Annotated in this window: 42 protein-coding genes, 2 tRNA genes and 2 rRNA genes (1 of these 46 running past the window's edge); 28 read left to right on the top strand and 18 right to left on the bottom strand. The window is 42.8% G+C overall.

Features of this window, described 5'->3' with window-relative positions:
• Nucleotides 1–32 precede the first annotated feature (32 nt).
• The 6 genes from ABH008_RS13720 (at nucleotide 33) to ABH008_RS13695 (ending at nucleotide 5,886) form a co-directional block, all read left to right on the top strand.
• Nucleotides 33–109: transfer RNA gene (locus tag ABH008_RS13720), tRNA-Ile, on the top strand.
• Nucleotides 110–201: 92 nt separating this feature from the next.
• Nucleotides 202–277 (top strand) — tRNA-Ala (locus tag ABH008_RS13715).
• Nucleotides 278–754: 477 nt separating this feature from the next.
• Nucleotides 755–3,649: ribosomal RNA gene (locus tag ABH008_RS13710) — 23S ribosomal RNA — on the top strand.
• Between the two features lie 182 nt (nucleotides 3,650–3,831).
• Nucleotides 3,832–3,947, top strand: a 5S ribosomal RNA gene (rrf, locus tag ABH008_RS13705).
• 607 nt (nucleotides 3,948–4,554) lie between these two features.
• Nucleotides 4,555–5,046, top strand: coding sequence for a hypothetical protein (locus ABH008_RS13700; RefSeq protein ID WP_347986184.1), 492 nt, complete (start codon nucleotides 4,555–4,557; stop codon nucleotides 5,044–5,046).
• Nucleotides 5,047–5,382: 336 nt separating this feature from the next.
• Nucleotides 5,383–5,886 (top strand): hypothetical protein, encoded by a 504-nt coding sequence (locus ABH008_RS13695; RefSeq protein WP_347986183.1) that lies wholly within the window; start codon nucleotides 5,383–5,385, stop codon nucleotides 5,884–5,886.
• 475 nt (nucleotides 5,887–6,361) lie between these two features.
• On the opposite strand, the gene ABH008_RS13690 is transcribed toward ABH008_RS13695, so the two are convergent.
• The 3 genes from ABH008_RS13690 to ABH008_RS13680 form a co-directional block, all read right to left on the bottom strand.
• Nucleotides 6,362–7,930, bottom strand: coding sequence for a glycosyltransferase family 39 protein (locus ABH008_RS13690; protein WP_347986182.1), 1,569 nt, complete (start codon nucleotides 7,928–7,930; stop codon nucleotides 6,362–6,364).
• A gap of 18 nt (nucleotides 7,931–7,948) precedes the next feature.
• Nucleotides 7,949–8,734, bottom strand: coding sequence for a serine protease (locus ABH008_RS13685; RefSeq protein ID WP_347986181.1), 786 nt, complete (start codon nucleotides 8,732–8,734; stop codon nucleotides 7,949–7,951).
• A gap of 212 nt (nucleotides 8,735–8,946) precedes the next feature.
• Entirely contained in the window at nucleotides 8,947–12,036 is a 3,090-nt protein-coding gene (locus tag ABH008_RS13680) for an efflux RND transporter permease subunit (protein WP_347986180.1), read from the bottom strand.
• A 470-nt stretch (nucleotides 12,037–12,506) separates the two neighbouring features.
• Here ABH008_RS13680 and ABH008_RS13675 point away from each other — a divergent pair, with 470 nt between their 5' ends.
• On the top strand, nucleotides 12,507–13,577 hold the full coding sequence (locus tag ABH008_RS13675) for an HD domain-containing phosphohydrolase (protein ID WP_347986179.1): 1,071 nt from the start codon (nucleotides 12,507–12,509) through the stop codon (nucleotides 13,575–13,577).
• A 50-nt stretch (nucleotides 13,578–13,627) separates the two neighbouring features.
• Nucleotides 13,628–17,317, top strand: coding sequence for an ABC transporter substrate-binding protein (locus ABH008_RS13670; protein WP_347986178.1), 3,690 nt, complete (start codon nucleotides 13,628–13,630; stop codon nucleotides 17,315–17,317).
• 172 nt (nucleotides 17,318–17,489) lie between these two features.
• On the opposite strand, the gene ABH008_RS13665 is transcribed toward ABH008_RS13670, so the two are convergent.
• The 3 genes from ABH008_RS13665 to ABH008_RS13655 form a co-directional block, all read right to left on the bottom strand.
• Nucleotides 17,490–17,873 carry a DUF4124 domain-containing protein gene (locus tag ABH008_RS13665; RefSeq protein ID WP_347986177.1) on the bottom strand — a complete coding sequence of 128 codons (384 nt, stop codon included), beginning with the start codon at nucleotides 17,871–17,873 and terminating at the stop codon, nucleotides 17,490–17,492.
• Nucleotides 17,874–17,892: 19 nt separating this feature from the next.
• Entirely contained in the window at nucleotides 17,893–18,039 is a 147-nt protein-coding gene (locus ABH008_RS13660; protein WP_347986176.1) for a hypothetical protein, read from the bottom strand.
• Nucleotides 18,040–18,211: 172 nt separating this feature from the next.
• Complete coding sequence (locus ABH008_RS13655) at nucleotides 18,212–19,492, bottom strand: alkaline phosphatase family protein (RefSeq protein ID WP_347986175.1); 1,281 nt, start codon at nucleotides 19,490–19,492, stop codon at nucleotides 18,212–18,214.
• Between the two features lie 314 nt (nucleotides 19,493–19,806).
• Here ABH008_RS13655 and ABH008_RS13650 point away from each other — a divergent pair, with 314 nt between their 5' ends.
• The 4 genes from ABH008_RS13650 to ABH008_RS13635 all read left to right on the top strand — a co-directional run bounded on the left by ABH008_RS13650 (nucleotide 19,807) and on the right by ABH008_RS13635 (nucleotide 23,809).
• Complete coding sequence (locus ABH008_RS13650) at nucleotides 19,807–20,979, top strand: cation:proton antiporter (RefSeq protein WP_347986174.1); 1,173 nt, start codon at nucleotides 19,807–19,809, stop codon at nucleotides 20,977–20,979.
• Nucleotides 20,980–21,105: 126 nt separating this feature from the next.
• Nucleotides 21,106–21,891 carry a M90 family metallopeptidase gene (locus ABH008_RS13645; protein ID WP_347986173.1) on the top strand — a complete coding sequence of 262 codons (786 nt, stop codon included), beginning with the start codon at nucleotides 21,106–21,108 and terminating at the stop codon, nucleotides 21,889–21,891.
• 191 nt (nucleotides 21,892–22,082) lie between these two features.
• Entirely contained in the window at nucleotides 22,083–23,051 is a 969-nt protein-coding gene (locus tag ABH008_RS13640; protein ID WP_347989975.1) for an ABC transporter ATP-binding protein, read from the top strand.
• A complete protein-coding gene (locus ABH008_RS13635) occupies nucleotides 23,048–23,809 on the top strand; it encodes an ABC transporter permease (protein WP_347986172.1) in 762 nt (253 codons plus the stop codon). Before ABH008_RS13640 ends, ABH008_RS13635 begins: the two co-directional genes overlap by 4 nt.
• A gap of 78 nt (nucleotides 23,810–23,887) precedes the next feature.
• Here ABH008_RS13635 and ABH008_RS13630 read toward each other — a convergent pair whose 3' ends face one another.
• Both ABH008_RS13630 and ABH008_RS13625 read right to left on the bottom strand, forming a co-directional pair.
• Nucleotides 23,888–24,565, bottom strand: coding sequence for a hypothetical protein (locus ABH008_RS13630; RefSeq protein WP_347986171.1), 678 nt, complete (start codon nucleotides 24,563–24,565; stop codon nucleotides 23,888–23,890).
• 305 nt (nucleotides 24,566–24,870) lie between these two features.
• Complete coding sequence (locus ABH008_RS13625; protein ID WP_347986170.1) at nucleotides 24,871–25,650, bottom strand: TIGR00266 family protein; 780 nt, start codon at nucleotides 25,648–25,650, stop codon at nucleotides 24,871–24,873.
• 578 nt (nucleotides 25,651–26,228) lie between these two features.
• Between ABH008_RS13625 and ABH008_RS13620 the strand changes: the two genes are divergently transcribed.
• The 7 genes from ABH008_RS13620 to ABH008_RS13590 all read left to right on the top strand — a co-directional run bounded on the left by ABH008_RS13620 (nucleotide 26,229) and on the right by ABH008_RS13590 (nucleotide 32,643).
• A complete protein-coding gene (locus tag ABH008_RS13620; protein WP_347986169.1) occupies nucleotides 26,229–26,408 on the top strand; it encodes a hypothetical protein in 180 nt (59 codons plus the stop codon).
• 12 nt (nucleotides 26,409–26,420) lie between these two features.
• Nucleotides 26,421–27,311 (top strand): 3-mercaptopyruvate sulfurtransferase, encoded by an 891-nt coding sequence (sseA, locus tag ABH008_RS13615; RefSeq protein WP_347986168.1) that lies wholly within the window; start codon nucleotides 26,421–26,423, stop codon nucleotides 27,309–27,311.
• 206 nt (nucleotides 27,312–27,517) lie between these two features.
• Nucleotides 27,518–28,528 (top strand): DnaJ domain-containing protein, encoded by a 1,011-nt coding sequence (locus tag ABH008_RS13610; RefSeq protein WP_347986167.1) that lies wholly within the window; start codon nucleotides 27,518–27,520, stop codon nucleotides 28,526–28,528.
• A 384-nt stretch (nucleotides 28,529–28,912) separates the two neighbouring features.
• Nucleotides 28,913–29,557, top strand: coding sequence for a uracil-DNA glycosylase (locus tag ABH008_RS13605; protein ID WP_347986166.1), 645 nt, complete (start codon nucleotides 28,913–28,915; stop codon nucleotides 29,555–29,557).
• Between the two features lie 2 nt (nucleotides 29,558–29,559).
• The gene (gene uvrC, locus ABH008_RS13600; protein ID WP_347986165.1) at nucleotides 29,560–31,401 is read left to right on the top strand and encodes an excinuclease ABC subunit UvrC; all 1,842 of its coding nucleotides are present in this window, start codon (nucleotides 29,560–29,562) and stop codon (nucleotides 31,399–31,401) included.
• The gene (gene pgsA, locus ABH008_RS13595) at nucleotides 31,391–31,951 is read left to right on the top strand and encodes a CDP-diacylglycerol--glycerol-3-phosphate 3-phosphatidyltransferase (protein ID WP_347986164.1); all 561 of its coding nucleotides are present in this window, start codon (nucleotides 31,391–31,393) and stop codon (nucleotides 31,949–31,951) included. The genes uvrC and pgsA overlap by 11 nt, the downstream gene beginning before the upstream one ends.
• Nucleotides 31,952–32,019: 68 nt before the next feature.
• Complete coding sequence (locus tag ABH008_RS13590; protein ID WP_347986163.1) at nucleotides 32,020–32,643, top strand: helix-turn-helix domain-containing protein; 624 nt, start codon at nucleotides 32,020–32,022, stop codon at nucleotides 32,641–32,643.
• Nucleotides 32,644–32,760: 117 nt separating this feature from the next.
• Here ABH008_RS13590 and ABH008_RS13585 read toward each other — a convergent pair whose 3' ends face one another.
• Entirely contained in the window at nucleotides 32,761–34,245 is a 1,485-nt protein-coding gene (locus ABH008_RS13585; protein ID WP_347986162.1) for a di-heme oxidoredictase family protein, read from the bottom strand.
• Between the two features lie 817 nt (nucleotides 34,246–35,062).
• Between ABH008_RS13585 and ABH008_RS13580 the strand changes: the two genes are divergently transcribed.
• The 4 genes from ABH008_RS13580 (at nucleotide 35,063) to ABH008_RS13565 (ending at nucleotide 38,096) form a co-directional block, all read left to right on the top strand.
• Complete coding sequence (locus ABH008_RS13580; RefSeq protein ID WP_347986161.1) at nucleotides 35,063–35,215, top strand: hypothetical protein; 153 nt, start codon at nucleotides 35,063–35,065, stop codon at nucleotides 35,213–35,215.
• A 565-nt stretch (nucleotides 35,216–35,780) separates the two neighbouring features.
• The gene (locus tag ABH008_RS13575; protein WP_347986160.1) at nucleotides 35,781–36,119 is read left to right on the top strand and encodes a hypothetical protein; all 339 of its coding nucleotides are present in this window, start codon (nucleotides 35,781–35,783) and stop codon (nucleotides 36,117–36,119) included.
• Nucleotides 36,120–36,246: 127 nt separating this feature from the next.
• The gene (locus ABH008_RS13570) at nucleotides 36,247–36,858 is read left to right on the top strand and encodes an OmpA family protein (protein WP_347986159.1); all 612 of its coding nucleotides are present in this window, start codon (nucleotides 36,247–36,249) and stop codon (nucleotides 36,856–36,858) included.
• Nucleotides 36,859–37,145: 287 nt separating this feature from the next.
• Entirely contained in the window at nucleotides 37,146–38,096 is a 951-nt protein-coding gene (locus tag ABH008_RS13565) for a cache domain-containing protein (RefSeq protein WP_347986158.1), read from the top strand.
• 10 nt (nucleotides 38,097–38,106) lie between these two features.
• Here ABH008_RS13565 and lolD read toward each other — a convergent pair whose 3' ends face one another.
• From lolD to fur, 3 genes are read right to left on the bottom strand one after another with little or no spacing between them, the layout of a single operon-like run.
• Nucleotides 38,107–38,817 carry a lipoprotein-releasing ABC transporter ATP-binding protein LolD gene (lolD, locus tag ABH008_RS13560; RefSeq protein WP_347986157.1) on the bottom strand — a complete coding sequence of 237 codons (711 nt, stop codon included), beginning with the start codon at nucleotides 38,815–38,817 and terminating at the stop codon, nucleotides 38,107–38,109.
• The gene (locus tag ABH008_RS13555) at nucleotides 38,810–40,057 is read right to left on the bottom strand and encodes a lipoprotein-releasing ABC transporter permease subunit (RefSeq protein WP_347986156.1); all 1,248 of its coding nucleotides are present in this window, start codon (nucleotides 40,055–40,057) and stop codon (nucleotides 38,810–38,812) included. The genes lolD and ABH008_RS13555 overlap by 8 nt, the downstream gene beginning before the upstream one ends.
• A gap of 11 nt (nucleotides 40,058–40,068) precedes the next feature.
• Nucleotides 40,069–40,482, bottom strand: a complete 414-nt coding sequence (fur, locus tag ABH008_RS13550; RefSeq protein ID WP_347986155.1) for a ferric iron uptake transcriptional regulator — start codon at nucleotides 40,480–40,482, stop codon at nucleotides 40,069–40,071.
• Nucleotides 40,483–40,594: 112 nt separating this feature from the next.
• On the opposite strand from fur, the gene bamE reads away from it, so the two are divergent.
• On the top strand, nucleotides 40,595–41,110 hold the full coding sequence (gene bamE / locus ABH008_RS13545; RefSeq protein WP_347986154.1) for an outer membrane protein assembly factor BamE: 516 nt from the start codon (nucleotides 40,595–40,597) through the stop codon (nucleotides 41,108–41,110).
• A gap of 72 nt (nucleotides 41,111–41,182) precedes the next feature.
• On the opposite strand, the gene ABH008_RS13540 is transcribed toward bamE, so the two are convergent.
• Nucleotides 41,183–42,082, bottom strand: coding sequence for a LysR substrate-binding domain-containing protein (locus tag ABH008_RS13540; protein WP_347986153.1), 900 nt, complete (start codon nucleotides 42,080–42,082; stop codon nucleotides 41,183–41,185).
• 695 nt (nucleotides 42,083–42,777) lie between these two features.
• Here ABH008_RS13540 and ABH008_RS13535 point away from each other — a divergent pair.
• The 3 genes from ABH008_RS13535 to ABH008_RS13525 all read left to right on the top strand — a co-directional run bounded on the left by ABH008_RS13535 (nucleotide 42,778) and on the right by ABH008_RS13525 (nucleotide 46,038).
• On the top strand, nucleotides 42,778–43,653 hold the full coding sequence (locus tag ABH008_RS13535) for an NF038122 family metalloprotease (protein WP_347986152.1): 876 nt from the start codon (nucleotides 42,778–42,780) through the stop codon (nucleotides 43,651–43,653).
• Nucleotides 43,654–43,683: 30 nt separating this feature from the next.
• The gene (locus ABH008_RS13530) at nucleotides 43,684–45,201 is read left to right on the top strand and encodes a phenylacetate--CoA ligase family protein (RefSeq protein WP_347986151.1); all 1,518 of its coding nucleotides are present in this window, start codon (nucleotides 43,684–43,686) and stop codon (nucleotides 45,199–45,201) included.
• 567 nt (nucleotides 45,202–45,768) lie between these two features.
• Entirely contained in the window at nucleotides 45,769–46,038 is a 270-nt protein-coding gene (locus tag ABH008_RS13525; protein WP_347986150.1) for a hypothetical protein, read from the top strand.
• Between the two features lie 222 nt (nucleotides 46,039–46,260).
• Here the strand turns inward: ABH008_RS13525 and ABH008_RS13520 are convergent, their stop codons facing one another.
• Genes ABH008_RS13520 through ABH008_RS13505 form a run of 4 tightly spaced genes read right to left on the bottom strand, consistent with a single transcriptional unit; the run spans nucleotide 46,261 to nucleotide 52,256 of the window.
• Complete coding sequence (locus tag ABH008_RS13520; RefSeq protein WP_347986149.1) at nucleotides 46,261–46,587, bottom strand: P-II family nitrogen regulator; 327 nt, start codon at nucleotides 46,585–46,587, stop codon at nucleotides 46,261–46,263.
• Nucleotides 46,588–46,596: 9 nt separating this feature from the next.
• On the bottom strand, nucleotides 46,597–49,665 hold the full coding sequence (locus ABH008_RS13515; RefSeq protein ID WP_347986148.1) for a CusA/CzcA family heavy metal efflux RND transporter: 3,069 nt from the start codon (nucleotides 49,663–49,665) through the stop codon (nucleotides 46,597–46,599).
• A 21-nt stretch (nucleotides 49,666–49,686) separates the two neighbouring features.
• A complete protein-coding gene (locus tag ABH008_RS13510; RefSeq protein ID WP_347986147.1) occupies nucleotides 49,687–50,856 on the bottom strand; it encodes an efflux RND transporter periplasmic adaptor subunit in 1,170 nt (389 codons plus the stop codon).
• 53 nt (nucleotides 50,857–50,909) lie between these two features.
• The gene (locus ABH008_RS13505) at nucleotides 50,910–52,256 is read right to left on the bottom strand and encodes a TolC family protein (RefSeq protein WP_347986146.1); all 1,347 of its coding nucleotides are present in this window, start codon (nucleotides 52,254–52,256) and stop codon (nucleotides 50,910–50,912) included.
• 715 nt (nucleotides 52,257–52,971) lie between these two features.
• Between ABH008_RS13505 and ABH008_RS13500 the strand changes: the two genes are divergently transcribed.
• The gene (locus ABH008_RS13500) at nucleotides 52,972–53,514 is read left to right on the top strand and encodes a hypothetical protein (RefSeq protein ID WP_347986145.1); all 543 of its coding nucleotides are present in this window, start codon (nucleotides 52,972–52,974) and stop codon (nucleotides 53,512–53,514) included.
• Between the two features lie 37 nt (nucleotides 53,515–53,551).
• Here the strand turns inward: ABH008_RS13500 and ABH008_RS13495 are convergent, their stop codons facing one another.
• Nucleotides 53,552–56,085 carry the 3' portion of a multidrug efflux RND transporter permease subunit gene (locus ABH008_RS13495; RefSeq protein ID WP_347986144.1) on the bottom strand. 580 nt of this gene lie beyond the right edge of the window, so the window shows 2,534 of its 3,114 coding nt (coding positions 581–3,114); its start codon lies beyond the right edge, outside the window; it ends in the stop codon at nucleotides 53,552–53,554.

Genomic DNA, 56,085 nt, shown 5'->3' with positions numbered 1-56,085 from the left:
ACAACAAATTATTTCGATTGAAAGACACACCTGGGTCTGTAGCTCAGTTGGTTAGAGCGCACCCCTGATAAGGGTGAGGTCGGAGGTTCAAATCCTCCCAGACCCACCAACTAAAGACGACGACGATGAGAGGTTATGGTAGGCTGAAGGTCTAACAGAATCTAAATTGTTTAAGTCTTCAGTTAACGCTTATGCTGACATGGGGCCATAGCTCAGCTGGGAGAGCGCCTGCCTTGCACGCAGGAGGTCAGGAGTTCGATCCTCCTTGGCTCCACCATTGTCTTTCGCAAACTGAGTAGTAAAAACAAAGCAATATAACAAATAAAGAAAGAATAAAAGCAGTAAAGGCAGTACCAAAGAAGTAAAACAAACAGTCAACAACAACTCTATACGGTTTTAACGATACCGCCGCAAGGCAGGGTATTGATAAAGACTTTATAGAATTGGTGTTAAACCAATAGCTCTTTAACAATGTGGAAATCTGTAACAACTATAGTAGTGATCAGCAATGATCAAAACTGATGTGAAGAACTGAATCGAAAGAAACAGAACAACACATCACTCTAGCAAAAATCAGCGAAAATGTCAGCTGAACAGATAACCAAAATAGATCAGGCAACGAAGAAAGCAAACGTTGGCTAAAGATGACTGAAAAGGCGTACTCAGTAACGACTGAGAAATCCAATTCACTCTTCATTAACCGCGAGTTTTTTTAAGTACGCCGTCCGCGAGGACAGATGTATTGGGGTTATATGGTCAAGTGAATAAGCGCATACGGTGGATGCCTAGGCAGTAAGAGGCGATGAAGGACGTTGTAGCATGCGAAAAGCTTTGGGGAGTTTGCAAACGAACTGTGATCCAGAGATGTCCGAATGGGGAAACCCGGCGAGGAAAACCTCGTCATCCTGCAGTGAATACATAGCTGCTGGAAGCGAACCCGGAGAACTGAAACATCTAAGTACCCGGAGGAAAAGAAATCAACCGAGATTCCCTAAGTAGTGGCGAGCGAACGGGGACTAGCCCTTAAGCTAGAATAAAGTTAGTGGAACGGTCTGGAAAGTCCGGCGATACAGGGTGATAGCCCCGTACACGAAAACTTCATTTTAGTGAAAACGAGTAGGTCGGCGCACGTGAAACGCTGATTGAACATGGGGGGACCATCCTCCAAGGCTAAATACTCCTTACTGACCGATAGTGAACTAGTACCGTGAGGGAAAGGCGAAAAGAACCCCGGAGAGGGGAGTGAAATAGAACCTGAAACCGTATGCGTACAAGCAGTGGGAGCCCCTTCGTGGGGTGACTGCGTACCTTTTGTATAATGGGTCAGCGACTTACATTTTGTGGCAAGCTTAACTGAATAAGGGAGGCGTAGCGAAAGCGAGTCTTAATAGGGCGTTCAGTCGCAAGGTGTAGACCCGAAACCGGGCGATCTATCCATGGCCAGGCTGAAGGTCAGGTAATACTGACTGGAGGGCCGAACCCACGTCTGTTGAAAAAGACGGGGATGAGCTGTGGATCGGAGTGAAAGGCTAATCAAGCTCGGAGATAGCTGGTTCTCCTCGAAAGCTATTTAGGTAGCGCCTCGTGTATCACTCTTGGGGGTAGAGCACTGTTTCGGCTAGGGGGTCATCCCGACTTACCAACCCGATGCAAACTCCGAATACCAAGAAGTGCAAGCACGGGAGACACACGGCGGGTGATAAGGTCCGTCGTGAAAAGGGAAACAGCCCAGACCGTCAGCTAAGGTCCCCAAATCTATGCTCAGTGGGAAACGATGTGGAAAGGCACAGACAGCCAGGAGGTTGGCTTAGAAGCAGCCATCCTTTAAAGAAAGCGTAATAGCTCACTGGTCGAGTCGGTCTGCGCGGAAGATTTACCGGGGCTAAGCATAGTACCGAAGCTACGGATTTACGCGTTAAGCGTGAGTGGTAGAGGAGCGTTCCGTACGCCTGCGAAGGTCAATTGAGAAGTTGGCTGGAGGTATCGGAAGTGCGAATGCTGACATAAGTAACGATAAAGAGGGTGAAAAACCCTCTCGCCGAAAACCCAAGGTTTCCTGCGCAACGTTAATCGACGCAGGGTTAGTCGGCACCTAAGGTGAGGCCGAAAGGCGTAATCGATGGAAAACAGGTTAATATTCCTGTACCAGTGGTAACTGCGATGGGGTGACGGAGAAGGCTATATCAGCTGTCGGTTGGAAGTGGCAGTTTAAGCGTGTAGGGAGTAGTCTTAGGCAAATCCGGGACTGCAATTCTGAGACGTGATGACGAGTGTTTAGCGATAAACGCGAAGTGATAAATGCCCTGCTTCCAAGAAAAACCTCTAAGCTTCAGGTTATCAGTGGCCGTACCCTAAACCGACACAGGTGGGTGGGATGAAAATTCTAAGGCGCTTGAGAGAACCCGGGTGAAGGAACTAGGCAAAATGATACCGTAACTTCGGGAGAAGGTATGCCGTTGATAAGTGAAATCCCTCGCGGATGTAGCGTAAGGCGGTTGCAAAAAATCGGTGGCTGCGACTGTTTAGCAAAAACATAGCACTCTGCAAACACGAAAGTGGACGTATAGGGTGTGACGCCTGCCCGGTGCTGGAAGGTTAATTGATGGGGTTATCTTCGGAGAAGCTCTTGATCGAAGCCCCAGTAAACGGCGGCCGTAACTATAACGGTCCTAAGGTAGCGAAATTCCTTGTCGGGTAAGTTCCGACCTGCACGAATGGCGTAACGATGGCCACACTGTCTCCACCCGGGACTCAGTGAAATTGAAATCGCTGTGAAGATGCAGTGTACCCGCGGCTAGACGGAAAGACCCCGTGCACCTTTACTATAGCTTGACACTGGACTTTGAACCTACTTGTGTAGGATAGGTGGGAGGCATTGAAGCGAGGACGCCAGTTCTCGTGGAGCCAACCTTGAAATACCACCCTGGTATGTTTGGAGTTCTAACCTAGGTCCATTATCTGGATTGGGGACAGTGTCTGGTGGGTAGTTTGACTGGGGCGGTCTCCTCCTAAAGAGTAACGGAGGAGCACGAAGGTACCCTCAGCCTGGTCGGAAATCAGGCAATGAGTGCAAAGGCATAAGGGTGCTTGACTGCGAGACGGACAAGTCGAGCAGGTACGAAAGTAGGTCTTAGTGATCCGGTGGTTCTGTATGGAAGGGCCATCGCTCAACGGATAAAAGGTACGCCGGGGATAACAGGCTGATACCGCCCAAGAGTTCATATCGACGGCGGTGTTTGGCACCTCGATGTCGGCTCATCACATCCTGGGGCTGAAGCAGGTCCCAAGGGTATGGCTGTTCGCCATTTAAAGTGGTACGCGAGCTGGGTTCAGAACGTCGTGAGACAGTTCGGTCCCTATCTGCCGTGGGCGTTTGAGATTTGAGGGAAGCTGCTCCTAGTACGAGAGGACCGGAGTGGACGAACCTCTGGTGTTCCGGTTGTCATGCCAATGGCATTGCCGGGTAGCCACGTTCGGACAGGATAACCGCTGAAAGCATCTAAGCGGGAAGCCCCTCCCAAGATGAGATCTCACTGGGACTATAAGTCCCCTAAAGGGCCGTTGAAGACTACGACGTTGATAGGTACGGTGTGGAAGCGCAGTAATGTGTGAAGCTAACGTATACTAATTGCCCGTGAGGCTTGACCATATAACACCCAATGCATTTGGGTGAGGTTGATGGGTGTTGAAAGACACCGAAGACGCTGAGACAGAGACTGACGTATTGAGAATAATATGACAGTATTGAAAAATGCGAAGAGTTTAGAGTACAGATTTCCATGCAGGTAGTGTAAAGCTACTGAATGACGACCGTAAGGTCAAACCAGTTTGCTTGGTGAACATAGCAAGCGTGAACCACCCGATCCCATCCCGAACTCGGAAGTGAAACCGCTTAGCGCCGATGATAGTGTGGCAGTTTGCCATGTGAAAGTAGGTCATCGCCAAGCTCTTAAATTAAGAGCCCTGATACCCATAAGTATCAGGGCTTTTTTTATGCCTGTCGATGGAACCTGGATGAAATGCAATGTAATCCGGGAGGTGAAGCCGAAAGGCTTTAGCCCAATCGATGATGGCTATAAGATCGATGGGGTGAGTGTTCAATTAACAATCACCGTACAACCGCTTGCCGTTCCAAGCAGATGTAATCAATATCGCAGCAGACACCTCGTATTACCTTGCATTTTTACGCGCCACGCCTATTCCGCACAATTTTTTTGGGTAGATAAATTTAACTTGATCCACCGATAAGATACTTTGCATTGCTAGTTTTAGCGACGATACATACACTGTAATTAATATTGCTATTTTAGTGTGATTTTTCTTACAGACTTGCATTAATAATTTAATTAAACTTCCGTGGAGTTTTAGAATACTGTACGGCTTTTGAATTTACTGCTAACTGATGCGTAGACACCAGGCAGTTATTTCGTTTTCTTTTTATAGTTCGTATTGAGTAATCATTTTAAGTATCAATACTCATCGTATCTAACTCTCTCATTTTACGTCAATTATTTCATTATTAATTTTCAGTTTCAATGCTCATTCGGGGGAGTTATGTATCATTTTATTTTTTTATCAATTTTATTGGTGGTGTTACCGATGAAAGTTTCCGCTGGCGGCATCATTCCGGTTGAGCCTCCACCTATGCAAGCGCAGCCACTTAAGTCAGGCGCTTGGGTTATTTCTTATTATCAGTATCCTAATGATCATGAAATTACTGGCACTAGCAATCTGTGTGTACTTGCAGATGGCAGCTGGTATATAGAACCCGTTGTAATGCCGGCTTCCAGTACGCAATTGCCTGCACCAGGCCCGTTATTGTTTACTGTAGGTGGTAAAGGCGATTGGCTAGTTGATGCAAATAATGTAACACTTTATGGAGCTGCCAGAGGGCATCAAGCTGTTGCTTTTACAGCCATAGGACAGTTATTGGGTGATTCTTTGGTTTATGGTAGATATGTCAACTTTGTTATCCCACGTAATCGGCTTAAACAACCTTCCGGTAGTTTCCAGGCAATATATCAGAGTGAAGATTGTTCATTTTAGTAATCCGATATAGCAATTTTTTGGTAACTATTCAGCTTGCCGACGTCAGGATGCGCATCAATTTTTATAGATGCGCCATGCTTTGTTTAGTACACACTAAAGGTCATTGCTTAAAAATGTAAAGGTATTTTGTTGAAAGTTACGATTTGCTTATTCGTTGTGAAATTGGTTGCGTTACGGGTTTTTTAGAACAAGTCACTATGTTCTGTAGCGTACAGTTTGTTTTGACGAAGCCATATAAACTCCTTTCCTGCATTGGATGTAATGTCATTCTCTTATTTTGTATTTGGATTTACATTTAACATCCTTTCTTATCTTTTGATTATGAGGAAAGTAATGAACGGTGTTTATAAACATATTTTGATTTCTTTTATAGCTTTTAGTTTACCCGGTATTTTGATAGCGGGTACCCCCCTTCCTATTGAGCCACCGCCTTTGCTTGCTCATCCACTTAAAGCCGGTAATTGGATTATTTCTTATTACCAAGTACCCAATGAACATACAGTGACGGGTAACGCAAATTTTTGTGTACGTACTGACAATACTTGGTATTTGGAACCTATTGCAAATCAAGACACTGAAAAGCACAGTGTGTTCACCAAAAAATCGTTCATGTTTACACAAGGTGGCAATGGGGAATGGCTGATTGATGCAAATAATGTAACCTTCTATGCTTCAGCACACGCACATAATATCGCTGCCTTTACAGCGATTGGACAATTATATGGTGATGCTTTAATTTCAGGACGCTATGTCAATTATGGGCCGGCGGGGAATGCTGCTAAAGTGGTTTCTGGCAGCTTTCAAGCTGTTTATGTGGCAGAGGAGTGTGCGTTTTAATTGTTGGTTATCACCTAACCATGAGCTTTAAATTACACACTTATGCTCATGTTAACAAATCTGTAGGGAAGGATGTGTTGATAGCGTGATGTACATATTTCGCCATTGATGCGCCTTTTTTCGTCGGCATATCTAACAATATTATGCATTGATTGTAACATTGATGCCAGCGGTTACGGCTTAATGATGCGGTTCGTACCTCACCACATGCTACCTAGGGTAATGGGTTTTACAAGACCGATCTACTAACTCCAGAGAGTAGGATGTGGTGAACGCTAAGCGTACCGCATCATTTCTTCCCAACACCATTTATTTTCTCGACAAAATACAGCTGTATGGATAGCTATAGTTTTGTTTCAGTTTGTTGTCGATATTGATAGCTATGCTTTGATTTTAAGATTGCTGTCGGCTGGTTAGGACTTTATGATGTGGTTCGTACCTCTCTATATCCACGTAGGCAATCGATATGTTTTGGTTAATTGTATTGATTAACCCGTTTATTTTCATAGATTCGAATGCTTGGTCCATAGTTACGTGTAGTGTCTGCAGTTAACTCATAAACTAAGCGGTGGTTAGCGAAATAAGTGCTATAGCGTTTAGCTAATTCTGCATAACTTTCCCTACCATCAAAAAAGCGATCATCATCTCTGGAGCTGACGATGACATAATCGACATTGTTATCAATCTTATCAGCATTTGTTGCTAAACCGCTGATACCCAACTCCACAACAGTGTAGTCGGTGCTGATTGTTTCCACAGGTGGTGTAAAAAACTCACGGGCGATTTTACTGTGTGGGGGAAGATTCGCTTTGATCCAAGTCAGGCTTAACCAGCGTGTATCGGGTAAATTTTTGTTTAGCATTTCTTGTGTAGATTGAATTGCTAAGGGTAGGCAAATCAATAATATTAAGCAACTGGTTATTGCTAATTGTAAAACTGGCTGTTTTAGATGCACTGACAATTTGTTGAAAATAAACTGTAACGAAAACGCGGCTAATAAAGCCAGACAGGGTAGGGTGCCTACCATATTACGTACAAAAAATACTTTGTAATAACCGATCAGTAGCAAGAGAAGGACTGGGAATACCGCCAGCATGCTTAAATAGCGATAGCGTTTATCCGCAATGAAACATAATGCCAATAGCGCCAGACTGGTGACCCAGGGTCCTAAGCCACTATTTGAGTAGAGTGCATTAAAATATAAGTTGTAACTATGATCGCCAATGGCTTCAAAACCCAAATGTCCGGTTCGATAGTGGTAAGCTTCGTAGCGGATACTACGTATAAAGGCGAGTGGTTCTAGCAGTGCATAGGGGGTGGTAGCTAGAAAGCCGATACCAGCAAATAGTACCGCATAGACTAGTTGTTTATTACCTAAAGGACGTTGCTGAGTTCGGCAATAGACATAATGTGCGACTAACACCATGGTAAAGCTGACTAGCGCCGTATATTTACTGCCGGTACATACACCCACGGCAATGCCAGCCAATATATAGTCACGCTTTTGTCCGCCAGCATATATTTTACAGGCATACCACAACACTAGTACTGAAAAATTAGCTACCCAGATATCCGTGGTTACCAGCGCCGAGTTGTCCACATGCAATGGTGATACCGTCGCGATAGCCGCTGCAAAAAGTCCAGCCAGGGGGCTAATCAAGCGTTTACCTATTTGCCAAATTAGCAGTAAGGATAGGCTGGACATACAGGCTGCAAAACCACGTCCCAGCATATAAAATTGAATGTTTGGAATCGTGTCTAGTGAGCCATGCATAAACACGGCATACACACAGTTCAATAAGGCACTGAGGAGGGTTTGCAGGTATATGACTAAACTTGGGTAATTAAAAAAATGCGGATTAAGATCGGCTGTATTTAAAATTCCTAGTGCGATATTGACCAGTGTGGGTTCATCAGGATGGGTACTTAACGGGTAGCCAAACCGGATACTTTGCAGGCGTAGAATTAAGCCTGCACAAAATATCATAGTGATGATAACGCGCTGTTGAGTAAGGCTTAATGCATAAGTCAACTGCCAGCGCATAACTAATTATATTATCGGTTATTGGTTTGACTCTGGTTGGCTTTCAACTTCTAGCAGTTTTTTAATATGCACTGCCGGTATGGCATAAGTAATGCCACTGGGGTTACTAATGGCATTTTCTTTACTACCCTGCACAAATACCTTATCTAGAATACCGATTACTTTGCCGCTAGTTGGGTCGTATAAAGGGCTGCCGCTATTACCTGGATAAGCGGTGCCATCCAGCTGAAACACATCGAATGGCGTCTTTAGACTTTTTACCATTTTTACATTTAATTGTTTGGAATTACTGGCCGGAATGGCACTGGGTGAAATAGCCGAAATCATGCCTTTGTGTGTGACTGGATGTACACCTAAAACCATGCCTATCGGGTAACCGGTAAAAGCATACACCTCACCTTCACGCACTTTGTTAGAGTCGCCAATTTCCATTGCCGGTAATTGACCACCTTTCAGCGTTAATAAGGCCAAGTCATGATTGTCATCCGTAGCAGTTAAATCGGCTTGCCCCATCATCACTTTATGATCTTGTAGAAAAAAAATGGCAAATTTTTCCAGATGCTGCACATCCAGTTCTTTGGCAACGACATGCGCATTGGTAATGATACTGCGGCCATCGCCCACCACAAAACCCGTGCCCATAAATATTTCTGGCGGTGTACGTGAGGGTTGAATAGTACCAACTGCCACAATTGCCGGTTTAATGCGGGGTAATAAATCTGCAAGGGCGTTTTCCGCAGCCTGACAATTGTGCAGATAAAACAACACGAACACGCTACTTACAAGTTTGGCTGGATAGTTCATATGCTGATGGTTTAAGGCAGTCAGGAAAGCTTTAATTGTAGTGGATACCGATAAATTTTGTTTAGATTCTGGGATCCCCCCCATTTTAAAAACTAAACTTGGTATTTGTATAAGTTTAAGATGAGCGAATCGCAACCATAAAGGCTGGGCTGTATTCAACACGTATACATTGTTAAACCAATAAAAAGTGTATTTAACTCGCCGGGCCATTTTTATCGATCAACATCCGCAAATCGACCATACCGCAACAATATACACGGCAATAGCAATAAATTTAACAGTGTAGACGACACCAGGCCGCCGATGATTATGGCGGCCATGGGGCCCATGATTTCGCGGCCGGGGTTGTCGCTATTGATGGCGATGGGCAGCATGGCCAGAGCTGTTACCAATGCCGTCATTAAAATGGAAGGTAAGCGTTCTTGTGCGCCCTGTAAGGCGGTGGCTTTATTCCAGGCTAAACCGTCTTGTTCTACCAGATGCCGATAGTGTGAAATTAACATAATGCAGTTACGCACGGTAATACCAAATAGGGTGATGAAACCGACGATAGAACCAACTGATAAACTGGCATTGCTGAGGGCCACCGCCGCTACGCCTCCGAGCAGGGCAAACGGTAAATTAACCAGGGTTAACACCACATGGCGTACGCTGCCCAAAGCCAAATATATCAGCAATAACACCCCGGCACCTGCCAGTAATGCATGTAGAATTAAGGCATTGCGGGCTTTAGCTTGTTCCAGGGCGGCACCCACAAATTCCGGGTAACTGCCATTTTGCCAATCAAGTTCGTTTAACACGCGTTGTTTAAGGGTCTGTATAAAGTTGTCCATATCCACTGCATTAATATTACAGGTGATGGTTTGGATGCGTTGCGCACCTTGATGCAGGATATTGTAACGGCCTTCGCCTGGACTGATATGCGCTACCTCGCCAAGTAACACACGTTCTCCCTCGCTGTTTTTAAGTGGTAATTGCTGCATTAACTCTATTTGCTGGCGTTTTTCCGGTGCCATAATGACGGTCACGTTAAAAATACGATTGCCTTGGATATTTTTACCCACGATACGGCCTTCGTAGGCCACTTGTAATGCATTCATCACCTGCGCAGGTTGAATACCGCGAAAGGTTAATTGTTCAGCATCCAATGCCACTTGCAGCATGGCGGTAACGGGTGGCGAGCGCAGTTGCACATCCTCACTACCGGTCAAGCTGCGCATGATTTGCGCAATGTGCTGCGCTTGTTTATCCATGTCGGTCAGGTCATGTCCATACACATTGACTACCATGGCTGCCGTATAGCCTGATATGGTTTCGTCCACACGTTCGGTTAAAAAGGTATTGGCTTCGTAATGGATGCCGGGAAAATCATCCAGAATGTCGCGTAATTCTTCTAATACCTGTTGTTGATCGGCACCACTTAATGGCTTTAAACGCACTTCATATTCACTGTAGTGGCTACCGTAAGTGTCTGCGCCGCGTTCTGCGCGGCCAGCCCATTGCGACACGGATTCAATGCCTTGTATATTTAAGAATTGGTTCGTGAGTAAACTGCCTATGCGTATGGATTCCGGCAGTGAGGTTCCCGGTACACTGGCTGTATGGATAATAAAATGTCCTTCGCGTAATTCCGGTAGAAATTTGTGCTCAAAATTGACAAATACACTTATACCTAACACGCAGGTCAAACTGCTGAGGGTGATAATTAATTTAAAATGTTGCATTACCCAGTTTAGCAAGCGCGTGTACACTGGTTTTAACATATTGATCAGCGGTGGATCGAGATTAACCGGGATATTACGTTGCAGTAACAGATGACACAATGCAGGGGTTAAGCTTAAAGCGACCAATAAGGACATCAAAATCGCCAATATATAAGAATAGCCCAGTGGGGCGAATAATCGACCTGCCACATCGCCTAAGGTCAGCAAGGGTACAAAAACCAGGGCGACTATAAAGCTGGCATACACCACCGAGCTGCGCACTTCCATGGATGCCGCAAAGATGACGCTACTGAGTGGCGCAGGTTGATCTTGCAGCTGATTTTCACGTAAGCGCCGGAAGATGTTTTCGGTATCAATAATGGCATCGTCTACCACTTCACCCAGTGCGATGGCTAATCCACCTAGCACCATAATATTCAAGTTAGATCCGGTTTCCAGTAATATCAGAACTGCGGCCATCAGCGACAGCGGAATAGCGGTGGCAGCGATGCAGGCGCTACGTAAGTTGAATAAGAATAAATACAGGATTAATAAAACAAAAAATCCGCCGATCAATAAATGCCCCGACAAATTATGCAAGGAGGTTTCAATATAATCGGCAGGCCGAAATAAATGCGGGTAAAAATCGATATGTTGTTTGGCGAATAAAGGCGCAAACTCGTTCAGTGCGGCTTCAACCTGTCGGGAAACCGATAGGGTGTTAGCGCCGTATTGGGCAATAATCATCATGACGATGCCGGGTTTGCCCATAATTTGCGCGGCACCAATGGCGGGTTCCGCAGCGTAGCGAATATCGGCCACATCACCCAGTAAAATGTTGTTGCCATTCTGGCGTTTTACCACCAAACGCTGATACTGTTCAGGCAATTGCGGTTGACCGCTAATCTGCAAGGTAAAGCGCTGGTTGCTATTTTCGATGAAGCCGGCACCATTCATTTCGGCGGCACTGGCGGTGGCGCTGACAATATCGTCCAAGCTTAGATTAAAGCGTTGCAGAGCCTCTGGTTTGATTTGTACCTGTAATTGTTGTATATCTCCGCCAAACACATTAACGTCCGCCACGCCTGGAATGGCTAGTAACCTGGGAGCCAGAGTCCAGTCTACCAGTGTGCGCAAGTCCATCAGGCTATTCTGATCAGAATGCATGCCGATAGTGAGTACCGTTGCGGATGATGATGCCAAAGGTAAGGCCACCGGCATACCGATACCAACCGGTAAACGCTGATTAATGCTGGTAAGGCGTTCGCTAACCAGTTGTCGATTGCGATATACATCGCTGTGTTCGGCAAAAATCGCCGTTACGATAGATAAGCCCTGTATTGATTGCGAGCGTAGGCTACTTAGGCCAATTAAACCGCCCAATGCGGTTTCGATTTGCTGGGTGACCAGAACTTCCACTTGTTCAGCGGCCAGGCCAGGTGCTTCGGTTTGGATAATGACTTGTTTGGGTGCAAATTCTGGAAATATATCTAAGCCAGCCCCGGCAAAGCGGTAACTGCCATAAGCCAGCAGTAAAACAGCCAACACTACCACCAGGCCGGAAAAACGGATAGAAAAACGAACAATAAGGGCAAGCATGGCTGATGGTAAGCGAATGTAGAGCGGCAAAACCCTCATTATATAGAAATTACTAAGCGTTAAGGCTTTTGCTTAAAGCAACTTGTGTGTAGTGGTCTGATTAAGTTACTGCCCCAGCTGATGCGCAAACATTACCAAGATGTTTAGTTATCAATTGCTTTGTTAAAAAATTGAGGACTGACTATAATAAAACTACATTTTTTATGGAAATTGATTAATATTTATGTTTTTATCATTTATGTTACTTAGTCGAAACTTTGTCATACTAAAAATCGTCTATGATAGCGCAAAAAATTTTGTTTCGGATTGCAAGCGTTTTGCACGTTAACAGTTTGGCGTGTTATGCCAATGAAAGGCGAAACGGGTAGTGATTAGTTTATGCTGTTTTTTCGTATAGACTGTATGAATGTGAGTAATGACATTCTTTTAATAATCAAAAAGGTTGCAGGTAAGACCAATATGCAAAGTAAATGAATAGCACTCGTGTAAAAACTAACAGCCGCATACTGATTGTTGATGATGTTGTTGACAATATTCGTGTAGCCATGAACATACTTAAGGAAGACAACTACGATTTTTCTTTTGCGCATCATGGTGCGGAAGCACTACGGTTACTCATCGAAGATTCGGAACAGTTTGATTTGATATTATTGGATATCATGATGCCAGGTATCAATGGTTTTGATGTTTGCTTAAAATTGCAGGAAAACCCCGCGACCAAAGATATTCCCATCATTTTTTTAACCGCAAAAGTGGATGTGGATTCCATTACCAAGGGTTTTGAATTAGGGGCGGTGGATTATATAACCAAGCCATTTCATGCCAATGAACTGTTAGCCAGAGTTAAAACACATTTGGATCTTTTCCATGCTAAAAAGCTGCTCATCAAACATAATATTGATCTAAAAACTAAAGTAAAGTTTGAAATGCTGCGTTTACTGACTGAATTGGAAGACAGTCAAAAAGAAGCTATTTTTATACTGGCTGAGTTGATGGAAGCCACTTCTGACGAAACCGGTAAACATATAAAACGCGTTGCCGAACACTCAGCCTTACTGGCTAAATATCATCCCTGTTTGGGTGAAGACGACATCGAAAATCTTTACCATGCTTCACCGATGCATGATATTGGCAAAATGACCGTACCCATAGATATTTTGCATAAGCCTGGACGTTATACTGACGAAGAGTTTTTTATCATGAAAAGGCATACCACCAATGCCTACGCATTATTATCACATTCGGACCGCAAACTGCTTAAAGCGGCCGCCATTATTGCCCACGAACATCATGAAAAGTGGAATGGTGATGGTTATCCACGTGGACTAAAAGGACAAGACATTCATATCTACGGTCGTATTGTGGCTTTGGCGGATGTGTTCGATGCACTGACACACAAGCGCTACTATAAAGAAGCTTGGAATATTGACGATGCGGTAAACTTTATTATCGAGCAGCGAGGCACACACTTTGATCCGGAGTTAGTCGATATTTTTCAGGAACATCTGGATGAATTTATTGCTATCGCCAATTCCAGATAATGGTCATTTTGTGTATATTTGGCCTAGCCGAATCACTCTTCCATTAAGGAATGACTGAGTTGATCGGGCGATTATTGGCCATTCTTATACTGCTTATGCCGGTAAGCAGTTGGGCGGATGCGCAGGCCGATGCTTTAAAAAATGTCAGCATTCAATTGAAATGGCGGCATAGTTTTCAGTTTGCTGGTTATTATGCGGCCATAGAAGAAGGCTATTATCGCGATGAAGGGCTGGATGTCTCTTTAAAAGAAATAGATTTTAATAAAGATTTTGTTAAACAGGTTGTCAATGGCGAAGCAGACTATGGGGTGTCTGACAGCAGTTTGTTGATTTACCATTTAAAAGGCGACCCGGTTGTCTTAGTTAATCAATTTTTCCAGCATTCTCCCTTGGTTTTTATTTCCCGTCGGGAGAGCGGCATCATTAGTCCATATGAAATGGTTGGCAAAAAAGTCGAGTACAGTGCCGGCAATCAGCTCGTTGCCCCTCTAAACGCGCTCTTGCTTAAAACCCTGGGCGACTTAACTAAAATCAATGAAGTAAAATTTGACGATCATTTTCAAAAAGACTTTATTGAGGGAAAAGTCGATGTGGTGGTTGCATACACCACCACAGAACCTTTTTTATTAAAGGTGCGGGGCATAGATGTCAATATTATCAATCCACAAAACTACGGCATCGATTTTTACGGCGATAATTTATTCACTACCCAGAAAGAGTTATTTGAGCATCCTGAGCGTGTTGCCAAAATCAGCCGAGCCACCATTAAAGGTTGGCAATATGCTTTGGAGCATCCGCAGCAAATTATCGAACTGATACAAAAAAAATATAATCCCAATCTGTCTACCGCCTTTTTACAATACGAAGCCGATGCCACGCGACAGATGATTATTCCTGATCTGGTTGCACTTGGCTCCGTTGATCCGGCGCGGTATCGATTAGTGGCAGAGGATTATCAGCGTTTGGGGTTTACAGATAATAAAGTGGTGGATGATGGTTTTTTTTATGCGCTAACAAATCAAACCAATCAGGGCGCTGTGTCGTTATCTGAGGAAGAAAAAGCGTGGCTGCGGCAACATCCAACCTTGCGCTTTACCGGCGATCCAAACTGGCTACCTTATGAAGCGTTCGATAGTAAAGGACAATATATTGGTATAGTGTCAGAGTATTTACATGTTTTAGAACAAAAGTTAAACATTAAATTCGAAGTTGAACCGAGTCGATCCTGGCGCGAATCGGTCGAAAAAGCCAGACAGGGTGCGGTGGATGTAATTTCTGAAGAAATAGATTCTAATCTGCGCGATCAAATGACGTTTACACAGGCTTATTTATCCAGCCCTGTGGTCATTGTCATGCGTGATTCTGCCAACTATGTTGACAGTATTAATCAAATTAAACAACAACGTTTGGCTATACTTAAAGATTATGGCGGATCACCCGCTATCATCAATGCGTATCCCTCTATTCACTTTTTTGAAGCGAATAATGTTCAAGAAGGTTTGACGGCTGTTTCAACTGGGGAAGTTGATGCGCTTCTGTGTACTTTGGCACAAGCCAGTTACACCATCAGCAGTCAAAGTATCAATAATGTCAGAATTGTGGGTAAAACCGAGTTTACCACCCAAGTGGGTCTGGGTGTGCGTAAAGAATATGCCGCCATGTTAGTGCCTATGCTGGATAGGGCTTTGGCATCTATTCCTCAAATGGAAAAACAACGCATCAGCGATCATTGGGGAAATGAGCGTTTTGCCACTAAAACCGATTATTGGTTGCTGGCTAAAGTAATCGGCGTGTTTTTGTTTATTTTATTGGTGATTTTTTACAGAAACCGTCGTCTCGTGCATGAAATTAAACGTCGAAAAAAGAGTGAGAAACAAGTCAGATCTTTACATCAACGCTTTGCCTTAGCTACTAAGGTGGCATCACTTGGCGTATGGGAATTGAAATTGACCGAGCCTCCGCAAATTCTGTTTGACGATAAAATGTTTGAAATCTATGGGATTAGCTCTAAAACACAACCTACCTATGAGGAATGGCTGAGCTTTGTGCATTGGGATGATCTTCCTATTGTTCATCAATTTATTGACAAGCTTAAATCCACGCAAGGAGAAGAGCATATCGAATATCGAATTATTCGCAGTGATGGCAAAATCCGCACCATTTACAATGGTGCCTGTAGTGTAGAAAGAGAAAATAGATGCCTTAAAATTACAGGGGTCAATCAGGATATTACGCAACGTAAAAAAACAGAAACCGCCTTGAAGAATGCAAAATTACAGGCTGAAAATGCCAATCAGGCTAAATCGCAGTTTCTTGCTAACATGAGTCATGAGATTCGTACGCCGTTAAATGCCATTATTGGTTTTACCGATTTGCTGAATGAACAGGTAAAAGACGGTCGCCTTAAATCGTTTGTTAAAACCATACAGAACGCTGGACATACCTTATTGTTGTTAATAAACGATATTTTAGATTTATCCAAAATTGAAGCAGGGAAGCTGCGTATTGATAAAAAAACCTGTAATCCGCATCATTTATTTAGCGAATTAGGGCAAATTTATATGATGAAAATTCGGGAAAGAAACTTGGATTTTATTCTTGAAATTGATCCAAAAATTCCAGAAAACTTGATACTGGATGCTACCCGCTTACGGCAAATTCTGTTTAATCTAATTGGTAATGCAGTTAAATTTACTGAGCAAGGGCATATTTGTTTAAAAGCTAGAACAGCCAATGAAGATCCGATTGGCAGTAAACTGGATTTATATATAGATGTAGAGGATACCGGTATTGGTATTCCCTTAGATCAACAAACTTTGATTTTCAACGAATTTGAGCAATTGGAAGGTCAAGATGTACGTAAGTATGGTGGTACTGGTTTGGGGTTAGCCATTAGCAAGCGATTAACAGAAATGATGGGTGGGGAGATTTCATTGCGCAGTGCTCCTGGGATAGGTTCTACATTTACCCTTTGTTTAAAGGATGTGGCCATTGCCTCGCTGGCCGTTGAAGCTGATGTTCCTGAAATAATGACCCCGGTAAGATTTTATGCCGCAACCCTATTAGTGGTTGATGATATTGAAGATAATCGCGGATTGCTTAGAGAATGCTTTGCTGAAACGGAATTAACGCTTATTGAGGCAGAAAATGGTCAGCAAGCCATTGATAAAATGCAGACCGAAAAAATTGATCTGGTGTTAATGGATATTCGCATGCCGGTTATGGATGGATATCAAGCATCGAAAGTGATTAAATCTTTTTCAAGTGTGCCAATTTTGGCCTTAACGGCCTCGGTCATGCAGGATGAATATGAGCGCACCAAAAGCGAAAATTTTGATGGTTATTTACGCAAGCCGGTATTAAAAGCCGATTTAGTCGCCGAACTTATGCGTTTTTTACCGTATGAGCTTATCGAAAATCAAGAACCCACACTGCAAACGCCTGTGTTTAGCCAAGCAGAATTGCAAGTTTTACCTACAGCATTGCTTGAGCTGGAAGCGTTGACTAACATGTGTCATTTAATTTCAAGAAACAACAATATGTCCGAAATTAGTCAATTTGCTGATGCCGTATTAGCGATAGGTAATCAGTATGCGCTAAAAGTGGTGGTTGACTATGCCACTGAATTACAACAATACATAGATTGTTTTGATATTGTTGCTATCAAAAAGGCGTTGGGCCATTATGTGCAGTTGCTTGAAAACTTATCAAGTTCTATTTCTAAACCTGTAGTTTCTTAGCTGTTAAGCTGTAATAACGAGAGTTATTGTATCTATAAACTAAAACATGCGTGAAGCTCATTGTTTCTAATGGGTGCGGTTCGTAAACTCACCACACCCTACGCCTAAGCGTAAAATGAAAGATTGTGCAATCCCGCTTAAGGCCCTCATCAAAAAACGCTATCAATCCGTTTTAAAATAACAATCGGTTATACAAGCGAATACGCTCTGCTTCTTTTTCCTGCTCAATTGCCTGTTGATGTTGTGCTGCGGCGTTGCGTAGTTCTTCGTCTAAATTTTGATTTTGATACTGCTGTGTTTGTCGTGCAGCATCTTGATTGGCTTGGTTCTTCAGTCGAATTTGTACGGCACGTTCAGCTTGCAGGGCATCAAACTTTTGTTTCGCTTCTGCGTCGGTTTTTGGATCGGCTTTAATATCCAGTTCTTTACTTTTTTCATTGCCAGTACATGGCGAGGCCTGATAAATAATTTTACCTGAGGGCTCCGTACACTTGAATACTTCCGCCTGGCTTAGGCCGGAAAAACACAGTAATACTAAAATACATAGCTGTTTCATAGGAGTCTCGCTGTCAGTTTTAGTGATGCTTAATGACACGAATAAATGCGCTAATCTGATATGCATCGATACTGTGTTTTGCAGCCTGTGGGTGTTTAATGATGCGCCGCATTACACAATTGCTAATGGGAATTTTGCCAGTAGGTATACCGATTGTCATTAACATTCTAGTTACCACACGCATAACACTACGCTATTAATTGTGTTAAGTACTTTTATAATATTAACATTCTTAATTGCTGAGGTAATACTGTTTTTTAACGGCCAAGAGTATGCACATAAAAAAAGGGGGCATAACGCCCCCTTTTAATAATGACTAGCCGCTATACGCGCATTGATTAATGGCTGTCGTAATCTGAGTGTCCGTCTTTGTGGTGTGACGATTTGCCAAACAAATCGGTCATTACATCTACATTTGCGTCACAAGCGTGATTCAAACAGGGTAAACCGAAGCCCACATCCAATGTTTTTAACAATGAAAAGTGGTTGTAATATTTGCTGCTGGTGACACCGTGATTACCGTAGTTGGTATCGACAATTACAGCAACCTGATTGATATTAGGTGCATCGCTATAGTCATTTTCATCCCACATGACGACGATAGCATTGTGGCCATCGTCCCAGGCGGGTGATTTTTTAATGGCGGTTACAATTTTGGCTACTGTGTTATCACCTTGTTGAATTAACGCTGGGTTTAAGCCAACTTGTGTACCTGTTGAGCTTGGATCGTAATTGCAGAATGGGCCAGCGTTGCCACGACCATGTTGATCATTACATTGGTTTGGGGCAATGAACGAAAACGCAGGAACGTGACCTGTGCTTAAATCAGCATATAAACCGTTTCCGCCATCAAAAGGAGCGACCTTTTTTAAGCTAAGGGCAGGGTTTGTACCTTCTTGTACTGATTTGAAGTAGGCAAAGGGATTGTGTTTAACGGCATACAGATAAACCAGACCCGCAGATGTGACTTCTGGATCTTCTTGCGATAAGCTGCTGAAATCAGTCAGGTTGCTATAAGTGCCGTCACTGACGTTAACGCCGTCTACACCCGTTAAAGGAATGCTTTCTTGATAGGTTTTCCAGCTAAGGCCTGCTGCAACCAATTGATCGGCAATAGTTTTTCCCACAATTTTATGAGAAGCAGGTATTGAAAGAACGCCATCGATATTGTTGATGGTGCCCGATTGGGTTTCATTGATGGTGTCGGTAGCGTTGGTGGCTGCATCAGCTCCGATAACCGCAGGAATTGGGCATACATTAGCGTTGGCAGGTGCTGGGTTGTCGAAATTGGTTTGACCTGAAACGATGTTGGCTACACAGCTTGTTGAGTGCCAGTCGGGGTAATGATCGCTTTGCACGCCAAAGTTAGAACCACCAACCACTTCAAGGTAGTTGGTCAAGCTGGGGTGGCCAATAGCAAAATATTTGTTAGCCAGGTTAGCAGACGATGCTAACTGATTGATAAAAGGTGCATTAGGGTTACCAATAATTTGTCCGTAGGCATGATTTTCCATCATGATGACGAATACATGATCCAGTTTTGGTATGCTGGTATCGGCTAATACTGGATTGACTAATAAAGAGCCCAGCAAGCTCAAAGAGGCAGCGGTTTTTTTCATAAAATTAAGATCCCCGTCTAAATAATTGATTGATTGTCCAGCAGTGCTAGCAGACGACAGATAATAATAATTAAGGAATATTAAACAATGATGACAGTGGATGGTTTTTCTTGAGCCTAAGCCTAAGTGGGGTTATGTACGGTTCTATTTAAAGTTAGGTGCTATAGTGACCCTTTTATACACTCAGCAGTAAGGGCAATATGGGTGTACTAGCATATACCAATTTGCAATCAGTTAGCCTTGCTTTTAGTTGTTCTGTTGAAATGCATTTAAACATCTGATTTATATTTTTTATTTCGACTTAGGAGACTGTCATGGAATCATATCGAATAGAGCTTTTTATAATTGCATTGGCAGCGGCACTTGCGCCATTTTTATCTCAACTTTCAACGCGCTTTCGCCTTCCTGTCGTTGTTGTTGAATTGTTGTTAGGTATTTTTATTGGCCCTCAAATGCTGGATTTGGTCAACACCGATGGCTTGGTGGGAACAATGGGCGAACTGGGTTTAACGTTTTTGCTGTTTATGGTGGGCTTGGAAATCAATTTTAATGAAATCCGGGGTAAGCCACTAACATTAGCTGTTGCTGGTTGGTTTCTTTCATTTGTTGTTGCTCTGCTGTGTATGTCGGTTGCGAATTCAATGGGGCTTATAAAAACGCCGTTATTAGCTGCTGTCGCATTATCAACTACTGCACTCGGGGTACTCGCTCCTATATTGCGCGATCAAGGTATTTTGGAAACAGCATTTGGAAAGTTGCTAGTATCTGCTGCGGTAATGGGTGAGCTAGGCCCATTATTGGCAATTTCATTTTTTATTATTCCTGCACATTCACCTGTTATCAATACGCTTTTCATCATTGTTTTTGTCGGTATCACTTTATTGTCAGCCTACATGGCAACCCATGTGCATTCTTCAAAAGTAATCGATTTATTGACCAAAACCATGCAAAGCAGTGGTCAATTACCCGTAAGAATTTGTATTGCTTTACAGGCGTTATTGGTTGTACTTGCCGCAAACTTTGGGTTTAATGTCGTCATTGGTGCATTTGCAGCGGGTATGGTTGTCAGCTTGGCTTCAAAAGGCGAAGGTGGTGTGATGTTGCGCCAGAAGCTAGATTCAATTGGTTATGGTTTTCTAATTCCCTTCTTCTTTATTGTCGCCGGAATGAAATTTGATATACATGCGCTATGGTCGTCACCTTTGATTCCTTTACAGATTATCATTTTATTAGGACTTTTGATTATAGTAAGAGGGGTGCCAGTGTTGCTTTACAAGCCTATTTTAACTAAAGAAGAAATATTACCGTTTGCTCTATATTCAGCAACCGGCCTGCCAATCATTGTAATCATTTCCGAATTAGGGGTTACTTCGGGTCTTATGGCTCCTGATAGAGGTATGGTTTTGGTATCCGCAGGTATGATTTCTGTGTTTTTGTTTCCCATACTGGCCGAATATTTAATGAAAAAACGTATTGTGTCTGAATAAGCATTCTAGTCAGCCATAGTAAAGCCAATAAAATCAATGGAAATCTTTTGAGTGGACTTTAACTGCAACGCCATGGCGTTAACACTATCTACATGATCGGCATTATTGTCGGGCTTAGGTTTTGTGTTGAGTTTTTTTAAACGCGCAAGGATACGTTATATCCTGCATCGACATGCAATTCCGCACGCCTATTGGTTAAACTGTACAGAAAATTTGCCGCTACTTCAGGGGCTAACTGCCGTAGAGAAAGCACATCTGCGGGAACTGGCAAGTTTGTTTTTGGTTGAAAAAAACATAGTGGCTGTCCAAGACTTGTTAGTCACCGACAGTATGCGCGTGATGATTGCCAGTCAAGCGTGTTTACCGGTACTTGCATTAGGGTTTGACTGCTTATCAGGTTGGACAGATATTATTGTTTATCCAGATGCTTTTCGAGTCAACCGCGATATTGTTGATAGTGCCGGCGTGTTACACCATCAGGAAAACATTTTAAGTGGTGAATGTTGGTCTAGCGGCCCCGTCATACTGTCATGGGCTGATATAGTGCAAGATCAAAAGACAGGCCATACCGGTAGAAATGTCATTATTCACGAGATTGCTCATAAGCTTGATGGGCTAAATGGTCATGCAAACGGGTGTCCGCCCTTGCATTATCATATGTCGGTTCCGCAATGGACGGCTGAATTAACGGCAGCCTATGAAACACTGATTCAACAAGTGCAAGAGCACAATAATAGCTGTATCAATCCGTATGCAGCAACCAATCCAGCTGAGTTTTTTGCAGTGGTTAGCGAGTATTTCTTTTCCTCGCCGGCGTTACTTGAACAACATTTTCCAGGTGTCTATCGGCAATTACAGCTTTATTATAGACAGGACCCAATACGATGCTGTTCTTTAAAAGAACGTAATTAATGCGTATAACGCTCTACACGCTATCAGTAAAATGCGACATAATGGTTTTGCTGTAGTCATGCAAGGTCATTACAAGACAAGAGAGTGGCAATGTGTGTTGTATAATGCAGTGCATATAATAACTGATGAAATTAGTTGGTTTTTATTTTTAAAATACTTTTAAACACAAGGGGCATTCGCCCATGAATACAATGCCTATATTGGCAATGACAACCGACAATACCGCTCCCATCATTTCTGTAAACGGCATTAACAAGACCTATGCCAGCGGTTTTCGAGCGCTCAAAAACATTAATCTTCACATAAAACGTGGCGAGATATTTGCATTACTCGGGCCGAATGGGGCGGGTAAAACCACACTGATCAGCATTATTTGCGGCATAGTCAGCCCTACATCGGGCAGTATCATCGCCGATGGTTTTGACACTGTGCGAAATTACCGTGCGGCGCGCTCAAGCATCGGGCTGGTGCCTCAGGAATTGCAAACCGATGCCTTTGAATCGGTATTGGCCACCCTAAAATTTAGTCGTGGATTGTTCGGTAAGGCTCCCAACCCTACTTACCTGGAAAAAATACTGCGCGATTTGTCGCTATGGGATAAGCGCAACGCTAAAATTATGACGCTCTCTGGCGGTATGAAACGCCGCGTGCTGATTGCCAAAGCGCTTGCGCATGAGCCAGCCATATTGTTTCTGGATGAGCCAAGTGCGGGTGTGGATGTGGAATTACGTCACGACATGTGGCGCATGGTGCGCGAGCTGCGTGCACAGGGCACTACCATTATTTTAACCACACATTACATTGAAGAAGCTGAAGACATGGCAGACCGTATTGGCGTTATCAGCAACGGTGAATTGATAGTGGTAGAAAACAAAGAAGTGCTGATGCGCAAATTCGGCAAAAAGCAGTTGACCTTAACATTGCGACAGCCCATGACTCATATTCCGGTAGCGCTGAGCGCTTGGCCGTTGACACTGGCCGAGTACGGAAACGCCCTGGTGTATGATTTTGACACCCACGAAGAAGAAAATGGTATTGCCGAGCTGCTGCAAATCCTGGGTGAACATCATATTGAATTTAAAGATTTGCGCTCAAGAGAAAGCTCTCTGGAGGATATTTTCGTCAGTTTGGTGCATCAACCTAAGCAGGTACAGGCATGAACATCTATGGCATTCGTGCTATTTACCATTTTGAAATGGAGCGTACTTTTCGCACACTATGGGAAAGCATCGCCGCACCGGTGCTAACCACCTCTTTATACTTTATTGTGTTTGGCAAAGCCATTGGTTCGCGTATGGGCGAGATTGATAACGTCGATTACGGCGCTTTTATCATCCCTGGGTTGGTGATGCTAAATTTACTAAGTGAGAGCATATCCAATGCTTCTTTTGGTATTTACATGCCTAAGTGGTCGGGTACCATTTATGAGTTGCTCTCTGCACCCGTGTCGTGGGTGGAAATACTGCTGGGCTATGTTGGGGCGGCAGCAACCAAATCGGTTATATTGGGGCTACTTATACTAGGCACCGCCCGCATTTTCGTACCGTACCAGATTGCCCATCCAGGCTGGATGATCGCTTTTCTGTTACTGACTTCTATTACCTTCAGTCTATTTGGTTTTATTATTGGGCTATGGGCAGATAGTTTTCAGAAATTGCAAGTCATTCCTATGTTGGTCATCACGCCACTTACTTTCCTGGGTGGCGCGTTCTACTCGATCAATATGTTGCCACCTTTGTGGCAGACCATTAGCCTGTTTAATCCTGTGGTGTACTTAATCAGCTGTTTTCGCTGGAGTTTTTATGGTGTGGCCGATGTGCATATTGGTATGAGTATTGGCATAACTTTTGGCTTTCTCATCCTCTGCCTGATTTTTGTATGGTGGGTGTTTAAGACGGGGTATAAGATTAGAAATTGAGGTGATGATTGGGGGGTAGCCTCGGTTAGTGGAGCGTAACCGAGGGTGGAAGTGTTTCTCTATTGACTATGCGTGTTATTACTTTATTAGTGATTTTCTCAAAATATGTCGGCTTTTTGATGTGTTGAACATTATTCCGATTCCGCTCAAAAATAGTAAAAGTGATGTTGGAGTTGGTACTGGAGCAGCAACGAGATTAATATTAGCGATAGCAAAGTCGTTACCTGATGCAGATATGTTAGCATCGACCAAACTTAAGTTTACGCTGGTCTGGTTACCAGAATTAAAAAAACCTTGCCCCAATTGCCAAGACTGCGTGGTATTAAGTGTTGACAAGATTGCACCGTTTAATTCAATGGAAATGTTTGCATTTAAAGAGGAATATATTGATTTATCGACGTCTGCCGTATAGAAGCTGAATCTGTAGTCGGTAAATGGAGTGACCGTTATTGTTTCTTTCCAAACTGCATAATCTTTAAAAGTTGCACCGTCCGCAAGAAGCACATTGCCATCTAGACCATTTGGTAAAGCGGAAATGGAGGGCCAATCTCCCAAAATAGTTTGCGCATTGATTTGCGATGCCAAAGTAATAGAATATTTTGTTTGTCCTCTAATAGGAAAGTCATAAGTGTAATCACTGGTAAATCCCGAATTACCTTGACTAAAGTCGCCATTTACAATATCAGCATAGGTAGCTGGAAGCCAGAACATTTGTAATGCTGTGAGTGTTAATAGTTTGCATAGTTGTTTAAACATACAGTTATTCCTTAATTGTAAATTTGATAGATTAAATATAAAAAATTCTACATAGATACCATTAGAGCAAGTCAAACAACTATGCTCTATTGTTTAAAAATAAACTTATTTACCAGTGTCTATATTCTATTTTAATTCACTTTTATTAACAATAAAGCTCAGTTTTTAACCAAGGTTAATTAGATAACGTGGGTAATAGGATGCGCCTCTCTGCGTTTGGCTGCATCCTATTAGGCGGGCTTACCATGTTCTGCGCGTTATGATTCGCTAATGACGCCTAAGTTAGCATGTTAGTAAACGTTGCCTCAGTTGTCGCCAAATAGGTCGCCTAAGCCACCTAGAATTGAGCCTTCGTCTTTAGAGCCACTGCCAGCCGCTTGCAACACACGGTTTGCTAGTCGCGAGAATGGCAAACTTTGTAAGTAAACCGTACCGTGACCTTTTAGAGTGGCTAGGAAAAGTCCTTCACCGCCAAACACCATGGATTTTAAGCTGCCGGTGCGTTCAATGTCATATTCAATGCCTTTTGTAAAAGCGGCAATACAGCCGGTATCTACCCTTAGCGTTTCGCCATGTAGTTCTTTTTTGATAACAGTGCCGCCGACATGTATAAAGGCTTTGCCGTCGCCTTTTAGGCGTTGCAGAATAAACCCTTCACCACCGAAAAAACCGGTTCCGAGTTTGCGCTGAAATGCAATTTCAATCGATGTGCCAAACGCTGCACACAAGAATGCGTCTTTCTGGCATATGAGTTCTTCGCCAAGTTGCGCCATCTCCAAAGGAATGATCTTGCCGGGATAAGGTGCGGCAAAAGCTACCTTTTTTTTACCATGGCTCTGGTTGGTAAAATGGGTGATAAAAATAGATTCGCCCGTGAGGACACGTTTGCCAACATGTAGCAATGAGTCAAATAAGCCGCCTACTGGTTTGGAGCCGTCTCCCATTTTGGCTTCAAAGACAATACCATCTTCCATGTAGTTCATGGCTCCTGCTTCGGCTATTACAGTTTCACCGGGGTCCAGTTCGATCTCGACGATCTGCATGTCATTACCGAACAATTCGTAGTCTACTTCATGGCATCGCATGACTGTTGTTTCCTTTGTTAACGTTAAGGGGGCGGGTAAATAGCAGAGCCGAAGGCTGGTTTGAATAAGGTAAACCCCAGGAAAACACTATTAAATAAGTGCGGTTGTTTTATTCAAGTGATCAGTTTATCAGCTTTAAAGCTGGGTTTTATTATCATTCAAGCCAGCCTAATTCTGCAAGCCTAAGGTCGGCATATTTTTCATTGCTGGGCAATGGCAAAATAGCGTGTAGCGTTTAGCCGCAATGCATAAGATGGCTTATAGGAGGCTGATATTAGGCGTATCGATCGAGTGTTACACTATTAAAACCATCCTGCCGCCATATTTTTTTAATGGATTTTAGGGTCTATGCACTCGAACGATGCGCCTCTCTGCGTTTGGCAGCATCCTATAAGGTTTACTTTTATCCTAATGTCAATTATTTAATGGCAAGGAAAGTACTTTACTTAAGGGTGACTTTTGCCAATTAATGCGACGATGATGTTATTTTATTAGTCTCATCGAGTAAACAAAGCCCAAACTCGCCGGGCTAGGCAATTGCTGTTATTCTTATTAATTTTTATCCAACAGGTAAACTCATGAGCGATGCAGACGATGCAAAGAATGTCATAGTCGTAGATTTGCAAATGCCTTTTTTTTCCATCGTGGTGTTGATGGTTAAATGGGCGCTGGCATCTATTCCGGCTATTATCATATTAGCGGTTATTTTCAGCTTAACCACTGGCTTGTTAGGTGGCGTACTTTTTCCGCATTTATAGATCCTTCTTGTTGTGGTTCTCGTTAGCGATTCCGGCACTATCAATCTTGATGCTCATAACGCTGTAGTCAGTTGCGTATGGTTGCAGAAAAATCTACATCACCCCAATCTACTTATTCTGGATGCCACTTTCTTTTTGCCTAGGCAGCAACGATTTGCCAAACACGAGTTCCAGTCTCAGCATCTACCTGGTGCGCAGTTTTTTGATATTGATGACATTGCTGATCAAAACAGCCCACTGCCACATACCTTGCCGATTGCCGAGCAATTTGCTCAGCAAGTAGGAAAGTTGGGTATCGATAACGCCACTTGGGTGGTGGTTTACGACAATAACCATTTTTTTGCTGCCGCACGCGTTTGGTGGATGTTTAGAGTATTTGGGCATGAGAAAATTAAAGTGCTGGACGGCGGATTATCTCGCTGGAAGCAACTGGGTTTTCCGTTAACATCAAATTCGGCAAAGCCTGCATCTAAAGTATTTACGGCTACATTCCATGCAGAATTATTTGTAGATTTGCAACAAATGCGCGAAATTCAACAGCAGGGTAGTCGTATAATTTTGGATGCGCGTTCTGCTGACAGTTTTAATGGTCAACGTGTATTAACAGATGCGGGCCTGCAAACCGGTCATATGCCAGGCAGTGTCAATATTCCGTATCAACATTTATATAGCCAAGATCAGCATACTTTATACAGTATTGCACAACTGCAGCAGTTGTTTGTGACGGCGGGTGTGGATGTTTCCAAATCCATGGTAACCACCTGTGGCTCTGGGGTTTCTGCGGCATTATTGCTTTTGGTGCTGTATCAATTAGGTTGTCATCAGGTTCCTATGTTTGATGGTTCATGGGCAGAATGGGGGAGGCAACAAGATTTGCCTAAACAAAACAAGCCAACTAGTTAGGAATATCTTAACGTCAACGCTGTATAAGACAATGTGGTTTTGACTTTTGTTATACTGTGTCGATTGTATTGGTCAGTCCTGTTCTACTATTTGTGATTAAGGCTGTTATTTCTTATTAATGGGTAGTTTACCCAAAAAATAGTTAAGTTTTTAACACGCAGCAAATTTAAAGCAGCTGACTCCAACCGTTCTATTCACTCTAAGCAATGGCTAAATATCGCACCCACTACGACAATTTAAAGATTACTCGCAACGCGCCTGATGCCTTAATCCGGGCAGCGTATAAGGTTTTGATGCAACAGTATCACCCCGATAAGTACGATGGCAGTGAAGAAAAAGCGCTACGCATCACCAAGATTATTAAAGATGCTTACGACATATTGATCGACCCAGCGCGTCGAGCCGAACATGATGAATGGATAGATGCGCAGGAATCTAAGAATAATAATGCCGGATTTGAAAAGTCAGAAAAAACTGAGCAACCCCTTTATGCCATTGATTATCTGCATTATAGCGAACATGAGTTATATGGTATTGCCGCCAAAGAGCTAACCCTGGGAAATATTAATAAGGGTATAATGGGGCGTGCCATTGTTGAAGCAGACGGCAATGAAGCCAAAGTGTCTACCCGATATATCCAAAACAGAGTACAGCAATTATTGGAAGATATAGAAGGACACTATTTAATTGAGCTGACGCAACTGGGCTATCGAATTTCTGCTACAAACACCGATAGCGGTACTAGGCAATGGCATATCCGCACAAAAACCCAAGAAGTGCATTACATACATTCTCTGGAAGCGTTTAAAGAGGTTATCGCTAAATTGCGCGGTCATGTCAATGAGCGTGCGCGCACAGAACGCGGTGTGTTTGCTTTGGGTGATGTTGGATTAAACGGGGGAATAGTGTTCTTTGTGGACGATTCCGGCTCTCATGGTTTAGAAGCTCAGTCCACAGATGCAGAGAATGCATTAGATTGGCATGCGGCAATTACTGCTGCTCAAGCCTATGGTTATGGTTGGCGCTTACCGCTTAAAGACGAATTGAATCTGTTATTCCAACAAAAAGAGTTGGTAGGCGGATTCTCTGATGACTTTTATTGGAGTTCTACGCATATGGGTGAGGGCTGTGCATGGCAACAAAATTTTGGCGGAGGCGGTCAAATATCTTACAAAAATAACGATCAATGCAAGGTGCGTGCTGTCAGGGATTTTTAGGGTAGCTAATATATTAACCCATTCCGCATAGCCACGATTAACGTCAGCGTAATCGTAGGAATGAAAAGCTTTCCGGTTATAGAGGCGCTTTTTAGAATCGGTTACGCATTAACTAATGCTGCGTAATTGTTTGGGTAACGGTTTAAATATTGAAATCGGTGACGATGATTAAAATAAATTTTGTCGTTGGGAAAGGCTATTAAATGTTTTTGGAGTCTGCATTCCCACGATTACGTTGACGCTAATTGTGGCTACGCAGTTTCGAATGGCAGCATCCAATTGGCGTATCTTAGCGTCTTGTTAGCGATAGGCGATTCTATTTCCAATAAAATATCCGCATATTCATAGTAAACTAAGCAGCTTATTGAATACTTTACCTTTGTGATGACGGCTATAACCCAATATTTCGATCTTGATTGTCAGCAATGTCCGCGTCTGGCTGATTTTTTGTGTGATGTTAAACAAAAATATCCACAGTATCACGCGCGTCCTGTGGCACCGTTTGGGGATTTGCAGGCGCGTTTGCTGGTGGTGGGGTTGGCACCGGGGATGCATGGGGCTAATGCCAGTGGTCGGCCGTTTACCGGGGATTATGCGGGGTTGTTATTGTATCAGGCGCTGTACGATTTTGGATTTAGTAATCAGTTACATTCTACGGCTTTGGATGATGGGCTGGAATTGCGCAATTGCCGTATAACCAATGCTGTTAAATGTCTGCCACCGCAAAACAAACCGACGGGTGAGGAAATTGTGCAATGCAATGGCTACCTGGCGGCGGAATTGCAAACCTTACCCGAAAAAGCGGTGATTTTGGTGTTGGGTAATATTGCTCATCAAGCGGTGTTGCGTGCTTATGGTTTAAAAGTGAAAGCTTATCCGTTTGGGCATCATCGGGTTTATAGTTTACCTAATGGCCATCATTTGGTGAGTTCTTATCATTGCAGTCGTTACAATGTACAAACCAAACGTTTGAATATGCAGATGCTGAGTGATGTGTTTGCCAATATTCAGGAATTATTGGTCGCTTAAGCGTGACAGAGTCACCAGCACAGGCGGGCTTTGATGCCAAGGCGTTTTTAAAAAACCTGACGCAACGCCCCGGTATTTACAAAATGCTGGATGCTAATGCCACTATTATATATATTGGTAAAGCTAAAAATCTTAAAAACCGCGTTTCCAGTTATTTTAGAACGCAGGCGGCAGCACCCAAGCAACTGGCTATGGTGGCCAGAATAGCCGCTATTGAGGTGACGGTTACTCATACCGAGGGCGAAGCCCTATTGCTGGAAAGCCAGTTAATCAAGCGCCATCAACCGCGTTACAACATCGATTTACGCGATGATAAATCCTACCCTTATGTGTTTATTTCCACCTTGCACGATTTTCCACAACTTAGTTTTCATCGGGGCGCTAAAAAACGTCAAGGTAAATATTTTGGCCCTTATCCGAGTGCCAGCGCGGTTAAAGAAACTTTAAAGCTATTGCAGAAAATTTTTCCGGTGCGCCAGTGCGAAGACAGTTTTTACAATAGCCGCTCACGCCCCTGTCTACAACATCAGATAGAACGCTGCACTGCACCTTGTGTGGGTTTAATTAGTAAAGAAGCGTATCGGATGGATGTGGATAGTACGGTATTGTTTTTAGAAGGGCAGGGCGGGTTGCTGATCGATAGCCTGGTTACCAAGATGGAAAATGCCGCTGCCACGCTGAATTTTGAACTGGCTGCTAGTTATCGCGATCAAATTTTTCGCTTGCGCGCTGTATTGGAAAAACATTTTGTGCAGGGCGAAAAAGGCGATGTAGATATTATTGCCTGTGCGGTAACAGCAGAAGTGGCCTGTATTCAGGTGTTTTTTATCCGTAATGGTCAAAATTTAGGTAATCGCCAGTTTTTTCCAAAAATGGTGGATCATCATCAGGCTGAAGAAGTGTTACAAGCCTTTATCAGTCAATATTATCTGGATAAAACCATCCCGCACGATTTAATCATCAGCCACACCTTACCGGAAACGGAACTGGTCAGCGAAGTGCTGAGTAGTCAGGCCAAACATGTGGTGAATATTGCCAGTCAGGTACGTGGCGAACGTGCCAAATGGTTGCAGTTGGCGGTGACAAATGCTGAAAACAGTTTACGCAGTAAACTGGCCGATAAACAAAACCTGTTTGCCCGTTTTGTGAGTTTGCAACAGGAATTAAGTTGCGTCGATATTCCGAAAAGATTGGAATGTTTTGATATTAGTCATACCCAAGGTGAGCAAACTGTGGCTTCTTGTGTGGTTTTTGATCGGGAAGGGCCGGTAAAATCTGATTATCGGCGCTTTAATATTGAAGGAATTACTCCCGGTGATGATTATGCTGCTATTTATCAGGCGGTATTTCGTCGTTATAAACGATTAAAACAAGGTGAACATACTGCGCCAGAGGTATTGTTTATTGATGGTGGCAAAGGTCAGGTGGGGGAAGCTAAAAAGGCGTTGGCGGAATTAGACATAAACAATGTTATGATAGTCGGAGTGTCGAAAGGTCCAGATCGAAAAGCAGGCATGGAAAAAATTATACTGCCCGATCAGGATTTACCTTTGAATGTGACACCAGGTGCCAGTGCTTTATTACTGATTCAGCATATTAGGGATGAAGCTCATCGTTTTGCTATCACCGGACACCGCCAGCGCCGCGCTAAAATTAAAACTAAGTCGGTACTGGAAAATATTGCTGGGCTCGGCCAGAAACGCCGCCAAATTTTGTTAAAACAATTTGGTGGTCTGCAAGGTGTATCCAATGCTGGAGTGGATGCCCTGGCAGGTATTGATGGCATCAGCCGGCAATTGGCACAACGCATTTATGATTTGTTTCACCACCAAGATGGCAGTTAAATTTACCTTACCAACCTATTTGACATTTTTACGCATTGCCTTAATACCCTTATTGGCAGTTGTGTTTTATTTGCCTTGGGAATACTCAAAACTCGCCTGCACCTTAATTTTTTTATTTGCTGGTTTTACCGACTGGCTGGATGGTTATCTGGCGCGCAAGATGCAGCTGGAAACCGATTTCGGCGCGTTCTTAGATCCGGTTGCTGATAAATTAATGGTGGCTTTTGTGTTGGTTTTAGTGGTGCAGGCCGAGGCAAGTCCTTATCTTGCTATACCTGCAGCCGTAATTATCGGTCGTGAAATTACTATAGCCTCGTTAAGAGAGTGGATGGCAGAAATAGGTCAGCGGGCCAAAGTTAAGGTCTCGCAATTGGGTAAATGGAAAACCACCGCGCAAATGACAGCTGTCAGTTTGTTGCTGTATCGTGATGATCTGCTAGGTTTGCCCATTAATACCATGGGCTATTGGTTGCTATATATATCAGCCATTTTAACCTTGTGGTCAATGATCAATTACCTGATGGCTGCTTTTTCAACCTTGAGAGAATAACAATAAGTGCAGCGTTACATACTGCGCAATAACAGAGAGATGACAGCAGGTAAAGCTGTATAAAGAACATGGAACAAGAATTAGCAATTGAAATAGAAGTAGCACAAGAACAAACACCCGCTAAGCTGATTAGCCAGGACGAGGTTTTACAAGCGGCATTAAAATTATTCGCACAAAAGGGCTATTACAATACCTCTTTAATCGATATAAAAGATGCAGTTGGCTTAAAATCGACCAGTGGACTTTATCAATTTTTCAAAACCAAGCAAGCCATTGCTTTGGCTTTGCATGAGCAGATACTGGATAGTTTCAGTATCTCTATTGATGATATTCGCCGTCGCAATCGTAAAGCGTCCGAACAATTACGCGAAGTAGTGGATTTGTTGTTTAAGCTGACCGAAGAAGCACCGGAAATTATTCAGTTTTTACTGTTTATCAAAACCAGTGATTTTTTACCCGAACCTAAACCTTTATTTGATATAGCGGCGTTTAATAAACTGCGACGTATTATTCAGGTGGGCATTAAGGAAGGCGAAATCAAAAACATTGATGCCTTGCTAGCCTACAATTATTTCTTTGGCATTATTCAGCACACGCTGAGTATGTTATTAACGGATAGTTTGCCGCCTTGTAAGGATAATTACCAGAATCAGGTCTGGTTGGTGGCCTGGAGTACAATAGCTAAGAAGTAAGTTAGCGCGGTTTGTGGTTATGTGGAGCATTTTGCTGTGGCTGACCTCTATTGCCATGTTGAAAATATAGGCTGATCAGTTGGGTTACGGCGCATGCTGTAACCCAATCTAAACTTTTTACAATGAACGCAAGAAATTAAGCAAATCCTGTTTGCTCTCTGTCGTTAGCTGATTATATTTTTCTACACTGTAGTTGGCTTCTGAATTATTTTGTCCTTCATCACTACTGTGATGTTCATCAATCGCCTGGATCAAATCGGACGTACGACCATCGTGTAAAAACCAAATGCGTTGTCCTAGCCCCCATAATGGTGCGGTACGAAACTCATCACCACTGGCCTGACCTTGTGTAACACCATCTGCCAGCTTTGGTCCCATATTGTGTATCAGTAAGTCGGAATATAGATTGACTGGTTTTCTATCCAGCTGCGGTATATCGGATTTACCCGTAGTAAACTGTGGGGTATGACAATACGCGCATCCAACCGCTTTAAACAAATTCCTGCCTTTCTCGATAGAAGCGGAACCACCCGGTTGACTGGTTGAAGGCGTGGGCGGAGCCAGTAAACGCATATAGGCGGCAAATTTTTCAATGTCGCTTAATACATCCATGGGGTCAGATTTTTCAGGATGAGTACGGTCATTCGGTGTATTCATGGTCTGACAAGCTGAGGTCTCATTACGTTCAGTTGGAAACAGCTCGTTGGATACGCCCATCTCCACGTTATAGGCTTCGCCCGCAAATACCAGTAAAGACTTGTTTTGTGCTTTCCAACCAAAGCGGGCAATGGTGCCGTCATTACCATTACGGTTGGCAAGTGCCGTTCTGGTATGTCCGCTTAGGGTAATATTCGATCTGCCACTGATGCCAAAAGTTTGTTTTTGGCTGGCTTCATGTTGCCGATTTTCTTCAATGGCCGTATCGGGGATTTGTTCAATTAAGCCACTACCAAACACGGGGGTGGGGATACGGAAAATAATGTTTTGTTCGGCTACCGCTTTTTCAAAATTGGGCTGTGGTAAGCCAGTGCAGGTTTCTGCGCCAGGTAATCCCTCAATGGTAAACAGGGCATGTACGCCACCATCAAGGATAGTGTGATCAGTCTCAAGATGTACAAACCGCGCTTCACGCATTGGCGTTAAGCCAGGGTTTTCTGGGTCGCTACCGGCTATAAATGATGGAATTTTATTGGTTTTGCTCAGATTGGTCTGCCAAAAAATATATTGAGGGTTGATCGCTTTCAGATTATTTTTGGTCGGTCCGGGCGATGAGCCACCCACATCAGGATAAGCGTGGCAGCCACCGCAACTGTTAAAATTAAATGTAGGCCCCAGGCCATCGTCACTGACGTTTTCCTGTTTGTTAAATTCTTCCAGTCCGGCTTTAAACAGTTTCTGGTAATTGGCATCCAGGCCAGTCAGTGCTGCACCAACTGCTGATTCGCTCAGGCGCACGCCAGGATCATGCAATTTAATCGCGCCAGGCGTGGAGGTGGGTAATTTTACTGTAGTGCTTGTCGTGTTTGAGTCGCAGCCTGCTAGTGTTAATGTCATCAGAGCAGTAGCCAATAGTGCGCGTGGAATGCAAAATTCGTTTTTCATAGTCGGTATCCTGTACTTAGTTAATAACCTACTGGCAAACTCGTCTTTCTGTCGCGGTAAATACCCTCAAGGGTTGCGTTTTCGTCTCCGTACATCCTTCTATAGGCTTTCTGTGCGTGGTGATCAATAGGTAGATCGAACCATACGCAGATTTACGTAACCATAAATGACATTTCACTCAATAACAAGCAGTACAAAAGTACTGGTACTGAAAAGAGAGCTGATAATGGCTGAGTAGAGTGAGTGCTCGGATTAATGCGCATAGAGTAGGGAATTTCACAGTATCTGGAGGTTGGGATTCGGTGCTGGCAGCGTGTGCAGGGCAGGTGTCCAATTATTGGTCAATCTAACGTCAGTCACCAAAAACCAGTCACTTACATGTTGTTGTCACCTGTTGGTCACAATGTTATCCACAGCTTTTGTGGATAACTGCTTTATTTTAAGAGAGCTTGTGAATTACTTTAATGCAGTACTATGGTATATGCTGGTTTTGTGGACTTCTCCTCAACCTTGTTTGTTTGTGTGATGCGTGCCTTCATCCCATAAATACTGGTATAGCTATAAAAAAATACAGGAGATTTTCCAAAGGCAGATCGGCGAGTTACGCACTTTTTTGTAAATAAATACGAAAAATATTGATATTTTTAATAATCAGCATAGAATAGCTTCCAGCTAGAAAAATAAGCTTTACCCATGTTTACCGCTTCGATGTCTCTTTTACAGTTATTCGACTTGATCTTCATTCCGTGATCCCTACATTTATCAGCATAACTCGCCTTCTCCAAGGCTAACTATTTAACTTTTCCAAGGATTCATCATGTCAACATTGACTATGAAAACACTAACAAAACCATTTACTCAAAGAGCCCCACAACCACGTACAGAATGGAATTATGATATTTATTTTCTAGAGCAGTTGGCTAAGAAAAAGAAAACCCCAAACAATAACAATAAAGCTGCAAGTAACTAAAATTTGTAAGCGTCAATATCTGTTTTTTGCAAATTTCCTGTCAGTTTGTCACGTTCCACAGCGTAAGGCGGCTATAGGCTGCTGGTAAGCTCTCTGCATGTCATTCATTTTTAAAACATAATATATTTATCGTTGACTTGTGCCTGTCACCAATAAAATACTTCAACCCGCTAGAGGGTAAAGGTGTATAACTAAGTCCGCGACGTTTTATAGTTGGTAGTCATGATGGTTATAATCGTGAGTCTTGCAACTTAACCGCCCCAGCTAATTATTTGGAGAGTATCTTGAGTAAAGAGAAAAAAAGTAATAAAGAAGTAAAAAAACAACCGGCGCTGTCCCCAAAGGAAAAGAAAGCCGTTAAGAAAGAAAAAAAAGAAGCTAACGGACGTTTAGCATAAACTAAAAACACATAAAATCCTGCCTGTGTTCGACACAATTTTGTGTAGGTGCATAAAGACAGAGCAAGCATTAACACGAGTGTATATAGCAAAGTGCAGGTTTTTATTTGTATAGCAGTATGCTAAACTGCAATGGATTTAGTTTTTAGGACGATAGGTTATACAACATGAATTCCGCCCAGCTTAAATGCCTTGCAGTCTTCAGTCTGTTTGCAATCATTGGTTTTGGGCCTGTATCGCCCGGCTGTCTAATCGGTATGTATATTGTGCTTAAGCGGCCAAGCTGGTTTTTGCAGTTGGCTAGTCATGTGTACAATAATCCGCCCGCGTTGCCTGCAAGGCCGCCTTCCTCTCATGTCCGTGTAAAGTGCTTTCTAAGTTTGTTGACATTATTTATTATTGATATTGCCCCGGTTCCTGTTACGCCTGTCATTGCCTTTGTCATTATTTTGTTAAGACCACTCTGGTTTTATCGCACCGTTATTGCTGTCTATCAAGCCGACTAAGCTTTAAGTGACCACTCTGGTTTTGGGTGTATTTAAGCATGTCTCGCTGTATAATCTTAGCTTTAATCTATCAGGCTAGTATGATTGAGTGTGATGATTGTTTTAACTTAACTATCTGGAGGTTGTCATGATATATCGACTACGAATTTTGCCCATTATTTTAATAACAACTGCTTTAATCAGTGATGTTTATGCTGAGGAAGCTAATTTCGGAAAAAAAATTCCCAGTACTGAGCAGGTTTTGGATTATTTAAAATCTAACTCTAAAGATGTGGATACGTCTGGCGATAGTGTTGATACCAGCAAATCTAAAAGTAGAAGTTTAAACTTTGTGACTAAAGACGATAATCGTACCCTTAAGCACAAACCGATTACGCCTTCGCCTAAAAGCAGTGAAAAAGCCATTTCCATGGAAATTCTTTTTGACTACAACTCTTCGCAGCTGACTGACGCAGGTAAAGAACAGTTACGCCCTATCGGTTCGGCATTAGCCACCAACGACTTACAAGGTAAGCATTATAGAATAGAAGGGCATACCGATATTGTCGGTGGCGATGCCTATAATATTGAGTTATCTCGTCGGCGCGCAGAGGCCGTGAAGAACTTTCTGGTGTCTGAATACGGATTGCCAGAAGACGCTATGAAAATTCAGGGTAAAGGTAAGAAAAACCTAGCCAATAGTGAAGACCCAACTAGTGAAGTTAATCGCAGAGTGCGGATTGTGCTGTTAAGCGATTAGACGCTTATTGGCCTGGTTATATTAAGAGTGTAGCACTAGTAAGCTGGCTGAATGAGAATGCAAGCCAGCTTCGATGGTGGCAGACTTTAAAATACAAAGGGTTTTATCAGTGTATTTTTTCTAAAATGATGATTGCTGAAATTTTAAGTCGTAATAAAATTAGCAACCACTGCTGTACGTTACCCTACTACAGGCTACAATACCTGATTAGAGTAGATGCTTGCTTGAGATTATTTGGCGTAGAAATTGCTTAATGTTTAGTATACACAGCTACTAATAAAAGTCTTATGTCTAAAATGAGCCCCATTGTTGTCATAGAGCGTTACGAAGAACATCGATTAGCTATTCAACGCCTGTTGCAATCTATATTGACTTGTTTTGCAGATGGTAATTTATTTGAGCAATCTCAGGCTGAGTTAAGCGAAAGTCTTAATTCTTTGTGCAGTTATTATCCATTTGTGAGTTTATTGTACCTTCTTGGTGCAGATGGTGTACAAATTAGCACGAATATCCCTGGACGTTTTTATAACGACCGCCCGAATATTGGGGATGGTGCCGATAGAAGTAAGCGGCCGTATTTTATTGCTGCACAGCAGACAGACCAGGTGGTGGTTACAGAACCTTACCTGTCTAGTGTCAAAAATGAACTGTGTTTGTCGGTGTGTTGTCAGGTTTTTGACAACGAGGCTCAGGTTAAAGGCTATATAGTGCTGGATGTTGATTTGCCCACCACTTTAAATTTTCTCAGTGGCGAAACCATGCGCGCTAATTTTGAGCCAGGTCTAAAAGGCGTGTATTCGTTGATAGTGTTTGGTTTGTTTACGGTGGCAGCTATTTTGTTGTATTCCGCTGCCAATGAATGCATACAGGTTATCTATAAAGCCGCCACGCAACAGGATACGAAATTAATCCCGTTTAGTATGGTGATTTACCTGACACTGGCACTAGCTATCTTTGATTTGGCTAAAACTACGCTGGAAGAAGAAGTGCTGTTGTATAAAGATATACTCAAACACAGTTCTACCCGGCGTACCATCACGCGCTTTATTGCCGCCATTATTATTGCATTGTCGATTGAAGCCTTACTAATGATCTTTAAATCGGCCTTACAGAATTCAGGCCAGTTTATTATTGAAGCGGTGTGGGTGGTTATAGCCGCCGCTTTTTTATTACTGTGCCTGGGTGTTTATGTTTATTTGGGCGCGCGCGCAGAAGTGCTGTTACGCAAGCAAAAATAAACGGCCGATTTTAGATTGCTTGATTAATGTCAACAATCAATCCGTCTTCCATGTGCAGTACATGATCCATACGTGCGGCTAAATCAGGGTCGTGAGTGACGACTAGAAAGCTGACTTGCAGTTCCTGATTTAATTCCAGCATGAGTTGATAAATCTGTTCTGCGGTTTTACTGTCCAGATTGCCGGTAGGTTCGTCGGCTAAAACGCATTTGGGTTGGTGAATTAAGGCTCTGGCAACTGCGGCACGTTGTCTTTCGCCGCCTGATAATTCGCCTGGTTTGTGCTGGATACGATGCCCTAATCCTACCCGTTTTAAAATAGCGATGGCTTTTTGCTCCGCTTCTTTTAGCGAGTGATCGCCAATCAGCAGGGGCATGGCCACGTTTTCTAAGAGCGTAAATTCACCCAATAGATGATGAAACTGGTAAATAAAACCCAGTGAACGATTACGCAATGCACTTAGTTTTCTAGAGCGTACCTGCTGTAAATCGACACCATCCAGTATCACTTTGCCAGAGGTGGGTTTTTCCAGGCCACCCAACAAATGCAGCAGGGTACTTTTACCCGAACCAGAGGCGCCCATGATAGCCACGCGTTGCCCGGCGTAGACTTCCAGGTTGACGCCTTTTAAAACATCTACATTCAAATCACCTTGTTCATAGCGTTTGGTGAGTTGTTCACATTGTAAAATAACCGGGGTATCTGTGAGTTGCTTACTCATAACGTAACACCTCGGCTGGATTAATGCGCGATGCCTGCCAGGCAGGATAGATAGTTGCTAGTAGCGATAGCACAAAGGCTGTAAATGCTATCCAGTAAACATCGCTCCACACCAGTTTGGAAGGTACTTCGCTAATATAGTAAACATCCGCTGCCATAAAATGTACGCCAAACAAATTTTCTATAAATGGCACGATGCTTTCTACATTCAGCGCCAGTAATACACCAAATACAGTACCCAGCAATGTGCCAATGCTACCTATAATGCAACCAAGTACAATAAAAATACCCATTACCGAAGCATTGGATAAACCTTGGGTTTTTAGTATGGCAATATCGCCGCGTTTATCGGTAACCACCATCACCAGCGTGGAGACAATGTTGAATGCCGCAACGGCCACAATCAGTAATAAAATAATAAACATGGCGCGTTTTTCGGTTTGCACGGCGCGGAAAAAGTTGTTATGTGCTTTGGTCCAGTCGCTGACACGGTAATCATCGCCTAGCGTGTTGGCTAAACCCTGAGTGATTTGTGGGGCATCGAATAAGTCGTCCAGTTTTAGGCGTAGACCGGTGACTGCGGGTTCGATACGGAATAATTTAGCGGCATCGTCTATATGTATCATGGCCATATTGCGGTCATATTCAAACATGCCTACCTGAAAAACCCCAACCACTGTAAAGCGTTTTAAACGTGGCAAAATACCAGCTGGCGTTGCAGTAACTTGTGGAGTGATAATGGTAACTTTATCACCGCGCATCACACCCAGATAATTGGCTAACTCTACACCCAGTACAATGCCAAATTCACCGGGTTGTAGATCGGTAAGGCTGCCATACTTCATGTGCGATGCCACTTCGGATACCTTGGCTTCGTAGTCGGGCATAATACCTTGCAGTAAAGTACCGCTCACTTGGCGATCAGCATTAACCATCACTTGACCGTGAATAAAGGGGGCCACTGCCTGAACGTGCGGCATTTTTTCGGTACGGTCTGCCAGCGTGCGCCAGTCTTCAAGCTGGCCGTTGTAGCCAGTAATGGTACTGTGCGCTGTCATGCCCAGTATGCGTTCGCGCAATTCGGCTTCAAAACCATTCATGACTGAAAGTACGGTAATCAGTGCCGTAACACCCAACGCTATGCCTAGCACAGAGGTGAGGGTGATAAAGGAAATAAACTGGGTACGACGTTTGGCGCGCGTATAGCGCAAGCCTATGTAAAATATGAGTGGTCTGAACATGTGTAGGGAAGTTAGGGCTGGCAGTCGTTGCAATAGCCGTAGAGATAAAGACTGTGATCCGTTAATTTATAACCTAAATTTCTGGCGATTTCGTCCTGGCGTTTTTCTATAATGTCATCGGTAAATTCATCGACTTTTCCGCATTTCATGCAGACAACATGGTCGTGATGGGTGCCTTTGTTTACTTCAAAAATAGAGTTTCCGCCTTCAAAGTGATGCCGGTTAACCAATCCTGCGGCTTCGAATTGAGTCAGCACCCGATAAACGGTGGCCAAGCCTATTTCTTCGCCTTCGCTTAATAAGATTTTGTAAACCTTTTCGGCAGACATGTGCCGATCATCCTGTTGTTTTTCCAGAATTTCTAAAATCTTGACTCTGGGTAAAGTGACCTTTAAACCAGCGTTACGTAAATCCTGTGATTCCAAAAGTCTGTCTCCGCTCAACTATTGATTATTGCTATTGTATCGTTTTTTGGCTGAAGTTGTTTATAGAATTATGGCATAATCTGCATTGAATTTTCTCACTACGTTCTACCTCATGAACAAATCTGTATTTTGGCTGGGCTTAATAGCCAGCTTGACGTGCACTGCTTGTACCACTGTGCTCAGTAATATCCCCGGTGTCTATAAGCTGGATATTGAACAAGGCAATATGATTGATCAAAGTATGATAGATCAACTTCGCCCCAATATGACTAAACGGCAGGTACAGTTTATTATGGGTTCGCCTATGGTTGTGGATACTTTCCATGAGCAGCGCTGGGACTATATCTACTCTAAAGAAGAGGCAGGTGAAGATCGCGTGCAAAAACGCGTATCTCTGTATTTTAAAGGCGATAATTTACAGACCATACAAGGTGATTTTCGGCCCAGTTCCATGCCAGTACCCAAACCCTCTACTGAAACCAGTATTGATCTGCCCAAACGCGAATTAGAAAAATCTATGTGGCAAAAAATGGCGGATTTGTTTGGCTTTGATCCTGGTGTTGATACCGATGATGGCGTTACGCCAAATTCATCGCCTCAATCCGCCAAGTCTGGTAAGTCTCGTTAACGGTATGTGGCCTATTAACTAAGATTCTGCATCAACATACATTACACTGTGTTTTTGTGTTGATGCGCTTACCTAAACAGCTTTCAATGCAGAGGCATTAAGCACTTGTTCGATAAAATATCGACAGTAGTTGGGTAGATACAAATGTTTTAGGTAAGCAATTTTGGTGACAGATGTTGGAATTAAGTGGGCCAGACTGAGTGCTATTAAATCCTGATCTTTGTCGGGTTCGTATGCCGTTGCAGCAATAATGCCCACCCCCATACCCAGACGTACATAGGTTTTAATGACATCCGAATCACTGGCGGATAAAGTAATATCCATGCTTAATCCCGCATGGCTAAAGGCTGTTTCTAAGGTCGATCGCCCGGTAAATCCAACAGAATAAGTTAAAATAGCTTGTTTAGCCAATAGTTCTAAGCTGATGTTTTGCGAGGCTAAAGCATGTTGTTTGGGGACGATAGCCACATGATGCCATTCCAGGCAGGGGCGCATAATGAGTTTTTCGTTATCTTGCATTTTTTCTGTGCATATTGCCACATCTGCTTTGTTTTGATAGAGAAGATTGATTAGATTCTCTGGCGAGGATTGCAGCATATAAATTTTAATATCCGGGAATTTTTGACGAAAATTCTGTACCGGTCCGGGTAATAAATACTTAGCCTGAGTGTGCGTGGTGGCAATATGTAAACTGCCATTACGGTTATCGATAAAATCATCAGCCAGCAGTTTAATATTCTTACGTGCCTCATTAATTTGTTCAACCTCACTCATAATTTCAATACCGAGTGGTGTTAAGGCTGTAAGCTTTTTGCCTTGACGTTCGAATAACGGTAAACCTAATTCGGTTTCCAGAAGCTGCAATTGACGGCTGGCTGCTGATTGTACAACATGCATTTTTTCCGCTGCTTTGCTCAGGTTAAAATCAGTTTCGAGTAGGGTTCTTAGTAATTCAAGCTGGTTTAAATTCATTCGTTAATCAATTTTTGGATATCCGGGTGGTGTGTGGCAAAAGCTGAAGATTAATTGTCACTACTCATTGTAAAGTTAAATTTTATATAGGATTTATCAGCATTAGAAGTAGCATTAATGGCGACAGATGAGCTTCACTTTTTCAGCGCATCCAATTACCCACATTGATGTAGGATGTGGTGAGGCACGAACCGCATCACAAAGGCTAATATTAACTTCAATGATGCTTGCTACTTCTCTAGGACATGATCAAAACTGTAGCTGACACTGCGACAGACGCGCTTTTCACTTATTGCCCTAGGGTTAAAAATATATTGCTAATATAGCATTATATCGTAGCTGGTTAGAGGATAGTCGTACAAAATAGAATCAACAATTCCTACTACTGGCTAAGCACGCAGTAATACAAACACAGGTACATTCATAGTTTTATAAATTATTAACAAGGGGGGTAGTCGCTATTGGCTAGTATATAGTATGATGATGCCCGTCGTACCGATTACTAGCCACACATGACTGTACCTAATGAGATTTTACAGAGAATATACCCAGTTTCACACTATAAATAAACAGCTTTACTTACAGCCAAGACAGTTAAAAGATAATTGCATGTTCGTGAATATAACGGATACGGTTAAGTGAAAAAATGCGCATTTAATGTTGTCTATATAAACACGCTAGTTGCTGGTATTTTAATGTTTACTATGAGTGACTCCCATGCCATGACTATTCAAGCCAACTATGATGATAGTGTCACAACGCAGGAGATTAATGCGTTTAATGAGGCTATTCAACTATTTGATCGGCAATTCGTAAATGACATTACGGTCAATATTAATGTAAACATGGCAAATAGCTCTGCCTTTTTGGGGCAAACAACCAGTTATTTATTACAATATAATAATAACATCAGCAATTATACAACCATTGCCAATGCCTTAACGGCTGCCAATACTAATCTTATTTTACCCGGTGTTAGTCATATAGCCGCGCAAGTAGGCAATGCAGATTATTTGGATATTACCCTGGCAAATGCTAAAGCGTTAGGTCTCATCGCGGCCAATGATAGCGGTTTGGATGGTGCTATTACTCTAAGTTCTTATTACGCATGGAATACAGGGAGTAATGGCTCTGTTCCCGCTGATGAGTTTGATTTGGTGGGGGTTGCCGAACACGAGATATCTGAAGTGTTAGGCCGAATTTCAGGACTCTCTGTTATTGATTCGCGCATTATGCCTTTAGATTTACTCCGATATACCGGCAGCGCCCCAACAGGTGTACTCGATTTCTCGACGGCTGTTAGTAATTCTTATTATTTATCGCTGGATGGTGGAAAAACCAGTTTGGCCAGCTTAAATGCCATACCGGGTAATGATTTGGGCGATTTTGATGGGTCGGTAGTGAGCGATCCCTTCAATGCTTTTAGTAATTCTGGTCAGTTTAATACCTTAAATAAGACTGATTATACGGTTATGCAGGCTTTGGGCTATCAACTTGTGCCTATAGCTTTGCCATCCGCATTTTGGTTATTTTTTACCAGTTGCTTAGGCATCCGTTTATTTAGAAAATAACCTGGATTATAACTATTGCCGGAGAGAATAATGTCCAACTTGCAAAAATCATCCACCCTTGATGTTTTGATTGATTTTATCAATACTTCGTTAGATGATTTACTGGCTGGACAACACGCGGAGAGCGCTGAAGAACAACTACTGAGCCTGTTTCAGTACTGCGCACAACAGGTACCCGCGTATAAACAGTTTTTGGCCTTGCATCAGGTTAATCCAGACCAAATTACAAATTACCTGGCGTTTCAGAGCTTACCCCTGATCAGTAAGAGCAATTACATGCAGGTTTATTCATTGCCCGCTCGCTGTTTGGATGGACATCTAAACTGTGCGGATAGGATAGCGGTATCTTCGGGGTCGACCGGCCAGCCTACCTTCTGGCCCAGGTCGGCCAAATTTGAATTGGATGTGGCGGTACGTTTCGAACAGGTGTTTGTTGATAGTTTTCATGCTGATCAGCAAACAACACTGGCAGTGGTGTGTTTTGCTTTGGGTAATTGGGTGGGTGGTTTGTTTACCACATCGTGTTGTTGGCATTTGGCGACTAAAGGCTATACGCTGATGGTGGCAACCCCAGGTAATCAGAAAGCTGAAATTTTTAGAGTGGTACAAGAACTAGCCCCGCATTACGCACAAACCGTATTATTGGGATACCCGCCTTTCTTGAAAGATGTTATCGATGCTGGCTTGGCAGAAGGTATCAATTGGGCGGCCTTCAATACCAAGCTGGTGTTTGCAGGTGAAGTTTTTAGCGAAGAATGGCGCTCCTTGGTGGCGCAACGTGTGGGTTCTACCCAGCCTTGTTTTGATACCGCTTCTCTGTATGGTACTGCCGATGGTGGGGTATTGGGCAATGAAACGCCGTTGAGTATTGCTATTCGTCGTTGGCTTGCTCAACATCCACAGGCTGCGCATAGTCTGTTTGGCGAATCTCGGCTACCTACTTTGGTGCAGTATGATCCGCATAGTCGCTATTTTGAAGTGCAGGAGGGTATGCTGGTTATTTCGGCATTCAATAGTGTGCCATTAATTCGTTATGGCATTGCCGATAAAGGTGGCTTGATTAGTTATGAGGACATGTGGGTGTTTTTGGGGAATTACGGTATTACCACGTTCAATCAGCTAGGTTTACCTTATAACTATCAAGCACGTCAGTTGCCCTTTGTGTTTGTATTTGGACGTATTGACTTCACCGTTTCCTATTACGGTGCCAATATCTTTCCTGAGAATATTGCCGTTGGTCTGGAACAAGCCAAAATTATGGATTGGGTAACAGGCAAATTTGTGTTGGGTGTGCGAGAAAATCAGGAAGGAAATTCGGTTCTGCACATTGCCGTCGAATTATTACCCAATGTGCTAGCCACTGATTTAATGCCTTTTGTGATTGCTAATTCGATTCGCACCCAACTATTACGCTTGAATAGCGAGTTTGCCAATTATTTGCCCATGGAGCGGCAACTACCTCAAGTTAGTTTGCATCGTTTTGGCGATCCGGAGTATTTTCCAGTAGGGGTTAAGCATCGTTATACGGTCAGCGCGTTTAAGAAATAGGGCTATCACTATGATGATATGTGCCAAAAGGTTGTAGAGGACGTTATATAAAAAACGATTAATAATGGAACTTAATGGTAGACTTCATTGTCACTAATTGGCGTTGTAAAGTCATGCAGGTCAAAAAATTGATGAATACCGCAATTTTTACTCTGACTTTAGAAGCTCGTGAGTCGTAAAATGTAAAAAAAACGTTTTAGTAACAATTGGTTACTAGTGTTTAAGTCTAGTTTAAAGGTGTATTGCGGTTTTTGAGTGTTTTGTGATGCATTTCGCACCAGCTAAGTGCTGTTGCACCATGCTGATACATGAGTTTGGTGCTGAGTTATGGGTGTAGGTATTGATTTGTAAAGATAATATTTTTTGGCATAATTAGTGCTTTTATTAAAAATTGTAGTGTTTAGTGTTAAAAAAATGATGAGAACGGTGGAATTTTTATAATTTTTATACAGATAAAAGTCCCGTTTTTATGAATTTTTTGTAGGGAAACGAGTACATTAAGCATCAACAATTTATACGCAGTAGCGGTAAATTTTTGATTATTCAATTTTCAATGGGGTATTACAGATGAATACAAGCTTTTTAACATTGATGCTGGTTTTATTTTGCGGTGTAAGTATATTGCTTATTCGCAATGTAGCGGTGAGAAAAAAATCCATAAACTGGCTATATCTATTGAGCGGTGGATTGGCCTTGTACTTGGTTGAAACCACTACTTATCAAGAATCTTTGCTGAATACATTGTTATTGGTCTTAGCGTTATATCTAATACCCATGATTATTGATGGAATTGTCCATTCTGTTAAGAAATTGGACGATGATCATTCAATTGTTTAGTATCATTTGATTGATACAGAAATTAACAAGGTAGGGTGGCGTTTAACCGGGTTAATAAGTTGGATTTTAGCTGCATCAGCCTGCACGTATTTAAGCTCGGGTTTTTCAATACAATGAGTATAGTAATCAGTTATTCCCTGATGTTGGTTGTAGCAATCCGTGTCTATTAAGGTTAGAAAGGCTGCTATTTACTAAGCAGTTTGTTAACACTGGGTAGCGCTATTACACAACTTCAGGGCCTCTTTCGCCGGTACTGATGCGGCCACCCTCAAGTGTGTTGATTATAAAAACTTTGCCATCGCCATGATGTTTGCTTTGCGCAACTTTCATAATGGTTTCAAAAATGACATCCACCATCTCATCCGGGGCAAATATTTCAATGCGTTTTTTAGCAATAAATGGCTTGTAATCTTGGCTTTGATCTGTGCGATTACGACCGAAACCACTACAATCGCTGACAGACATGCCAGGAAAACCCGGTATATTAGTTAAGGCCATCGTCAACTGATTTATTTTGTGTGGTTGTATATAAGCGCGTATCTCTTTCATGGTATTCCTTTAAGATTCATAAGCTTCAGAAAAGTGACGATACAAGGCCGGCAATAGCGTCAAGGTTAAAATTGTCGCTGTAATCAATCCGCCTATAATGACAACCGCAAAAGGCTTTGCCGTTTCAGAGCCAACACTGGTCGATAATGCGGCTGGAAAAAGGCCAAGCATTGCCATTAATGCCGTCATCACCACTGGTCTAAGGCGGCTTACAGAGCCATTTACGATTGCTTCGTGCAGTGGTTGACCTTCCCTACGTAATTTATTCAATTGTGAAACCAGTATAACGCCATTTTGCACGGCAATTCCAAACAAAGCTATAAATCCCACGGCGGCGGAAACACTCAGATTTATGCCGGTGGCTAATAGGATCAATAGACCGCCTATCATTGCAAACGGCACATTCATCACAATCAGTAATGCATTTTTTATGGACATAAATGCCCAGAATAAAAGCACAAAAATTAAACCCAAACTAATAGGTACAATCACCGACAAGCGTTTCATTGCGCGTTGCTGGTTTTCGAATTGTCCACTCCAGACTATATGGTAACCTGTTGGTAAATCGACTTGCTCTGCCACTTTTTGTTGTGCCTCTGCGACAAAACTACCCTGATCACGATCAATCAAATTGCATTTGATGGCGATTCTACGCATATTATCTTCACGGCTAATTCTAGAGGCACCTTGGTTAATTTTAATAGTCGCCAGTTCCGATAATGGAATAAATTGGCCGTTAGGTGTTTGCACCATTAAGTTATCCAAGCTGGCGACAGAATTGCGAGAGTTTTCTTCATTACGCAGGGTGATATCAAATCGACGTTCACCTTCTAGAAATTTAGAGGCCGCTTTGCCGCCCATACCAATTTCAATAACCTGTTCAACATCCGCCACATTAATACCATAGCGTGAAACTTTAGCACGATCAATTTCTATAATGGCTTGTGCTAACCCGGCTTGCTGTTCTGCTGCCACATCGGTTGCTCCTTGTATCGAAGCCAGAATGTGGGTGATTTTGTCTGCTCTATTTTGCAAAATATTCAGGTCAGAACCAAAAACCTTAATGGCTATTTCCCCCTTAACCCCGGAAATGGCTTCTTCCACGTTATCTTGAATGACTTGCGAAAAATTGGTGAGAATGCCTGGAAAGATGGACAACTCTTTATCCATGGCCTGCACAAGCTGGTCTTTTTTCTTATAACGCCAGGTATCTTTGGGGTTTAGGTCGATCAATACCTCAAGATTGTTAAAACCCTTAGGGTCTGTGCCATCTTCCGGTCTGCCAAGTTGGGTTAATAACATTTTGACTTCAGAAAAATTTTCTAATTTTTCACGCACCTGTTGCTCTAGCCCTTTAGCCGTCGTTAATGACACCGGAGTTGGTAAGGTAATGGTGAGCCAAATATTGCCTTCATCAAGCTTGGGCATGAATTCTGTGCCAATAAATCGCACTGACATAAAACTTAATACCAAGGCTGCGACTGCTGAGAAAAAGACGATTCGTGAATGTCTAAGTACCCATTCTAAAATTCTTCGGTAGTGATACTCCATACCTTGTACTAAGCTATTATGCCGTTCAGCAATATTAGGGCCGAGCATATAGGTTAGCATTGACGGTACAAATGTCAGACTGAACAGCATGGAGGCAACCAGGGCGAAACTAAGCGTGTAAGCCATGGGTGAGAAAATTTTAGCTTCTACCCGTTGAAAGGTGAATATCGGCAAAAAGGCAATAATAATAATGGCTTTTGAGAATAATATCGGTCGCCCCATTTCAGCGGCAGTACTTAATAATGATTGCCTTAAGTGACGAAGATCTGCGCCATTTTTTAAATCTAAAGTAATCTGTACCATGACTGCTTCAACTAACACCACAGTGCTATCGACGATAATGCCGAAATCGATTGCACCCAAGGAAATGAGATTGGCGGATATACCATTCAGGTCGACTAAGATAAACGCAAACAATAAGGACAAGGGAATAATTAGTGTCACCAGTATTGCAGCCAGATAACTTTGCAGAAACACCATCAAAATGACCATGATCAAAACCGCACCTTCTATCATGTTGTGTTCAACAGTGTGTATGGTATGGCCTACTAATTCAGTTCTATCATAGATGGGTTTAATCTTAACGCCCGGCGGCAGGCCAAAATCATTCAGTTCCTGAATTTTCTGTTTAACATCGTTTAGTACATTGACTGCATCACGACCTTTAATTAATAAAACGATGCCCTCTACGACATCGTCGCGTTGGTTCATACCAATAATACCTGTACGCGGCTGCGGGCCAATGCTGACATCGGCGACATCTTTGATGAGAACCGGTACACTATTATTGGTAACCACCACAATTTCGCCGATTTCTTCAGCTGATTTTAATAAGCCAATACCCCTTACCACTAAAGCTTCGTCGCCATGTTCAATATAACCACCGCCAGTATTGGTATTGTTGGCGGATATAGCACTAAATACCTGATTAAGATCGATATTAAAATTTTTGAGACGATCCGGTTTTACCGACACCTTATATTCTTTAATGCCGCCGCCGAAGCCCACAACATCAGCAACACCTTGTACCGAGCGTATTTTCGGTTCTATAACCCAGTCTTGTATGGCACGCTGTTCAGTGAGTGGTAAATGCTTGGCGTCAACGACATAACGTAAAATTTCGCCCACACCTGTTGATAAAGGGCCCAGCTGTGGCTTACTGTCGTTGGGAATATCGGCATTTTGTAGACGTTCCAGCACTTGTTGTCTGGAAAAGTAATCTTCGGCACTATCATCAAAGGTTAGCGTCACCACTGACAAGCCAAAGATTGATACGGATCGCATATTCATCAGATGCGGTAAGCCGTTCATTACTCTTTCAATCGGTAATGAAATTTGTTTTTCGACTTCCTCTGGCGCTTGCCCCGGATATTGTGTGACCACTTGTACAAAAACATTTTGTACATCTGGAAATGCTTGTACCGGTAAATTTTCAAAAGCAATAATACCGGAAACCGCAATTGCCAGCGTCATGCCAATCACCATCAGGCGTTGTTGTAAACAAAAAGCAATAATTCGTTCAATCATCTTAGTATCCTTTGGGTCCTACTATTGCTTGTTGTTATCTGGATCACTTTCAACTTCTTCCTCGCCGCGTAACATTAACGCACCTTCGGATACTAATTGTTCGTTTGCCTGTAAACCCTTGGTGATCACAGCTTTATCTTTTAAACGTAAACCAATTTCAACCTGACGTTGTAAATAGTGATTTTCGTCTAGGGCTATAAACACGAAATCGGCTTCATCTTCAGTAAATACAGCCGTTAGTGGAATGACGATAGCCTGATCGCTTGGGTCACTTTCTACATTAATGGTCGCAAACATGCCCGGTAGTAATCGACCGTCAGGATTGGGTATATCGCAACGAACCTGCACAGTACGGGTATTTTCGTTCAGTATTTGGCCGATATAGGTCACTGTGGCAGGAAAAACGTCGTCTGCATAGGCAGGAACGGAAATCGATAACCTTTGGCCCTGTCTGATTTTACTTAGGTTAACCTCATAAACATCCATCAACACCGTAAGTTTTTTGATATCCGAAATGACAAATAAAGGCGTGTCACGGTCCGAACGTACTTCAATACCGGGATTAACATTCCTTTCAACGACAGTGCCTGCTATCGGCGCACGTAACGAAAAGCGGCCATCGGTTTGTTGAGTGCTTATGTGCAGGTTTTTTAATCGATCCAATACGCGCTGTAGTTCACTATGTGCGTCATTAAAATCGTTTTGCGCCTGTTCCAAATCTTTTTGGGCAATCGCTTTTCCTGCATACAGTTCCTGCTGACGCGCTAAGGCTTTACGCGCTTTGGTCAAATCGGCATCGGCTTTAACGTAAGAAGCTTCAGCATCAGCCACTTCAGGGCTATCCAATTCTAATAAAGTGTCGCCGATTTTTACAGGCTTACCCAAGACTATCGGTGTGTTAACAACCCGGCCGGCAACTGGCGAACTGATTCTTGATGTCAGGCTTTCGTTATAGACAATTTTTCCAGCTAGGGGGACGAGCAATGGGTGCTGGGACATGGTTAGCGTGGTGGTTTTTACATAGGCTTTCTTTGGCGAGTTTGGTGCAAGATGTACTTCGCCAGGAACAACGACAGGCTTTGTTTTTGGTTCGTTATTTTCCGTGGTTGGAGTACAAGCCATTATGCCCACTGTAAACAGTACACAACATTGGATTAAAGTCTTTCTTAAGTAAGGCGTCTGAATAATCATATTTGCTATCGGCTGTGTTATCCATTAAGTCGACAGGAAAAATCTTCCCGTTGTTATTGAGTCGGTGTTGGGTTAATTAGGTTTTCTTTATTTTTGCTGACATCCGGCTCAACGCCTAATGATTTTGCAAAATCGAAATAGGCATTGGTGCGATTGATCATCGCCTCATAATAATCACGCATCACTGCTTTATAGCTGCGCTGTGCTTCAATAAAATCAAGTACGCTGGTGGCCCCTTTACTATACGCGAGTTCTGAACTGTTTCTGACTGTCAGCGCATCGTCCAATAAGCCATCTTTAAAACGTTGCACTATTTTATCGGCACTTTTCCAGGTTGCCATCGCATTCACCACATCGCTGCGTATACTCAGTTCGGTTTGCTCTACCGCTACAAGGCTATTATTCAAACTAACTGTTGCTTTGTCAGCCTCGCCCTGATATTGGTAAAACAAAGGCACCGGCACATTTAGACCAACAAAAAACGAATTCAGATTATTGTTACTGGGATCGTGGGCATAGCCAGCATTAACGGTAACATCAGGATATTTTAAGCGACGTGCTAATTCCAATAGTTTTTCTGTCTGTATCGCACGCAGTTTGTCACCCTGTAAATCGGGACGTTGCAATAAGGCTTTATTAATTAAATCTTCAACGGGCAGAGATTGACCAATTTCTGCCAGCATGGGCCACTCATCTTTAGCCTGAAATTGCAGGCTGTTGTCTGGCCAGCGCAAAATAACGGCTAACGCTGCTTGGGCTTGTAGCACGGCCGCCTTGGCATTATCAAGATCGGATTCTGCACGCATGGCTTCCATTTTTACCCGTAAATAATCAGACTCTGCAATATCGCCTTTTTTGAGCCTAAGCGTATTGGCAGTGATAATGTCTTTATAATGATCGACAATTTCCTGAGCCAGCCACTGGTTTTTCTGCATTTGCAGCAATTGAAAGTAACTATCCCTGACCATATTTGAAAAAATACGTACAGCATCGTGAAAATCACTTTGTGCTGCTTGGGTAGCAAAGCCGCTGCTTTCCATGCGCAGACCACGTTTGCCGGCAACTTCAATCAATTGGCTAAAAGAATAATACTCAGCAACACCACACGAACTTGTAGGACTAGGGTTGCATCCTTTTGCGGAAGAACCCATATTGGCTTTGTTGGCTAGTTCGCTAATCTGAACGCCAAGAGTAGGGTTGGGTATGGCTGATGCAATGACTTCGTCTGCCAGCGACTGATCAATATTGTATTGAGCGATGATCAAGTCCAGATTACGTTGATAAAAAATAGCCAGTGCTTCATCTGCAGATATTTCTACAATTTGTGCATGGGCTTGAAAACTGGTTAGTAAGCAGAACAGCAGGCTAAGTAATATTGACTTAATAAATCTATTTCGCATTTTGTAATCATACCCTGTAAAAGTGATGCCAACCGGAAGTAAAATGACACAACCTAACATGACTATCTAAACCATACGGTGCTTACTGGTATGCAGAGGGGTGTTTCTTGTTTTTATGGCCTGCATACATTAGCCAACCGCTACTTACCATTAAAAAGCAGCTAAAGTTAAAACTTACAGTAAAAATTAGCATAAATCGTGCCTAATTATAGAGTCAGAAAGTTCATTATACTAGTAAAGGGCGAATTTGGCTTTTCATAAACGACTGGCTGGCAGAATTAAAGTCATGAATATTAGGTGGGTATGTGTTATCTATTGTGGTGTAGAAAATTTAATTAAGCCTTTTAAGTTTAGACAAAAACATCAAGTGTGAGTGTTTTAAAATGCTTAAATTTAGAATATACTTTTACTTTTGTGGTTTATATAAACCGCTATCCCGGTTTATATGCACTTAACTGCTTATTTTACGGGGAAAAATCAAAATAATATGCTATTGGCAATTTCGTAACACATCACTCATTATTAGAAAAACCTGCTAAATTGTGTATGAATTAACAGCTTTTTTTGTTGTACATAACTCAGGTAGGAACAAATTCATAACGCTATTGCCGAGCAATATGTTACTCGCCAAGCAAAAATGAAAAGGTATTTACGTATAGACTTTCCACACGGAAAAGGATGACGATATAATTTATCGATAAAACTAGGATTGTGCATGGCAGGAAAAAGAAGAAAAAAGTTTAGATATTTACGAAAAATCAGTTTTTTAAGAAAGTTTTTCTATTTGGGTGTTATTTCAATAGCGCTACTACTTAAATACAGCTATGAGATGACTAAAGATCCTTATACTGATTATTACGCACAATATTATGAAAAATTGAGTGAGGATATTGGCAAACTGCACCATACCACCTGGGAGTGTGATGCCTTATGCATGGTGCAGTTTGATTTTTATCTAGAGACACATTCTTCGAATGAAGGCTATATTTTGTCTAATGCATTTGGGGATGTGCCGCTATCATCAATGTTTGGGGCGCAATACGGCCTTTTTGTGACTGATTCCAATGTAGACAGCCTACCGGAAAGAGAGCCAGTAAAAGATGAAGATAACGACTTTACCAGTTTTATGCTTGTCAGTGCTAGCAAACCGTCAATTGAATACCCATCGCTAGAATGTGATGGTCGACATGAAGCTGCTACTGACTTTTTAACCTTTATAGCCGGGTTACAGGATTCCATCTGTACAGATACGCTTTAATACTTGCTCAAACCCCATAAAATCGGGATGGGCACTTTTATGCCACAGATTTTTCCTTTCTGGCTGCCCAGAAGCGGCTGTTCCACATACTCAATCTGTCCAGGTGTAAATACACAACTGGGGTGGTATAGAGTGTCAATAACTGACTGACCATTAAACCGCCAACTATCGATATACCCAAAGGTTGACGCAATTCGGCTCCATAACCGGAACCTAAAGCCAGAGGCAAAGCGCCGAGCAGGGCAGCCATGGTGGTCATGGTAATGGGGCGAAAGCGTTGTATGCAAGCCGTGAAGATGGCTTCTTCTGGACTCAGATTTTGTTCACGCTCGGCATGCAAAGCAAAATCGATCATCATAATGGCATTTTTTTTCACAATGCCAATTAACAAAATTACGCCGATTAAAGCAATAATACTAAATTCGGTGCCACATACCAGCAGAGCCACTAAAGCACCTACGCCAGCGGAGGGCAGGGTGGAGAGTATAGTTATGGGGTGTATATAGCTTTCATAAAGAACCCCCAGCACAATATAAATACTGAACAGTGCTGCCAATATTAGCCAGGGCTGGCTACTGAGTGAATCCTGAAAGGCTTTGGCTGAGCCTTGAAAGCTGCCTCTGACAGAGCTAGGCACACCAATTTTCACCATAGTATCTTCAATAATTTTGGTAGCATCCGATAGCGATTTACCTGCTTTGAGGTTAAATGAAATGGTTGCTGCAGCAAATTGTCCTTGGTGGTTAACGGTTAACGCTGTATTGGTTGGTTTAAATTCGGCTACCGAGGCCAGCGGTATTTGCTGGGTTGAGGCGCTTGCGGTAGCGGTTGAGCCTATATATAGTTGTTTTAAGGTTTGTGGATCATTCCAGTATTGGGGGGCCAGTTCCATGACCACATGGTATTGATTTAAGGTTTTATAAATGACCGAAACCTGACGCTGGCCAAAGGCATCGTTCAGGGTGTTATCCACCGCACTCTGGTTGATTCCGTAACGTGAGGCATTGGCGCGATCTACCACTAATGACACTTGCTGACCTCTGTCTTGCTGATCGGTATTCACATCGGTCAGATCCGGCACATTTTGTAAGGCAGTTACCAGTTTGGGGGTCCATTCGCGTAAATCTGCCAAATGTTCCGCTTGTAAGGTATATTCAAACAACGCTGCCGACATACGGCCGCCAATGCGCAGATCTTGAACCGGTTGCAGAAATAAACTGGCTCCCGAGACATTGCTGAGTTTTTTACGTAATCGGTTACTGATTTCGGCAATGGTTTGCTCACGTTGTTCAGGTGGCTTTAACACAGCAAACATTCGGCCTGCATTGGTGTTTTGTCCACCGCCAGCAAAACCTACCACATTCACCACGGCCGGATCTTCTTGTAGAATGCCAGCAAATTCCTGTAATTTGTTCTTCATGGCTTGAAAAGAGATACTTTGATCGGCTTGAATGGTGCCAAATAAGCGTCCGGTGTCCTGAACCGGAAATAAACCTTTTGGCACAATAATGTATAAATACACATTGAGACCAATACAAGCAAAAAATACCAGCAGCATGATGCGTTCATGACGTAAAGCCCAGCGCAGACTGCATTTGTAACCATTTTGCAGGCGTTGAAAACCGTTCTCTAACAGACGCGCCAATAACGGTGGCGGATGTTTTTCTTCGGTAGGGGATTTTAGCCAGCGCGCACATAACATAGGCGTTACGGTTAAAGAGATGACTAGCGATACTAGTACAGATGCAGACAGTGTCACTGCAAATTCGCGAAACAAACGTCCAACCACTCCACCCATCAGCAGGATGGGAATAAATACAGCAATGAGAGACAGACTCATGGCTAACACCGTAAAACCCACCTCACCCGCCCCTTTGATGGCGGCTTGAAAGGGCGGAACACCTTTTTCAATATGACGGCTGATGTTTTCCAACACCACGATGGCATCATCTACTACAAAACCCGTGGCAATGGTAAGTGCCATTAAAGACAGATTATCAATACTGTAATCAAACAAGTACATGATGGCGCAGGCACCGATCAACGAAACGGGTACTGCAATAATAGGTATTAAACTTGAACGTAATTTACGTAAAAATAACAGTACTACCAAAATTACCAGACCAATCGCGATGATCAAACTGCGCTCCACTTCATGCACAGAGGCATTGATGGAGACGGAACGATCTATCACCACCGATAAATCAATGGCTGCGGGTATCATGGCTCGTAATTGCGGAAGCATATTTTTGACTAATGTCGTCGTCTCTATAATATTGGCACCGGGTTGTTTGCTCAGAATTAACAGCACCGCCGATTTGCCATCTTTTAAGCCGGCATTGCGTAAGTCTTCAACGGAGTCAACCACCGTGCCCAGATCGGAAATACGAACTGGTGCATTATTACGATAGGCCACAATGATCGGTAAGTAATCTACAGCATGTTCCGCTTGATCGTTAGCCTGAATTTGCCAGTGTCGTTCATCAACTTCTAACGCACCTTTGGGAGAATTAACATTGTTAGTGGTGATGGCAGTACGCACATCTTCCAGACTAATACTGTATTTAGCCA

The sequence above is a fragment of the Methylomonas sp. AM2-LC genome (assembly GCF_039904985.1).
Classification (GTDB): domain Bacteria; phylum Pseudomonadota; class Gammaproteobacteria; order Methylococcales; family Methylomonadaceae; genus Methylomonas.
This window is presented reverse-complemented; position numbering and strand designations above follow the sequence as displayed.

Bases quoted from the DNA above. Each gene is read 5' to 3' on its own strand.
- ABH008_RS13510 (WP_347986147.1), bottom strand. From the start codon at position 50,856: ATGATTATTCAGACGCCTTACTTAAGAAAGACTTTAATCCAATGTTGT.
- ABH008_RS13665 (WP_347986177.1), bottom strand. From the start codon at position 17,873: ATGAAACAGCTATGTATTTTAGTATTACTGTGTTTTTCCGGCCTAAGC.
- ABH008_RS13620 (WP_347986169.1), top strand. From the start codon at position 26,229: ATGAGCGATGCAGACGATGCAAAGAATGTCATAGTCGTAGATTTGCAA.
- ABH008_RS13520 (WP_347986149.1), bottom strand. From the start codon at position 46,587: ATGAAAGAGATACGCGCTTATATACAACCACACAAAATAAATCAGTTG.
- ABH008_RS13575 (WP_347986160.1), top strand. From the start codon at position 35,781: ATGAATTCCGCCCAGCTTAAATGCCTTGCAGTCTTCAGTCTGTTTGCA.
- ABH008_RS13690 (WP_347986182.1), bottom strand. From the start codon at position 7,930: ATGCGCTGGCAGTTGACTTATGCATTAAGCCTTACTCAACAGCGCGTT.
- ABH008_RS13590 (WP_347986163.1), top strand. From the start codon at position 32,020: ATGGAACAAGAATTAGCAATTGAAATAGAAGTAGCACAAGAACAAACA.
- ABH008_RS13540 (WP_347986153.1), bottom strand. From the start codon at position 42,082: ATGAATTTAAACCAGCTTGAATTACTAAGAACCCTACTCGAAACTGAT.
- ABH008_RS13610 (WP_347986167.1), top strand. From the start codon at position 27,518: ATGGCTAAATATCGCACCCACTACGACAATTTAAAGATTACTCGCAAC.
- ABH008_RS13640 (WP_347989975.1), top strand. From the start codon at position 22,083: ATGCCTATATTGGCAATGACAACCGACAATACCGCTCCCATCATTTCT.
- ABH008_RS13695 (WP_347986183.1), top strand. From the start codon at position 5,383: ATGAACGGTGTTTATAAACATATTTTGATTTCTTTTATAGCTTTTAGT.
- ABH008_RS13535 (WP_347986152.1), top strand. From the start codon at position 42,778: ATGTTTACTATGAGTGACTCCCATGCCATGACTATTCAAGCCAACTAT.
- ABH008_RS13580 (WP_347986161.1), top strand. From the start codon at position 35,063: ATGTCAACATTGACTATGAAAACACTAACAAAACCATTTACTCAAAGA.
- ABH008_RS13530 (WP_347986151.1), top strand. From the start codon at position 43,684: ATGTCCAACTTGCAAAAATCATCCACCCTTGATGTTTTGATTGATTTT.
- ABH008_RS13515 (WP_347986148.1), bottom strand. From the start codon at position 49,665: ATGATTGAACGAATTATTGCTTTTTGTTTACAACAACGCCTGATGGTG.
- ABH008_RS13650 (WP_347986174.1), top strand. From the start codon at position 19,807: ATGGAATCATATCGAATAGAGCTTTTTATAATTGCATTGGCAGCGGCA.
- ABH008_RS13680 (WP_347986180.1), bottom strand. From the start codon at position 12,036: ATGCTTGCCCTTATTGTTCGTTTTTCTATCCGTTTTTCCGGCCTGGTG.
- ABH008_RS13565 (WP_347986158.1), top strand. From the start codon at position 37,146: ATGTCTAAAATGAGCCCCATTGTTGTCATAGAGCGTTACGAAGAACAT.
- ABH008_RS13660 (WP_347986176.1), bottom strand. From the start codon at position 18,039: ATGTTAATGACAATCGGTATACCTACTGGCAAAATTCCCATTAGCAAT.
- ABH008_RS13585 (WP_347986162.1), bottom strand. From the start codon at position 34,245: ATGAAAAACGAATTTTGCATTCCACGCGCACTATTGGCTACTGCTCTG.
- lolD (WP_347986157.1), bottom strand. From the start codon at position 38,817: ATGAGTAAGCAACTCACAGATACCCCGGTTATTTTACAATGTGAACAA.
- ABH008_RS13500 (WP_347986145.1), top strand. From the start codon at position 52,972: ATGGCAGGAAAAAGAAGAAAAAAGTTTAGATATTTACGAAAAATCAGT.
- ABH008_RS13555 (WP_347986156.1), bottom strand. From the start codon at position 40,057: ATGTTCAGACCACTCATATTTTACATAGGCTTGCGCTATACGCGCGCC.
- ABH008_RS13605 (WP_347986166.1), top strand. From the start codon at position 28,913: ATGACGGCTATAACCCAATATTTCGATCTTGATTGTCAGCAATGTCCG.
- ABH008_RS13505 (WP_347986146.1), bottom strand. From the start codon at position 52,256: ATGCGAAATAGATTTATTAAGTCAATATTACTTAGCCTGCTGTTCTGC.
- ABH008_RS13525 (WP_347986150.1), top strand. From the start codon at position 45,769: ATGAATACAAGCTTTTTAACATTGATGCTGGTTTTATTTTGCGGTGTA.
- ABH008_RS13655 (WP_347986175.1), bottom strand. From the start codon at position 19,492: ATGAAAAAAACCGCTGCCTCTTTGAGCTTGCTGGGCTCTTTATTAGTC.
- ABH008_RS13675 (WP_347986179.1), top strand. From the start codon at position 12,507: ATGAATAGCACTCGTGTAAAAACTAACAGCCGCATACTGATTGTTGAT.
- ABH008_RS13570 (WP_347986159.1), top strand. From the start codon at position 36,247: ATGATATATCGACTACGAATTTTGCCCATTATTTTAATAACAACTGCT.
- ABH008_RS13625 (WP_347986170.1), bottom strand. From the start codon at position 25,650: ATGCGATGCCATGAAGTAGACTACGAATTGTTCGGTAATGACATGCAG.
- ABH008_RS13700 (WP_347986184.1), top strand. From the start codon at position 4,555: ATGTATCATTTTATTTTTTTATCAATTTTATTGGTGGTGTTACCGATG.
- ABH008_RS13670 (WP_347986178.1), top strand. From the start codon at position 13,628: ATGACTGAGTTGATCGGGCGATTATTGGCCATTCTTATACTGCTTATG.
- bamE (WP_347986154.1), top strand. From the start codon at position 40,595: ATGAACAAATCTGTATTTTGGCTGGGCTTAATAGCCAGCTTGACGTGC.
- ABH008_RS13630 (WP_347986171.1), bottom strand. From the start codon at position 24,565: ATGTTTAAACAACTATGCAAACTATTAACACTCACAGCATTACAAATG.
- pgsA (WP_347986164.1), top strand. From the start codon at position 31,391: ATGGCAGTTAAATTTACCTTACCAACCTATTTGACATTTTTACGCATT.
- ABH008_RS13685 (WP_347986181.1), bottom strand. From the start codon at position 8,734: ATGAACTATCCAGCCAAACTTGTAAGTAGCGTGTTCGTGTTGTTTTAT.
- ABH008_RS13635 (WP_347986172.1), top strand. From the start codon at position 23,048: ATGAACATCTATGGCATTCGTGCTATTTACCATTTTGAAATGGAGCGT.